The organism is Streptomyces sp. BBFR102 (genome assembly GCF_051397025.1).
In the GTDB taxonomy this organism is placed as follows: domain Bacteria; phylum Actinomycetota; class Actinomycetes; order Streptomycetales; family Streptomycetaceae; genus Streptomyces.
In genome coordinates this window covers 4349694-4407364 of the sequence record NZ_CP195757.1, presented here as the reverse complement: position 1 = coordinate 4407364, position 57671 = coordinate 4349694, and the positions used below count along the sequence as shown (strand labels likewise).

Annotated in this window: 40 protein-coding genes and 2 pseudogenes (2 of these 42 cut by a window edge); 21 read left to right on the top strand and 21 right to left on the bottom strand. The window is 73.1% G+C overall.

What is annotated here, in order from left to right; translation table 11 throughout:
• Both ACSLIC_RS19665 and ACSLIC_RS19660 read right to left on the bottom strand, forming a co-directional pair.
• Positions 1-495: the 5' portion of an enoyl-CoA hydratase/isomerase family protein gene (locus tag ACSLIC_RS19665; RefSeq protein ID WP_436739027.1), read on the bottom strand. The gene continues 273 nt to the left of window position 1, outside the view; 495 of the gene's 768 nt are visible here — the first part of the coding sequence; the start codon lies at positions 493-495; its stop codon lies beyond the left edge, outside the window.
• Between the two features lie 102 nt (positions 496-597).
• Positions 598-1845: a L,D-transpeptidase gene (locus tag ACSLIC_RS19660; RefSeq protein WP_436739026.1), complete on the bottom strand. Its 1248-nt coding sequence runs from the start codon at positions 1843-1845 to the stop codon at positions 598-600.
• 813 nt (positions 1846-2658) lie between these two features.
• On the opposite strand from ACSLIC_RS19660, the pseudogene ACSLIC_RS19655 reads away from it, so the two are divergent.
• Positions 2659-2942: pseudogene (locus tag ACSLIC_RS19655) on the top strand (glycogen debranching protein GlgX); the annotation flags it as partial.
• Between the two features lie 34 nt (positions 2943-2976).
• On the opposite strand, the gene ACSLIC_RS19650 reads toward ACSLIC_RS19655, so the two are convergent.
• Both ACSLIC_RS19650 and ACSLIC_RS19645 read right to left on the bottom strand, forming a co-directional pair.
• Positions 2977-3744, bottom strand: coding sequence for an ABC transporter permease (locus tag ACSLIC_RS19650; RefSeq protein ID WP_436739025.1), 768 nt, complete (start codon positions 3742-3744; stop codon positions 2977-2979).
• Positions 3741-4643, bottom strand: coding sequence for an ABC transporter ATP-binding protein (locus ACSLIC_RS19645; protein WP_436739024.1), 903 nt, complete (start codon positions 4641-4643; stop codon positions 3741-3743). Before ACSLIC_RS19645 ends, ACSLIC_RS19650 begins: the two co-directional genes overlap by 4 nt.
• A gap of 175 nt (positions 4644-4818) precedes the next feature.
• Here ACSLIC_RS19645 and ACSLIC_RS19640 point away from each other — a divergent pair, with 175 nt between their 5' ends.
• Positions 4819-6711: an ABC transporter ATP-binding protein gene (locus ACSLIC_RS19640; RefSeq protein ID WP_436739023.1), complete on the top strand. Its 1893-nt coding sequence runs from the start codon at positions 4819-4821 to the stop codon at positions 6709-6711.
• Positions 6708-8582: an ABC transporter ATP-binding protein gene (locus ACSLIC_RS19635; protein WP_436739022.1), complete on the top strand. Its 1875-nt coding sequence runs from the start codon at positions 6708-6710 to the stop codon at positions 8580-8582. Before ACSLIC_RS19640 ends, ACSLIC_RS19635 begins: the two co-directional genes overlap by 4 nt.
• A gap of 184 nt (positions 8583-8766) precedes the next feature.
• Here the strand turns inward: ACSLIC_RS19635 and ACSLIC_RS19630 are convergent, their stop codons facing one another.
• On the bottom strand, positions 8767-8910 hold the full coding sequence (locus ACSLIC_RS19630) for a hypothetical protein (protein ID WP_436739021.1): 144 nt from the start codon (positions 8908-8910) through the stop codon (positions 8767-8769).
• 636 nt (positions 8911-9546) lie between these two features.
• On the opposite strand from ACSLIC_RS19630, the gene ACSLIC_RS19625 reads away from it, so the two are divergent.
• The 3 genes from ACSLIC_RS19625 (at position 9547) to ACSLIC_RS19615 (ending at position 13920) form a co-directional block, all read left to right on the top strand.
• Positions 9547-10548 carry an NADP-dependent oxidoreductase gene (locus tag ACSLIC_RS19625; RefSeq protein WP_436739020.1) on the top strand — a complete coding sequence of 334 codons (1002 nt, stop codon included), beginning with the start codon at positions 9547-9549 and terminating at the stop codon, positions 10546-10548.
• Positions 10549-10598: 50 nt separating this feature from the next.
• The gene (locus ACSLIC_RS19620; RefSeq protein WP_436739019.1) at positions 10599-11144 is read left to right on the top strand and encodes an alpha/beta fold hydrolase; all 546 of its coding nucleotides are present in this window, start codon (positions 10599-10601) and stop codon (positions 11142-11144) included.
• Between the two features lie 1201 nt (positions 11145-12345).
• Complete coding sequence (locus ACSLIC_RS19615) at positions 12346-13920, top strand: M4 family metallopeptidase (RefSeq protein ID WP_436739018.1); 1575 nt, start codon at positions 12346-12348, stop codon at positions 13918-13920.
• An 80-nt stretch (positions 13921-14000) separates the two neighbouring features.
• On the opposite strand, the gene glgP is transcribed toward ACSLIC_RS19615, so the two are convergent.
• Positions 14001-16661, bottom strand: a complete 2661-nt coding sequence (gene glgP / locus ACSLIC_RS19610; RefSeq protein ID WP_436739017.1) for an alpha-glucan family phosphorylase — start codon at positions 16659-16661, stop codon at positions 14001-14003.
• A gap of 334 nt (positions 16662-16995) precedes the next feature.
• On the opposite strand from glgP, the gene ACSLIC_RS19605 reads away from it, so the two are divergent.
• The 5 genes from ACSLIC_RS19605 (at position 16996) to glgB (ending at position 27479) form a co-directional block, all read left to right on the top strand.
• Complete coding sequence (locus ACSLIC_RS19605) at positions 16996-18210, top strand: S8 family peptidase (protein WP_436739016.1); 1215 nt, start codon at positions 16996-16998, stop codon at positions 18208-18210.
• A 742-nt stretch (positions 18211-18952) separates the two neighbouring features.
• On the top strand, positions 18953-20956 hold the full coding sequence (locus tag ACSLIC_RS19600; RefSeq protein ID WP_436739015.1) for an alpha-1,4-glucan--maltose-1-phosphate maltosyltransferase: 2004 nt from the start codon (positions 18953-18955) through the stop codon (positions 20954-20956).
• Positions 20953-22692, top strand: a complete 1740-nt coding sequence (gene treS / locus ACSLIC_RS19595; RefSeq protein WP_436739014.1) for a maltose alpha-D-glucosyltransferase — start codon at positions 20953-20955, stop codon at positions 22690-22692. Before ACSLIC_RS19600 ends, treS begins: the two co-directional genes overlap by 4 nt.
• 313 nt (positions 22693-23005) lie before the next feature.
• On the top strand, positions 23006-24457 hold the full coding sequence (locus ACSLIC_RS19590; RefSeq protein ID WP_436739013.1) for a maltokinase N-terminal cap-like domain-containing protein: 1452 nt from the start codon (positions 23006-23008) through the stop codon (positions 24455-24457).
• 166 nt (positions 24458-24623) lie between these two features.
• Positions 24624-27479, top strand: a complete 2856-nt coding sequence (glgB, locus tag ACSLIC_RS19585) for a 1,4-alpha-glucan branching enzyme (protein ID WP_436739012.1) — start codon at positions 24624-24626, stop codon at positions 27477-27479.
• Between the two features lie 76 nt (positions 27480-27555).
• Here the strand turns inward: glgB and ACSLIC_RS19580 are convergent, their stop codons facing one another.
• From ACSLIC_RS19580 to ACSLIC_RS19570, 3 genes are all read right to left on the bottom strand, one after another.
• On the bottom strand, positions 27556-28437 hold the full coding sequence (locus ACSLIC_RS19580; RefSeq protein ID WP_436739011.1) for a hypothetical protein: 882 nt from the start codon (positions 28435-28437) through the stop codon (positions 27556-27558).
• 100 nt (positions 28438-28537) lie between these two features.
• On the bottom strand, positions 28538-30826 hold the full coding sequence (locus tag ACSLIC_RS19575) for a HelD family protein (protein ID WP_436739010.1): 2289 nt from the start codon (positions 30824-30826) through the stop codon (positions 28538-28540).
• A gap of 466 nt (positions 30827-31292) precedes the next feature.
• On the bottom strand, positions 31293-32666 hold the full coding sequence (locus ACSLIC_RS19570) for a cation:dicarboxylate symporter family transporter (protein WP_436739009.1): 1374 nt from the start codon (positions 32664-32666) through the stop codon (positions 31293-31295).
• A 280-nt stretch (positions 32667-32946) separates the two neighbouring features.
• On the opposite strand from ACSLIC_RS19570, the gene ACSLIC_RS19565 reads away from it, so the two are divergent.
• Complete coding sequence (locus ACSLIC_RS19565; RefSeq protein ID WP_436740421.1) at positions 32947-34611, top strand: ATP-binding protein; 1665 nt, start codon at positions 32947-32949, stop codon at positions 34609-34611.
• Positions 34608-35348, top strand: coding sequence for a response regulator (locus ACSLIC_RS19560; protein ID WP_436739008.1), 741 nt, complete (start codon positions 34608-34610; stop codon positions 35346-35348). Before ACSLIC_RS19565 ends, ACSLIC_RS19560 begins: the two co-directional genes overlap by 4 nt.
• Before the next feature lie 90 nt (positions 35349-35438).
• Here ACSLIC_RS19560 and ACSLIC_RS19555 read toward each other — a convergent pair whose 3' ends face one another.
• The gene (locus ACSLIC_RS19555; protein WP_436739007.1) at positions 35439-36464 is read right to left on the bottom strand and encodes an ATP-dependent 6-phosphofructokinase; all 1026 of its coding nucleotides are present in this window, start codon (positions 36462-36464) and stop codon (positions 35439-35441) included.
• A 404-nt stretch (positions 36465-36868) separates the two neighbouring features.
• On the opposite strand from ACSLIC_RS19555, the gene pta reads away from it, so the two are divergent.
• The 3 genes from pta to pyk all read left to right on the top strand — a co-directional run bounded on the left by pta (position 36869) and on the right by pyk (position 41767).
• Positions 36869-38944, top strand: a complete 2076-nt coding sequence (pta, locus tag ACSLIC_RS19550; RefSeq protein ID WP_436739006.1) for a phosphate acetyltransferase — start codon at positions 36869-36871, stop codon at positions 38942-38944.
• A gap of 44 nt (positions 38945-38988) precedes the next feature.
• On the top strand, positions 38989-40266 hold the full coding sequence (locus ACSLIC_RS19545) for an acetate kinase (protein WP_436739005.1): 1278 nt from the start codon (positions 38989-38991) through the stop codon (positions 40264-40266).
• 73 nt (positions 40267-40339) lie between these two features.
• Positions 40340-41767: a pyruvate kinase gene (gene pyk / locus ACSLIC_RS19540; RefSeq protein ID WP_436739004.1), complete on the top strand. Its 1428-nt coding sequence runs from the start codon at positions 40340-40342 to the stop codon at positions 41765-41767.
• Between the two features lie 119 nt (positions 41768-41886).
• Here pyk and ACSLIC_RS19535 read toward each other — a convergent pair whose 3' ends face one another.
• The 4 genes from ACSLIC_RS19535 to ACSLIC_RS19520 form a co-directional block, all read right to left on the bottom strand.
• Positions 41887-43209, bottom strand: coding sequence for a hypothetical protein (locus tag ACSLIC_RS19535; RefSeq protein ID WP_436739003.1), 1323 nt, complete (start codon positions 43207-43209; stop codon positions 41887-41889).
• Positions 43199-43765 (bottom strand): DUF6114 domain-containing protein, encoded by a 567-nt coding sequence (locus ACSLIC_RS19530; RefSeq protein WP_436739002.1) that lies wholly within the window; start codon positions 43763-43765, stop codon positions 43199-43201. The genes ACSLIC_RS19535 and ACSLIC_RS19530 overlap by 11 nt, the downstream gene beginning before the upstream one ends.
• Positions 43766-43895: 130 nt before the next feature.
• Positions 43896-44528 carry a DUF6230 family protein gene (locus ACSLIC_RS19525; RefSeq protein WP_436739001.1) on the bottom strand — a complete coding sequence of 211 codons (633 nt, stop codon included), beginning with the start codon at positions 44526-44528 and terminating at the stop codon, positions 43896-43898.
• A 630-nt stretch (positions 44529-45158) separates the two neighbouring features.
• Complete coding sequence (locus ACSLIC_RS19520; RefSeq protein ID WP_436739000.1) at positions 45159-46133, bottom strand: tetratricopeptide repeat protein; 975 nt, start codon at positions 46131-46133, stop codon at positions 45159-45161.
• A 311-nt stretch (positions 46134-46444) separates the two neighbouring features.
• Here ACSLIC_RS19520 and ACSLIC_RS19515 point away from each other — a divergent pair.
• A pseudogene (locus tag ACSLIC_RS19515) lies at positions 46445-47059 on the top strand (TetR/AcrR family transcriptional regulator); the annotation flags it as partial.
• Positions 47060-47145: 86 nt separating this feature from the next.
• On the opposite strand, the gene ACSLIC_RS19510 reads toward ACSLIC_RS19515, so the two are convergent.
• The 3 genes from ACSLIC_RS19510 to ACSLIC_RS19500 form a co-directional block, all read right to left on the bottom strand.
• Positions 47146-48846 carry an acyl-CoA mutase large subunit family protein gene (locus tag ACSLIC_RS19510; RefSeq protein WP_436738999.1) on the bottom strand — a complete coding sequence of 567 codons (1701 nt, stop codon included), beginning with the start codon at positions 48844-48846 and terminating at the stop codon, positions 47146-47148.
• A 144-nt stretch (positions 48847-48990) separates the two neighbouring features.
• Entirely contained in the window at positions 48991-49329 is a 339-nt protein-coding gene (locus tag ACSLIC_RS19505) for a DUF3817 domain-containing protein (protein WP_436738998.1), read from the bottom strand.
• Between the two features lie 74 nt (positions 49330-49403).
• The gene (locus ACSLIC_RS19500; RefSeq protein WP_436738997.1) at positions 49404-49916 is read right to left on the bottom strand and encodes a MarR family winged helix-turn-helix transcriptional regulator; all 513 of its coding nucleotides are present in this window, start codon (positions 49914-49916) and stop codon (positions 49404-49406) included.
• Between the two features lie 287 nt (positions 49917-50203).
• Here ACSLIC_RS19500 and ACSLIC_RS19495 point away from each other — a divergent pair, with 287 nt between their 5' ends.
• Positions 50204-51241, top strand: a complete 1038-nt coding sequence (locus ACSLIC_RS19495) for a glycoside hydrolase family 6 protein (RefSeq protein WP_436738996.1) — start codon at positions 50204-50206, stop codon at positions 51239-51241.
• A gap of 16 nt (positions 51242-51257) precedes the next feature.
• Here ACSLIC_RS19495 and ACSLIC_RS19490 read toward each other — a convergent pair whose 3' ends face one another.
• The 4 genes from ACSLIC_RS19490 to ACSLIC_RS19475 all read right to left on the bottom strand — a co-directional run bounded on the left by ACSLIC_RS19490 (position 51258) and on the right by ACSLIC_RS19475 (position 55913).
• Positions 51258-53216, bottom strand: a complete 1959-nt coding sequence (locus tag ACSLIC_RS19490; RefSeq protein ID WP_436738995.1) for a galactose oxidase-like domain-containing protein — start codon at positions 53214-53216, stop codon at positions 51258-51260.
• A gap of 3 nt (positions 53217-53219) precedes the next feature.
• On the bottom strand, positions 53220-55013 hold the full coding sequence (locus ACSLIC_RS19485; RefSeq protein WP_436740420.1) for a glycosyltransferase family 2 protein: 1794 nt from the start codon (positions 55011-55013) through the stop codon (positions 53220-53222).
• Between the two features lie 238 nt (positions 55014-55251).
• A complete protein-coding gene (locus ACSLIC_RS19480; RefSeq protein ID WP_436738994.1) occupies positions 55252-55545 on the bottom strand; it encodes an MTH1187 family thiamine-binding protein in 294 nt (97 codons plus the stop codon).
• On the bottom strand, positions 55542-55913 hold the full coding sequence (locus ACSLIC_RS19475; protein ID WP_436738993.1) for a DUF3817 domain-containing protein: 372 nt from the start codon (positions 55911-55913) through the stop codon (positions 55542-55544). The genes ACSLIC_RS19480 and ACSLIC_RS19475 overlap by 4 nt, the downstream gene beginning before the upstream one ends.
• A 218-nt stretch (positions 55914-56131) precedes the next feature.
• On the opposite strand from ACSLIC_RS19475, the gene ACSLIC_RS19470 reads away from it, so the two are divergent.
• The 3 genes in view from ACSLIC_RS19470 to ACSLIC_RS19460 are tightly spaced (each overlapping or abutting the next) and all read left to right on the top strand, a layout consistent with a single transcriptional unit that may run on beyond the window.
• Positions 56132-56770 carry an AIM24 family protein gene (locus ACSLIC_RS19470; RefSeq protein ID WP_436738992.1) on the top strand — a complete coding sequence of 213 codons (639 nt, stop codon included), beginning with the start codon at positions 56132-56134 and terminating at the stop codon, positions 56768-56770.
• Positions 56770-57420 (top strand): AIM24 family protein, encoded by a 651-nt coding sequence (locus ACSLIC_RS19465; RefSeq protein WP_436738991.1) that lies wholly within the window; start codon positions 56770-56772, stop codon positions 57418-57420. Before ACSLIC_RS19470 ends, ACSLIC_RS19465 begins: the two co-directional genes overlap by 1 nt.
• Positions 57417-57671 carry the 5' portion of an AIM24 family protein gene (locus ACSLIC_RS19460; protein ID WP_436738990.1) on the top strand. 468 nt of this gene lie beyond the right edge of the window, so the window shows 255 of its 723 coding nt (coding positions 1-255); it begins with the start codon at positions 57417-57419; its stop codon lies off the right edge, out of view. Before ACSLIC_RS19465 ends, ACSLIC_RS19460 begins: the two co-directional genes overlap by 4 nt.

Sequence of the window (57671 nt, the reverse complement as noted above, 5' to 3'; positions counted from 1 at the left end):
GGCGCGGACCTGGCGGCCGGTGAAGATGAGGTCCTTCGCCTTGGCCGGGCCGATCAGCCGGGGCAGCCGCTGGGTGCCGCCGGCGCCCGGGATCAGGCCGAGGAGGATCTCGGGCTGGCCGAACTTGGCGTTGTCGGCGACGATCCGGTGGTCGGCGCAGAGCGCCAGCTCGCAGCCGCCGCCCAGGGCGTACCCGGTGACGGCCGCGACGACCGGCTTGGGGATGCGGGCGATGGCGGTGAACGCCTCCTGGAGGCCGCGGGAGCGCGCGACCATCGCCGCGTGGTCCATCTCCCGCATCTCCTTGATGTCGGCCCCGGCCGCGAAGACCTTCTCGCCGCCGTAGAGGATCACGGCGCGCACGTCGTCGCGGTGGGTCACCTCCTCGGCGAGTGCCTTGAGGCGGTCCTGGACGGCGACGTCCAGGGCGTTCATCGGGGGGCGGTCGAGCCTGATGGTGCCGATGCCGTCGGCGACGTCGAGATGCACAGTCATGGCGGGCAGGCTATCGGCCGCCCCGGCGCCCTTGGCCGCGCCCCCGCGTACGCGGGCGGGCCCCGGCCTGGTCACGGCCGGGGCCCGCCTGCGGGGCGGAGGTCAGCCCTTGGGCTGCGGGTTCCACTTCTTCCAGTCGAGGTTCCAGGCGTTGAGCCCGTTCCACCACTGGATCTCCTTGTCGTCGGAGTTCTTGACCACGACCACGTCGCCGATCATCGAGTTGTCGAAGAACCAGGCGCCGGGAGCCTTCTTGTCCCAACCGCCGCGGGTGTCGCGCAGACCGACGCAGCCGTGGCTGGCGTTGTAGTTGCCGAAGGCGCCGCCGGACCAGTAGTTGCCGTGGATGAAGGTGCCGGAGGTCGACAGGCGCATGGCGTGCGGCACGTCCTTGATGTCGTACTCGCCGCCGAAGCCGACGGTCTCCCCGTTCATGCGGGTGACCTCGTGCTTCTCGGTGATGACCATCTGGCCGTTGTAGGTGGTGGTGCCGGGGGCGCCCGCAGTGATCGGGATGGTCTTCAGGACCTTGCCGTCCCGCTCGACCTTCATCGTCTTCTTCTTGGCGTCGACGGTGGAGACCTGCGAGCGGCCGACGGTGAAGGAGAGCTCCTTGGACTGCTCGCCGTAGACGCCGGGGCGGCCCTCGACGCCGTCCAGGTTGAGCTTGACGGTCACCTTGGTGTCCGGCTCCCAGTACTCCTCGGGCCGGAAGTCGAGCCGGTCGTTGCCGTACCACTGCGAGCGGATCTCGACTTCGGGCTCGGCGGTGACGGTGACGGCGCGCTCGACCGCCTCCGGCGCGGTGATGCCGCGCGTGAAGCGGAGCGAGACCGGCATGCCGACACCGACCTTGGAGCCGTCCTCCGGGGTGAAGTGCCCGACGAAGGTGTTCTCCGGGACCAGCGTGGTGAAGGTCTGGTCCTTGGCGGACTCGCGGCCCTCACTGTCCTTCGCCACCGCGTGCACCCGGTACTCGGTGGCGGCGGCCAGGTGGTGGGCCGGCTTCCAGGAGGCGCCGTCCTTGGCGATGGTGCCCTTGATCTCGTTGCCCTTGGTGTCGGTGACCTTCACCGAGGAGAGCTCGCCCTTCCCGGCGGTGACCTTCAGCGCCCCGCTGGTCGCCACCGACTCGGCGCCGTCCTTCGGCGCGATCGACACGACCGCCTTCGACGGGGCCGTCTTGTCGGCCGCCGCGGGCTTGCCCACGCCCCCCTTGCCGTCCTCGGCCGCGCTGGAGCCGCAGGCGGTCAGCGCCACCAGCATGGCCCCCAGCACCAGGCTCATCGCGCCCCGCGTACGCCTGGCGCGCACGCCAACCGAAGCCCCCGATATCGGTCGCCCGTTCACAGTCTGTCTCCCCTCGCACGGCCTGCCCCCAGGCCCGCACTCCCGGCGCGTGATCCGCGCCCGCCCAGCGCCGCTCCCGGATCGGCCACGGGGCGGTACTGGGTAGATAACCACACTGCTCAGGGGGGTGGCCCCGGAGGGATGTCACCGTTCGGTCCCAACTGGCGGGCGGGGCCGCGAGGGCGCCCTCGGCGGAGATCAGCCGGGCGCCGGACCGGCCGGCCACCGGCGCCGTCATCGGGACCGGAACCGGTCGAGGCTCCGGCCGCCCGGTCCCTTGTCGGGCGGCACGGTCCGGTCGTCTCCACCACGCCCCCGGCCCCGCTCCGGCCGAAGAACCAGCGGGCCGGGGCGGCGGGACGACGGTGATCCGCACCGGCCCGCCCGGGCCGCCGCCCTCCGGGCCGTCGTCCGGGTCCGAACGCCGCCCCGCACCCGGCGAGGGCGGCCACCTGAGCCACCAGGGCCGGCACCGCCGCCACTGCCGCACGCCGCACGCGCGCTCTGCCGCTCTTCACGACGGACGCGCCGTCAGGGCCCGCGCGGGGAAACGTCACCCCGGGGCGCGTCGCCACTTCGGCCCAGCGGCAGTACCAGGGCCCCGGCCTGGGCAGTGACAGAGGAGGAGGACCGTGTGCGGGCGGCGGCCGGGACCCGTCGGCGCGCGCCGGTCCGCCTCGACCTCGGGAGGCCGGCAGGTGTCGAGCCCAGCCGAACAGCGAACCGTCCAGGACGGGCCGGGCGGGGCGGGGCCCCCGATGCCCGCCCGGCCCGAGCGGGCCGCTCCGCTCCCCGGCCGCCGGGGACCGGCCGGTGTGGCCCGGCGCCCCCACCCGCTGGGCGCCCGCCCGCGCATCGGGCCCGGCGGGGTCAGGGGCACCAACGTCGCGCTGTGGGCGGGCGGCGCCGAGGCCGTGGAGGTCTGCCTCTTCGACGAGGCCGGCCGCGAGAACCGTTGCCCGCTGCCGGAGTTCACCCACGGCATCCGGCACGGCTTCCTGCCGGGCGTCGGCGCGGGCCGGCGGTACGGCTACCGGGTGCACGGCCCGTGGGGCCCGTGGACCGGTGCCCGCTTCAACCCGGGCCGCTCGGTGCTGGTGCTGCGGGTGAGCGGGTGAGGGCGCGTACGCCTCACTCCCAGCGGAACCAGCGGACAGCGCCCGCCGAGAGCAGCACGCCCCACAGCGCGGCCACGCCCAGGTGCGACCAGGACGGCCAGTCGCCCGCGGCGGCCTGGTCGAGAGCCTGCACGGCCGCGCCGAACGGCGTGAAGGAGACGATCCGGGCCAGTAGGTCGGGCATGGCCTGGACCGGGAACCACACGCCGGAGGTGAACATCGACGGGAAGAAGACGACCGAGCCGATCGCGGTGGCGATCTTGGTGGTGGGGGCGACCGCGGAGATGAACGCGCCCAGCGCCAGCGCGCAGACGATGGCCAGCAGCAGCGCCAGCAGGTAGCCGCCGGCCTGCCGGGGCAGCGGCACGTCGAAGACGAGGCGGCCGACGACGACGACCAGCAGCGCGGAGATCAGCGCGGCCAGCCCGTGCAGCCCCATCTGGGCGCCGAGCACCGCCTGCGGGCGGACCGGGGTGACCGACATCCGGCGCAGGATGCCGCGCTCCCGGTAGCCGGTGATGACCGGGGGCATCGCCTGCAGTCCGGCCATGATCATCGCGAGCACCACGGAGGTCGGCACGTAGAACTCGATGATCCGCTGGCCGCCGTCGGCCGGGTCGGGTTCACGGAAGCTGGGGATCGCGCCGAGGATCACGAGGAGCAGGGCGGGGAAGCCGATGATCCAGAAGAGGCTGCCCGGTTCACGGAGGAACAGGCGGGTCTCGGTATGCAGCACGGCACGGCCGGGTGATGCCTTGGCGGGGGCGGCGGCGCTGCTCATGCGGCTTCTCCTGTCAGGTCGAGGAAGGCGTCGTCGAGGGTGGCCTCGACGATCCGCAGCCGGTGCGGGGTGGTGCCGGTGCGGGCGAGGAGGGCGAGCAGCGCGGTGACGGTCTCGTCGGTGCCGGTGAGGGTGACGGCCCCGTCGCGCTCCTCGTGGGAGGCGAGCTGCGGCAGCGCGGCCAGGTCGGCGGCGGGCAGCGGGGCGGAGGGGGTGAAGGTGGTGACGACGGCTCCGGCGGCGCGGCTGACCAGCCCGGCCGGGGTGTCGAGTGCGGCGACGCGGCCCCGGTCGATGACGGCGATCCGGTCGCAGAGCCGCTGGGCCTCCTCCATGAAGTGGGTGACCAGCAGCACGGTGACGCCGCTGTCGCGGACCTCCTCGATGAGCGCCCAGGTCTCCCGGCGGGCGCGCGGGTCCAGGCCGGTGGTCAGCTCGTCCAGGACGACGACGCGCGGGTTGCCGATCAGCGCCAGCGCGATGAACAGGCGCTGCTTCTGGCCACCGGAGAGTTTGGCGAAGCGGGTTCCCAATATCTCGGTGAGGCCCAGGCGCCCGGCCAGGGCGCGCCAGTCGGCGGGGTCCGGGTAGCAGGCGGCGTAGAGCCGCAGGGCCTCCTGGACGGTGATCTTCGGCTGGAGCTCACTCTCCTGGAGCTGGGCGCCGAGCACCCGGGTGACGCCGTCCCGGTCCTGTACGGGGTCGAGGCCGGCCACCCGGACCGACCCGGCGTCGGGGCGACGCAGTCCCTCCACACACTCCACGGTGGTGGTCTTGCCCGCGCCGTTGGGGCCGAGGATGCCGAAGATCTCTCCTTCCTCGACGGTGAACGAGATGCCGTCCACGACGGTGCGGTCGCCGTACGCCTTGCGTACGCCGCTGACTTCGATGATGGGCATGGACGGGAGTATGGCCGTCAAGGTGTGACGCGTGCCTCATCCGATCGGATGATGCGGAGCCCTGGACGGACCCCGAGCCGCGGGGCCTGCCGGTCAGGGGCAGGTCCGGGGACCGAGCCCGGCTGGGTCAAAAGTCGCTGGTCGGTGTCAGGGGCGAACCGTACGCTCACTGCTGATGTCTGACTCTCCTTCGCTCCCCGAGGCCGCCCCCGGCGCCGCCCCCGACGCCCCGCCGGAAGGACCCGGGCCGTCGGCGGTGCACTCGCTGCTGCGGTTGTGGCCGTACGTCCGCCCGGTGCGGGCCCGGCTGTTCACGGCCGTCGTCGTCGCCATCGCCGCCTCCTGCGTCAGCCTGGTGATCCCGCTGGTCCTCAAATGGATCGTGGACGGCCCCGTGGCCGACGGCGATCGCGGCGGGGTCTGGCTGGGCGCGCTGCTGCTCCTCGGCATCGGGGTCGCGGAGGCGCTGCTCTTCGGTTTCCGCCGGTGGCTGGTGGCGCGGCCGCTGGCCGGAGTGGAGGCGAGGCTGCGCGGTGACCTCTTCGCCCACGTCCAGCGGCTGCCGGTGGCCTTCCACGACCGCTGGCCCTCGGGCCAGCTGCTCTCGCGCGGCACCACCGACCTGATGACGCTGCGGATGTTCCTCGCCTTCCCGCTGACCTTCCTGGTGGTCAACGGCGCCACCATCGTCGTCGGCATGGTGCTCCTGCTGGCGCAGGAGTGGACGCTGGGCCTGGTGCTGCTCCTCCCCGTCCTGCCGCTGATCGCGGTCTGCTCGCTCTTCCAGTCCCGGTACGCGCGGGTGGCGCGGCGTGCCCAGGACCAGGCGGGCGACCTGACGACGGTGCTTGAGGAGAGCGTGCTCGGCATCCGGATCATCAAGGGGTTCGGCCGCCATCGCAGCCAGGCCCGGGCCTTCCGGGAGCAGACCCGCCGGCTGCGGACGACGGAGCTGGCCAAGGCCCGGCTGCTCGCCTCGATCTGGGCGGTCACCGTGATCCTCCCGGAGCTGGCGCTGGGCGCGGCGCTGGTCCTCGGCGTGGTCCAGGTCACCGACGGGGGCCTGTCGGCGGGCACCCTGGTGGCCTTCCTGACGACGGCGCTGGCACTGCGCTGGCCGGTGGAGTCGATCGGGTTCCTGCTGGCGATGTGCCAGGAGGCGGCGACGGCGACCCGGCGGTACTTCGAGGTGATCGACACGGCCCCCGAGTCGCAGGGGCCGGACACGCTCCCGGACCCGGCGCCGGATGACGGCCCGCCGGACCCGGACGAGCCGGCGGACGGCCTGCGCTTTCGCGGCGTCGTCTTCCGCTTCCCCGACGCGGCGCGCAACTCCCCGCCGGTGCTCGACGGCATCGACCTGCACGTCCGCTCCGGCGAGACGATGGCGCTGGTCGGTGCGACCGGCAGCGGGAAGACGGCGCTGACGGCGCTGGTGCCGAGGCTGCACGAGGTGACGGCCGGGCGGATCACCTTGGACGGGCAGGACATCACCGCGCTGCCCCGCGCCGAGCTGCGGGCGCGGGTGGCGCTCGCCTTCGAGGAGCCGACCCTCTTCTCGGCGTCGGTCGGCGAGAACGTCCTGATGGGCGCGGACGGCACGGCGGGGGAGGCGGAGCTGCGCCGCGCGCTGGAGGTGGCCCAGGCCGACTTCGTCGACCGGCTGCCGGACGGCCCCCTCACCCAGGTCGGCGAGCAGGGGCTCAGCCTCTCCGGCGGCCAGCGCCAGCGCCTGGCACTGGCCCGGGCCGTGGTCGGGGCCCCGCGCTTTCTGGTGATGGACGACCCGCTCTCCGCGCTCGACGTGCACACCGAGGCGCTGGTCGAGGAGGCGCTTCGCCGGGTGCTGAAGGACACCACGGCCCTGGTGGTGGCGCACCGCCCGTCCACGGTGCTGCTGGCGGACCGGGTGGCGCTGCTCTCCGGTGGCCGGATCACCGCCGTCGGCACGCATCAGGAACTGCTGCGGGAGAACGCCGAGTACGCCTGGCTGATGTCCGGGGCCGACGCGCCGCCGGACACCGGCCCGCACGGGACGCCGCAGATGGCGAAGGGAACGAGCAGATGACGACCGAGTCCCGCCCGCAGGACACCCCTCAGGCGCCGGACGCCACCAGCGCGCCGGAGGGCCTCGCCGTCCCGGCCCCCGACCCGTTCGACCAGGACGACCTGCCCACCCCGCCCGGTGCGACGGCCTCGCTGCTGCGCTCCCTGCTGGCGCCGATGCGCGCCGGGGTCGGCCTCGTCGTCCTGCTGCTCCTCCTCCAGCAGGCAGCCATCCAGGCCGGCCCGCTGCTGGTGGCGTACGCGATCGACCAGGGCGTGCCGGCGGTGCGGGAGGGCCGGTGGGGGCCGCTGGTGGCGGTCGGCGCCGGGTATCTGGGGTGCGCGCTGGCCGGCGGGCTGCTCCAGTACGCCTTCCTGACCCGGTCGGCGTTGGTCAGCCAGGACGTCCTGCTGGACCTCAGGGGCCGGATCTTCCGACACGGGCAGGCGCTGAGCCTGGACTTCCACGAGCGGTACACCTCGGGGCGGCTGATCTCCCGGGCCACCACCGACGTGGAGTCGCTGCGCGAACTGCTCGACGAGGGGCTCCAGGAGCTGGTGACGGTCCTGGTGTCGTTCGTCTACATCGGCGGGATGCTGCTCTGGCTGGACCTGGGGATCGGCACGGTCGCGGTACTCTCCTTCGTCCCGCTCTACCTGCTGATCCGGCTCTACCAGCGCCGGGTGGGCCGGGTCTACGCCCGCCGGTCGACGGCGATCGCACGGGTCATCGTCAAGTTCGCCGAGACGGTCAACGGCATCCGCCCGGTCCGCGCCTTCCGCCGCGAGCGGGCCAACGACGCGGAGTTCGCCGAGCTGAACCGCACCCATGAGCGCTCCAACGGCGACGCGATGCTGGAGATGGCCCGGTACGTGGTGGGCTCCCGGCTGGTGGCCAACACGGCGGTCGCCGCAATGGTGCTGTGGGGCGCCGGGCGGGTCGCGGACGGCGCGCTCGCCCTCGGTGTCCTGGCCGCGGCGGTGCTGTACGTCCGGCGGCTGTACGACCCGATCGACCGGATGGGCATGTTCCTCAACGCCTACCAGTCGGCGGCCGCCTCGCTGGAGAAGATCGCGGGCCTGCTGGCGCAGCGCCCCGCCATCCCCGAGCCCGACGCCCCGGCGGCGCTGCCCGCACCGGCCGGTGCGGGGCCGGGCAGGTCGGTGGAGTTCGCCGGGGTCTCCTTCGGCTACCGCAGCGGCGGCGAGGTGCTGCCCCGCTTCGACCTGGCGATCCCCGCCGGGCAGACGGTCGCCGTGGTCGGCTCCACCGGCGCGGGCAAGTCGACGCTGGCCAAGCTGCTGGCGCGGTTCTACGACCCGTCCGCCGGCCAGGTCCTGCTGGACGGTGTGGACCTGCGCCGCCTGGCCGCGCCCGAACTGCGGCGCGGCGTGGTGATGGTGACCCAGGAGGCGTTCCTGTTCTCCGGCACGGTCGCGGAGAACATCGCCATCGGCCGGCCCGACGCGACCCGCGAGGAGGTGGAGGCGGCGGCCCGCGCGATCGGCGCCCATGCGTTCATCGCGGCGCTGCCCGACGGCTACGACTCCGACGTGCGCAAGCGCGGCGGGCGCATCTCGGCGGGCCAGCGCCAGCTGGTCGGTTTCGCCCGCGCCCTGCTCGCCGACCCGGCGGTGCTGATCCTGGACGAGGCGACCAGTTCGCTGGACATCCCCGGCGAGCGGGCGGTGCAGCAGGCCCTGGGCACGGTGCTGCGCGGCCGTACCGCCGTGGTCATCGCCCACCGCCTGTCGACGGTGGCCATCGCCGACCGCGTCCTGGTGATGGCGGACGGCCGGATCGTCGAGGACGGCACACCGGCCGAACTCATCGGGGGTGGCGGGGAGTTCGCCGGTCTGCACCGGGCGTGGCGGGAGAGCATGGCGGGCTGAGGCGGGCCGGAGCTCGGCGGTGACGTCACCGGTCGCGTCCAGACGGGTACATGCGGACCTCGGTTCCGCACATCCGAGGAGCGTGACCTCGACGCCGTGATTGCGCGGGACGTAGGCGCGCTCCATGCCGATCGCCCCGGCGCCGACGATGACGATCGAGGCGGGCGGCTCGTGGACGCTGGTGTCAGACGTGGGCCAGAGCCGGGTAGTCGGTGTATCCGGCCCCGCCGCCGCCGTGCAGAGCGACCGGGTCGACCTCGTTGAGCGGGGCATCGGTGCGCAGGCGCTTCGCCGGTGTCCGCTGTGGGGCAGGAGGGACCGGGCGCATCGTCGTGGGACGATGACGGGAAGCCGCATCTGACTCCCCTCAGTGCCGACCACCCGAGCCGGCCACCGTCCGGCACACAGCGAGGCGGATGCACCAGGCGCCGGGCGGCCTCCCTCCAACGCCTCGGCCAGCCATGGACGCCTCAGCGCTTGCGCGTGCGGTCGACGTACACCCGCAGCGCGCCGTTGATCACCCTGCTTCCGTCAAGGCTGCGCGCACGGCGGCGAGGATCTCGGCGAAGTCGGACACCCTCTCGGCGTACGCAACGACCTCTGACCCCCGCCTCCGGGCGCGAAGTCGGAGGCGGGGGCTGCGACCCGGACAGCCGTCTGCCGGGCCGTCGCGGTGCCCGACGGAGAGAGAGGGTGTCGATCAGCACCTGCTGGGCGGCGTCGCGCCGCCCTCCATACGCTCAAGCCCCTCGGTGGAGTGCCGAGCGCGCACCCTACGAGGGGATCGCCGCCGCCCCGGACCGCCTGCGGGGAGGCGCCGCCGACTGGAGCACTGCCCCGGTCGTGCCGGCGGCCTGACCGGGGAACGCTCAGGACACAGTGCGCCCGCGCCGCAGCGAGCAACATCGCACAAACTATCTCGTACGGCGTGAATTCTGGGACGGGAAATGGAACGGAGACGACGATGAGGGCCTTCGTGGTCGAGAAGTACGGCGAAACCGGTATGCGCGGGGCAGAGGTACCGGACCCGCAGGTGGGCGCCGACGACGTCCTGGTCAAGATCCACGCGGCCGGTGTCAACCCGCTGGATCTCAGGATCCGCAACGGCGACTTCAAGGCGTTCATGCCCTACCGACTCCCGCTTGTCCTGGGCAACGACCTCGCTGGAGAGGTCCTGCAGGTCGGGCCGTCCGTCACCCGCTTCGCTGTGGGCGACGAGGTGTACGCCCGGCCCGACAAGGACCGCATCGGCACCTTCGCCGAACTCATCGCCGTTCACCAGGACGACCTGGCGCCCAAACCGGCCATCCTCACCATGACCGAGGCCGCCTCCCTTCCCCTGGTCGCCCTGACCGCATGGCAGGCACTGGTGGAGCGGGCACGCGTGCGGCCGGGCCAGAAGGTCCTCATCCACGCGGGCGCCGGCGGCCTCGGTTCCATCGCCGTCCAGCTGGCCAAGGCGCTGGGCGCGCACGTGGCCACCACCGCGAGCACCGCCAAGATCGACCTGGTCAAGGAACTCGGCGCGGACGTCGCCGTCGACTACCGCACCCAGGACTTCACCGAACTCCTCGACGACTACGACGTCGTCCTCGACTCCCTCGGCGGCGACAACCTGGCCAGGTCCTTGCGTGTCCTCAAGCCCGGCGGCATCGCCATCAGCGTCGCAGGACCGCCCGACCCGGCCTTCGCCCGCGAACTCGGCGCGAATGCGGTTCTCCGCCTGGCGATGACCGCGCTCAGCGCCAAGACCCGCCGCCGGGCCAAGCGCCTCGGCGTGACGTACTCGTTCCTGTTCATGAAGGCGAGCGGCGACCAACTGCGCGAACTCACCCCCCTCATCGACACGGGGAGGATCCGCCCCGTCGTCGACCGAGTCTTCCCGTTCGACGAAACCCTCCAGGCCATGGAGTACGTCGAAAAGGGCCGGGCGAAAGCCGGCAAGGTCGTCGTCTCCATGCCATAGGGCGGCACACCCACCCGGGCACCAGCCGCCTCCCACCAGGAGAAACCATCATGAGCAGCACGGGCACCCCGGACAAGGGCGTTATCACCTCGTACGCACAGGCCCCGGCCCGCACCGTCACCGCCGGCGGCGTCACCTACGCGTATCGCGAGCCGGGGCCCAGGGGCGGCATCCCCGTCGTGCTCTTCGTCCACCTCGCCGCGACCCTGGACAACTGGGACCCGTGCAGCGTCGACCCCATCGCGAAGGGCCGTCACGTCATCGCTTTCGATCAGCGCGGTGTCGGTGCCTCCACGGGCCAGGTGCCGGACAGCATCGAGGCCATGGCCGACGACGCTCCACCTCCATCACGGCGCTCGGCTTCGACAAGATCGACATCTTCTCCTTCTCCGCCCCGACGACCCGTCGACGATCACCCAGCCCACCCTGATCGCCGACGGCGACCACGACCGCATGGCGCCCTCGGCTCCCTCCGAAGACTGCACCGACGCATCAAGCACAGCGAGCTGACCCTCTGCCCTGACTCCGGTCACGGCGGCATCTTCCAGCACCACCAGCAGTTCGCCCCCCTCGCGATCGAGTTCCCCGCCCGTTGACGACCGGCCGGAGCGGTCACGTGGGACGTCGGCCCGGGGAACCACGGCGTGGGCACCCTCGGTGACAGCCTGCACGTCGAGGACACCCGGTCCGACGGATACGCCGCCCGGGGTGAGGCCGTCGCCCTGTCCACGGGCGCGGGGATCAACGTCAACACCTCCGGCCTGACGCCGGCGGAGGTGCGCAAGACGAAGAGCCCGCCCGAGGGACCGGGGCCCGTCATCCGGCCTCCGGTTCCCGCCGTCGCCCCGGTGGCCCTGCTCTCGCTCTCCAGGGCAACCGCCTCCGGGAGTTGGGGCCCACCCTCAGCTCCCGTGGCCCCTCTTCGCCCCCGGCCCCGCTCGGCCAGCCCCAGGCCACGCAGCTCGTCCGCGAGCATCGGGTGCGGCCGGGCGGCCTCCAGCGTGTTGAGGGCCGCCGCTTCCGCGCGCTCCAGGCCGCACTCGGCCCACTCCACCGCGGCCTCGAAGTCGTCGGTGGCCAGGCCCAGTTCCGCGAGTCCGGAGAGGGCGGAGATCCGGTAGGAGGCGGGCGAGGCGCGGCCGGGACCGTCTCGCTCCCCGGGTCCGGTAGGAGGTGGACCGCCGAGGTCAGCGCGCGTTCGACGGCCTTGTGCTCGCCGGTGTGCGGGTGAGGTGGGTCGGTTCGTCGAGCGGGAAGCAGAGCGGTCCGCCGGGCCCGCGCCCGCGGCGGGCCGCGTCGACCGCCTCGGAGGCGCGGGCGAGCTGCACCAGGGACGCCGCGCCGGCGCCCACCGCCCCGGATGGACACAGGCGACGTCCCATGTTCGACGCGATGCGCCACCAGGGCATGGCCGTAACCGAGTTGTCGGGCAGGTCGCCCTCGGCGCCATGCCACCGCCTCGGACGCGGCCCGCCGGACCAGGCGTCGCCCAGCGGACTTCGGCCACCTCTGAGCGGACGATTTCCGGCCAACCTCCGGGCGATGCATGGCATGTACACGCCACAAGTGGCACGCTTCCCCCGCACGGACCGCACGGTTCACACGGACCGCTCACCTCGCACGGCACCACCGCACCATCACCGCAGCCGCACCCCCCGGAGCGCCCCACGTCTCCGGTCGGGTTCGGCAGAACCACCCGCACCGCTACTTCCCCACCCGGACCGCAGCCATGCGGCCCGGTCCCCCACATCCGGCCCGGCGTCCACCGCCCCGGCCGGTCCTCACCAGGGAGCGCGCGTGACCCCCCACATATCCCGCCGTCGTACCGGCCTCGCCCTGTCCACCGCCGTCGCCGCCGGCGCGCTGCTGGCCGCCGGGCTCTCCTCCGGCGGAGCCGTCGCCCAGCCCGCCGCCGCCGAGAAGGTGCCCGCGGCCGCCCCCGCCGCCCTCTCCGCCAACGCCAAGGCGAGCCTGCTGCGGGAGGCCGACTCCGCGAAGACGGCCACCGCCCGCGCGATCGGCCTCGGCACCCAGGAGAAGCTGGTCGTCCGCGACGTGGTCAAGGACCGCGACGGCAGCCTGCACACCCGGTACGAGCGCACCTACCAGGGCCTGCCGGTCCTCGGCGGCGACCTCGTGGTGCACACCGACAAGGCCGGTGCCACCGAGGGCGTCACCAAGGCCGCCGAGGCCGAGCTGAAGGTGGACACCGTCACCACGGCCGCCACCCCGAAGGGCGCCCGCAAGGTCGTCTGGGCCGCCGAGGGCACCCCGAAGCTGGCCTTCGAGAAGGTCACCGAGTCGGTCAAGAAGGACGGCACCCCGCAGGAGCTGCACACCGTCACCGACGCCGCCACCGGCAAGCAGCTCTTCCAGTGGGACGCGGTCCACGCCGGCACCGGCGAGAGCCAGTACAGCGGCAGCGTCGAGATCGGCACCACCGCCTCCGGCAGCGGCTACGAGCTGACCGACGGCGAGCGCGGCGGCCACAAGACGTACGACCTGAAGAACGGTTCCTCGGGGACCGGCACCCTCTTCACGGACGACGACGACAAGTGGGGCGACGGCACGCCGAACGACTCGGCCACCGCCGCCGTCGACGCCGCCTACGGCGCGGGCGCCACCTGGGACTACTACGAGCAGGTGCACGGCCGCTCCGGCATCAAGGGGGACGGCGTCGGCGCGTACTCGCGCGTCCACTACGGCGACAACTACGTCAACGCCTTCTGGACCGACAGCTGCTTCTGCATGACCTACGGCGACGGCTCGGGGAACGCGGCCCCGCTCACCTCGCTGGACGTCGCCGCCCACGAGATGACCCACGGCGTCACCTCGGTGACCGCCGGGCTGAACTACTCCGGCGAGTCCGGCGGTCTCAACGAGGCGACCAGCGACATCTTCGCCACCGCCGTCGAGTTCCACGCGAACAGCGAGGGCGACGTGCCGGACTACCTCGTCGGCGAGAAGATCGACATCAACGGCGACGGCACCCCGCTGCGCTACATGGACGAACCGTCGAAGGACGGCACCTCCGAGGACTACTGGTACGACGGCATCGGCAACGTCGACGTCCACTACTCCTCGGGCGTCGCCAACCACTTCTTCTACCTGCTCTCCGAGGGCAGCGGCGCCAAGGAGATCAACGGCGTCTCCTACGACTCGCCGACCTCCGACGGCGAGCCGGTGACCGGCATCGGCATCGAGAAGGCCGAGCAGATCTGGTTCAAGGCGCTCACCCAGTACATGACCTCCACCACCGACTACGCGGCGGCCCGCGAGGCCACCCTGGAGGCCGCGAGCGAGCTGTACGGCGCCGACTCGGCCGAGTACCAGGGCGTCGACCGCGCCTGGGCGGCGGTCAACGTCAGCTGACGCCTCCCCACAGACCGCGGCACCCGGGGCTGAGCGCCCGCCCCGGGTGCCGCTTCGTCGTACCGCGCGGTGGCCGCCGCTCAGCGCAGCAGTACCCCGGCCTCCTGCCCGGCCGCCTCCGCCGGGACGGCGATCAGCCCCATCTCGGCGCCGGAGGCGAGCAGCCGGTGGCTGGGCAGCACCCGGACCGTGTAGCCGAAGCTGCCGGTACGGTCCAGGGCGAGCGGGCCCTCGAAGGTCCAGCGGCCGTCCAGATCGGGGCCGCCCGGCGCCGGCTTCAGCGGGACCCGGGCGGCGCCGCTGATCCGGTCGTCGCCGTCGACGTGCCCGGAGACGGCCTGCACCTCCACGTCCTCGGGCGCCAGCTCCCCCAGGCGCACCCGCACCCGCAGGGCGAGGGTGGTGCCGAGCTGGGCGGGGGCCCCGTCGCCGTCGGCGCCGTCGGCGCCCGCGTCCACGTGCTCCACCGCGACCTGCGCCCAGCCGGAGCGCACCCGCTCCTTGTAGGCGGCCAGTTCGCGGGCCTGCTCGGGGCCGAGCGCGCGGTGGGCGCGGGCGGCCGGGGCGTAGAGGGTCTCCACGTACTCGCGGACCATGCGCCCGGCGATGACCTTCGGGCCGAGCCGGGTCAGGGTCTCGCGGACCATGCCGATCCAGCGGTCGGGCAGCCCGTCACGGCCGCGCTCGTAGAAGCGCGGGGCCACCCGCTCCTCCAGCAGCTCGTAGAGGGCGGTGGCCTCCAGGGCGTCGCGGCGCTCGGTCTCCTTGGCGGTGAGGTCGCCCCCGCCGTCGGCGGTGGGGATGGCCCAGCCGAAGTCCGGGTCGTACCACTCGTCCCACCAGCCGTCGAGGACGGAGAGGTTGAGGCAGCCGTTGAGGGCGGCCTTCATGCCGGAGGTGCCGCACGCCTCCAGGGGGCGCAGCGGGTTGTTGAGCCAGACGTCGCAGCCCGGGTAGAGCTTCTGGGCCATCGCCATGCCGTAGTCGGGCAGGAAGGCGATGCGGTGGCGGACCCGGGCGTCGTCGGCGAACCGGACCAGCTCCTGCACCAGCCGCTTGCCGCCGTCGTCGGCCGGGTGCGCCTTGCCGGCCACCACGATCTGCACCGGCCGCTCCGGGTGGAGCAGCAGCGCCCGCAGCCGGTCGCGGTCCTGGAGCATCAGCGTGAGCCGCTTGTAGGAGGGGACGCGCCGGGCGAAACCGATGGTCAGCACGGACGGGTCGAAGGCGGTGTCGATCCAGCCGAGTTCGGCGGGGCCGGCGCCGCGCTGGCGCCAGCCGGCGGCGAGGCGGGTGCGGATCTCCTCGACCAACTGCTCGCGCAGGGTGCGGCGCAGCTCCCAGATCTCCGGGTCGGAGATCTGCCCGATGGCGTCCCACCGCTCCGGGCCGCCGACGCTCAGCGCCTCCTCGGCACGGCCGGTCCCGACCCGGCGGGCGCCGAGCCGCAGTACCTCGGGGGCGACCCAGGTGGGGGCGTGCACGCCGTTGGTGACCGAGGTGATCGGCACCTCCTCGGCGTCGAAGCCCGGCCAGAGCCCGGCGAACATCTCGCGGCTGACCTGGCCGTGCAGGGTGGAGACGCCGTTGGCGCGCTGGGCGAGCCGAAGGCCCATCACGGCCATGTTGAACAGGCCCGGGTCGCCGCCCGGGTAGGTCTCGGTGCCGAGCGCGAGGACGCGTCCGGTGTCGATGCCGGGGAGTTCGGCGCCCTCGCCGAAGTGCCGGGCGACCAGGGAGCGCTCGAAGCGGTCGATCCCGGCGGGCACCGGGGTGTGGGTGGTGAAGAGGGTTCCGGCGCGCACCACCTGGAGGGCCTGGTCGAAGTCGAGGCCGGGGCCCTCGGGTGCGGGCGCGCCCAGTTCGTGGACGCGCTCCAGGCCGAGGAAGCCGGCGTGCCCCTCGTTGGTGTGGAAGACCTCGGGCGCCGGGTGGCCGGTGAGGCGGCAGTAGGCCCGCACCGCGCGGACGCCGCCGATACCGAGCAGCATCTCCTGGTGGAGCCGGTGCTCGCTGCCGCCGCCGTAGAGCCGGTCGGTCACCTCGCGGGCGGCGGCGTCGTTGTCCTCGACGTCGGAGTCGAGCATGAGCAGCGGGACGCGGCCGACCCGGGCCTGCCAGACGCGGGCGCGCAGCACCCGCCCGCCGGGCAGGGCGAGGCGGATCAGAGTGGGGCTGCCGTCGGTCTCGCGGAGCAGGGTGAGCGGCAGCTCGTCCGGGTCGAGGACCGGGTAGTGCTCCTGCTGCCAGCCGTCCCGGGAGAGGGACTGGCGGAAGTAGCCGTGGCGGTAGAGGAGCCCGACGCCGATCAGGGGGACGCCGAGGTCGCTGGCGGACTTGAGGTGGTCGCCGGCGAGGATGCCGAGGCCGCCGGAGTACTGCGGCAGGGCGGCGGTGACGCCGAACTCGGGCGAGAAGTAGGCGACGGCGGCGGGCAGGGAGCCCTCCTGGCGCTGGTACCAGCGGTCACCTTCGAGGTAGTCGGCGAGGTCGTCGACGGCGGCGGCCAGGCGGAGCCGGAAGCGCCGGTCGGCGGCGAGGGTGTCGAGGCGTTCGGGCGGGACGGCGGCGAGCAGCCGGACGGGGTCGCCGGTGGCGGCCCACCGGGCCGGGTCGACCGACTGGAACAGCTCGCGGGTATCCGCGTGCCAGGACCAGCGCAGGTTGCGGGCCAGGTCGCTGAGGGGGCGGAGGGGTTCGGGGAGGACGGGACGCACGGTGAATCGACGCATTGCCTTCACGGTTCCACCTTCGCAGGATTCATCCGCTTTTGCGGGGCGGCTCGCATCACGGGGCGTCAGGACCGGTGCCTGACGGGGCGCGTACGGGGGCGCGCGCCCCAGGTGACGGGGCGTCGGCGGCGGGCACGGTGCGGGGTCCGCGACCGCACCCCGCCAAACGGTTCCGTTGCAACAATCACACAACCTTTGCTGCGGCTTCACGACGCATTCGCCCCGTTCTCCCCCCTCTTGACCCGTTGCCCGGGCGGCCCCGGCCCGACACGCTGACGGACGGACACCGCGGGGCCCGCGAAGGGCGGGCCCGCGGGGTCGACATGAGGAGGGGAACTCGCACATGAGCGAGGTCATACGCATTCCGCGCCGGACGGTGGCCGTGGCCGCCGCCACGGTCGCGGCGCTCGCGGTGGGCACCCTGCCCGCCCAGGCGGCATCCGCAGGGCCGGGGGGCCCGAAGCTGGGGACGGTCCGTCAGGCCGACAACCCCCGCGACGTGGTGCGCGACAGCTACATCGTGACGCTGAAGCCCGGCGTCAAGGCACCGTCGGCCGCGGGCGCCAAGCTCGCCAGCCGCTACGGCGGCAAGATCAGCCACACCTACCAGCGGGTCCTCAACGGGTACGCGGTGAAGCTCAACGCCGTCCAGGCACGGCGGCTCGCGGCGGACCCCGCCGTGGCCTCCGTCGCCCAGAACTTCAAGGTGCGGGCCACGGCCACGCAGACCAACCCGGTCTGGGGCCTGGACCGCGTCGACCAGCCGACCCTGCCGCTGGACGGCCGGTACACCTCGCCGAAGGGCGGCGGCGCGGGCACCACCGTGTACGTCCTCGACACCGGCGTCCGGATCAGCCACAAGGAGTTCGGCGGCCGGGCCCGTCACGGCTACGACTTCGTCGACCGGGACAAGGTCGCCCAGGACTCCAACGGCCACGGCACGCACGTCGCGGCCACCGCCGCCGGCACCACCTACGGCGTGGCGAAGAAGGCCAAGGTCGTGAGCGTACGAGTGCTCAACCCCGACTCCTGGGGCACCATCGAGGACATCGTCGCCGGCATCGACTGGGTGACCAAGAACGCCGTCAAGCCGGCCGTGGCCAACCTCAGCCTGGGCGGCGGCGTCAGCGCCGAGTTGGACCAGGCGGTCCGCGCCTCCGTCGCCTCCGGGGTCACCTACACGGTGTCCGCGGGCAACGAGGGGGTGCCGGCGGAGACCCTCTCGCCCAGCCGGGTGAAGCAGGCGATCGTGGTCGGGGCGACCAACCGCTGGGACGAGCGGTCGTACTTCTCGAACTGGGGTCCGGCCGTGGACCTGTTCGGGCCGGGCGAGGACATCAAGTCCGCCTCCCACAAGAGCGACACCGGGACGGCGGTGTACGACGGGACGTCGATGGCGGCGCCGCACGTCGCCGGGGCGGCCGCGCTGTATCTGGCGGCCAACCCGAAGGCGACGCCGGCGGCGGTCGAGAAGCACATCGTCGGCACGGCCTCCACGGGGCAGATCCAGGATCGGCGGATCGGGTCGCCGAACCGTCTGCTCCAGGTGTCGCCCTAGCGGGGCGGGCATGTGGGCCCGCGGGTCGGGGGGCGTCCAGCTCCCGGCCCGCGGGCCGTTCCTTTCGGCCTCCGGCACCGGTCGGCCCGGGTTCGGCCGCCCCCGGCCTCGGCCTCGCGGCCACCGACGGCCCCACACGCCGGCCGGGCTGGAAGGCGGCCGTGCCCGGGTCGCGTCCCACGGCTCTCCGGACCTGCGGTCACCGATGGCCTCAATCGCCGACCGGGCTGGAAGGTGGCCAGCGCCCGGCCTCCGCCCTGCGACTCCCGGGCCTGCGGTCCCAGGGCCTCATGTGTCGGCCGGGCCGGGGGTGGGTGCCCTCGGGTCACGCGGGGTCAGGGGTCACCGTGGTGGCGACCTGGGGTCTTGTTCGCCGGCGCATGCCGGGGGCAGTGGGGGGGAATCTCGGGCCCGGTTCAGCAGGTGGGTGATCGTCCGCCCTTCGGGTGGGGGAAGGCCGTCCCGGTACTTCCGCGCACCGCGTTCCCGCACGGCCCCGCCGGCGCCGTCCGGCCCGGTGCGGCAGATCTGCCGCAGGCACCTGACGCGCATCCCCGGCGCGGTCCAAGCGCACGGCAAGGAGCGTCCGTGCCGCCTCGCGTCCCCCGTCGAGCACCCCGGCCTCACCAGGACACGCCCTGGGCGTCAAAGGGACGGCGGAAGCTGCCGATACAGAGGACGACGGCCGGGACGCCCGACTCCCCGGCCACCCCCGTACCCGCACGATCCCTCAGGTGATGCCGTGAACACCCCCATTGGACGCATCCCCGTCCTCGACGTCCGACCGCTCGTCCAGGGCGGCAGACGCCCCGCCAAGTCGGTGAGCGGCGAGTCCTTCGAGATCACCGCCACCGTCTTCCGTGAAGGCCACGACGCGGTCGCCGCCGACGTCGTACTGCGCGGCCCGGACGGCCGCTCCGGCCCCTGGACGCCGATGCGCGAGCTGGCGCCCGGAACCGACCGCTGGGGCGCGGTGGTCGCCCCGGACGAGGAGGGGCACTGGACGTACTGGGTGGAGGCGTGGGGCGACCCGCTGACCACCTGGCGCCGTACCGCCGCCGTGAAGATCCCGGCCGGGATCGACACCGAGCTGGTGCTGGAGGAGGGCGCGCGGCTGCACGAGCGCGCCGCCGAGGGCGTGCCGAAGGCGAAGGGCCGCCGCGAGGCGGTGCTCGCCGTCGCCGACGCGCTGCGGGACACCTCCCTCACCGCCGGGCAGCGGCTCGCGGCGGCCGGCGAGGCGCAGGCGGTGGCGGCGCTGGAGCGGTACCCGCTGCGCGAGCCGCTGTCCGCCTCCGAGCCGCTGCCGCTGCTGGTGGAGCGCAAGCGGGCGCTCTTCGGCTCCTGGTACGAGTTCTTCCCGCGCTCCGAGGGCGCGGTCCTCCCCGAGGACGGCGGCCCGCCGGTCTCCGGCACGCTGCGGACGGCGGCGGCCCGGCTGCCGGCCGTCGCGGCGATGGGCTTCGACGTGGTGTACCTGCCGCCGATCCACCCGATCGGCACCACCCACCGCAAGGGCCGCAACAACTCCCTCACCCCCGACGCGCACGACGTGGGCGTGCCGTGGGCGATCGGCTCCGCCGACGGCGGCCACGACGCGATCCACCCGGAACTGGGCACCTTCGAGGACTTCGACGCCTTCGTACGCACCGCCACCGAACTGCGGCTGGAGGTCGCGCTGGACTTCGCGCTCCAGTGCTCCCCGGACCACCCGTGGGTGACGGAGCATCCGGAGTGGTTCCACCACCGGCCCGACGGCTCCGTCGCGTACGCGGAGAACCCGCCCAAGAAGTACCAGGACATCTTCCCCATCGCCTTCGACAAGGACATGGACGGCCTGGTCGCGGAGGCGCTGCGGGTGCTGCGGCTCTGGATGGGCCACGGGGTGCGGATCTTCCGCGTCGACAACCCGCACACCAAGCCGGTGGTCTTCTGGGAGCGGGTGATCACCGAGATCAACCGGACCGACCCGGACGTCGTCTTCCTCGCCGAGGCGTTCACCCGGCCGGCGCTGATGCACGCCCTGGCCGCGGTCGGCTTCCAGCAGTCGTACACGTACTTCACCTGGCGCAACGGCAAGCAGGAGCTGACCGACTACCTGACCGAGCTGACCGGGGACGCGGCCGCGTACATGCGGCCGAACTTCTTCGTCAACACGCCGGACATCCTGCACGAGTACCTTCAGCACGGGGGCCGCCCCGCTTTCGAGGCGCGGGCGGTGCTGGCGGCGACCCTCTCGCCCAGCTGGGGGGTCTACGCGGGCTTCGAGCTGTGCGAGGCGCAGCCCCTGCGCGCTGGCAGCGAGGAGTACCTGGACTCGGAGAAGTACCAGCTGCGTCCGCGCGACTGGGCGGCGGCCGAGCGGGAGGGCCGCACCCTGGCCCCCCTGCTGACCGTGCTGAACCGGGTCCGGCGCCGCAACCCGGCCCTCCAGCAACTGCGCGATCTGCACTTCCACCACACCGGCAACGACGCGCTGCTCGCCTACAGCAAGCATTCGGGTGGCAATACGGTCCTGACGGTCGTCAACCTCGACCCGCACCACACCCAGGAAGCCACGGTCTCGTTGGACATGGAGCGCCTCGGCCTCGGCTGGGACGACACCACACCGGTGCGCGACGAGCTCACCGGCGAGACCTATCACTGGGGCAGGGCCAACTACGTGCGGCTAGAGCCGGGTGTCACGCCCGCGCACCTGTTCGTCCTGCGACCGTCCTCACCGATCGGAGGGTCACCCACACCATGATCGTCAACGAACCCGTCCAGGACACCTTCGAGGACACCCCTGCCAGGGACCGTGACCCCGAGTGGTTCAAGCGTGCCGTCTTCTACGAGGTGCTCGTCCGGTCCTTCCAGGACAGCAACGGCGACGGCATCGGCGACCTCAAGGGCCTCACCTCCAGGCTCGACTACCTCCAGTGGCTGGGAGTGGACTGCCTCTGGCTGCCGCCGTTCTTCAAGTCGCCGCTGCGCGACGGCGGCTACGACGTCTCGGACTACACGGCGGTGCTTCCGGAGTTCGGCGACCTCGCCGACTTCGTGGAGTTCGTCGACGCGGCCCACCAGCGGGGCATGCGGGTCATCATCGACTTCGTCATGAACCACACCAGCGACCAGCATCCGTGGTTCCAGGAGTCCCGCCGCGACCCGGACGGGCCGTACGGGGACTACTACGTCTGGGCCGACGACGACAAGCAGTACCAGGACGCCCGGATCATCTTCGTCGACACCGAGGCGTCGAACTGGACCTTCGACCCGGTGCGCCAGCAGTACTACTGGCACCGGTTCTTCTCCCACCAGCCGGACCTCAACTACGAGAACCCGGCCGTCCAGGAGGAGATCCTCTCCGCGCTGAAGTTCTGGCTGGACCTCGGCATCGACGGCTTCCGCCTCGACGCCGTGCCCTACCTCTACGCCGAGGAGGGCACCAACTGCGAGAACCTGCCCCGGTCGCACGCCATGCTGAAACGGGTCCGCGAGGAGATCGACGCCCACTACCCGGACACGGTCCTCCTCGCCGAGGCCAACCAGTGGCCGGAGGACGTCGTCGACTACTTCGGCGACTACGCCAAGGGCGGCGACGAGTGCCACATGGCGTTCCACTTCCCGGTGATGCCGCGCATCTTCATGGCGGTCCGCCGGGAGTCCCGCTACCCGGTCTCGGAGATCCTCGCCAAGACCCCGGCCATCCCCTCGGGCTGCCAGTGGGGCATCTTCCTGCGCAACCACGACGAGCTGACCCTCGAAATGGTCTCCGACGAAGAGCGCGACTACATGTACGCCGAGTACGCCAAGGACCCGCGGATGCGGGCCAACATCGGCATCCGGCGCCGCCTCGCCCCGCTGCTCGACAACGACCGCAACCAGATCGAGCTCTTCACCGCCCTGCTGCTCTCCCTGCCGGGCTCGCCGATCCTGTACTACGGCGACGAGATCGGCATGGGCGACAACATCTGGCTCGGCGACCGCGACGCGGTGCGCACGCCGATGCAGTGGACACCGGACCGGAACGCCGGATTCTCCTCCAGCGACCCGGGCCGGCTCTTCCTGCCCACGATCATGGACCCGGTCCACGGCTACCAGGTGACCAACGTCGAGGCCGCCATGTCCTCGCCCTCGTCCCTGCTGCACTGGACCCGGCGCATGATCGAGATCCGCAAGCAGAACCGTGCCTTCGGACTGGGCTCGTACACCGAGCTGCCCTCCACCAACCCGGCCGTCCTCGCCTTCCTGCGCGAGGCCCCGCCCGGGCCGGACGGGGAGGAGGACGACCTCGTGCTGTGCGTGCACAACTTCTCGCGGTTCGCCCAGCCCACCGAGCTGGACCTGCAGTCCTTCGCCGGGCGCCATCCGGTGGAGCTGACCGGCGGGGTGCGCTTCCCCGCCATCGGTGACCTGCCGTACCTGCTGACCCTGGCGGGCCACGGCTTCTACTGGTTCCGGCTGCGCAAGGAGGCCGCGGTCACCGCCGTCACCCCCTGACGGCGGCACCGGGCACCGAGCACGCCACGACGCCCGGTGCGGGACGGTTACGGCCCTCCCGCACCGGGCACGCGTAATCCCGCACCGCGCGCCGGATCCGGGCACGTGGGTGAACGACCCGCCCCGGAGCACCATGCCCCGCTCCTCGTACGCTCCCCCGCCCCGCACTGTCCGGGGCACCGTCACCGTCCCGTGCGCCCGCGGCTGCGGCCGATGAGGGGACCGGGCGCACCGCCGGACCGTCAAATGCCGCAATCCTGGTCACTGCCGGGCGATATTGAGGTGTACCCGGGGAAAGGACGCGACGCCGCCAATGTCGGATGCCTCCAGCACGCTCGTTCCTTCCCCAGCGTCCGGGGGGCTGCTCGCCTCCCTGGACCCGCTGTTGCGCCCCTGGCTGCCGAGGCAGCGGTGGTTCGCCGGCAAGGGCCGCCCGGTGACGGGCTTCACCCTGGTCGCCGCCACCGAGCTGCTGCCGGCGGGCCCGCCTGGGCAGGACGGCCCGGGCCTGCTCCACCTCCTGGTCCGCGCCCGGCAGCCGGCCTGCCCGGGCGCCGCCGCCGACCCGGGCGACACCTACCAGCTGCTCATCGGGATCCGCCAGGCCCTGCCGCCGCGTCTGGCGCCCGCGCTGATCGGCCGGCCGGGCGACGGGCCGCTCGCCGGGCAGACCGTCTACGACGCGCTGCACGACGCCCGCCTGACCGAGGTGCTGCTGGAGCGGCTGCGGCTGCCCGGGCGGCTCGGGGCGCTCCGCTTCGCCCGCGCCGGGCAGGGCGACATCCCGGCCGGGCTGCCGGCCCGGGTGCTCGGCGCCGAGCAGTCCAACTCCTCCCTCGTCTACGGCGAACGGCTGATCCTCAAGCTGTTCCGCCGGGTCGTCCCCGGCGTCAACCCGGACCTGGAGCTGCCCCTGGCGCTGGCCGCCGGCCACTCCACCCGGGTGCCGGCGCCCCTCGCCTGGGTGGAGGCCGACGGCGGCGCGGAGCCGCTGGTCCTCGGCGTCCTCCAGCCGTTCCTGCGCGGCTGCGACGACGGCTGGGAACTGGCGCTCGGCGCGCTCGCCCGGGGTGAGGACTTCTCCGGCGAGGCCCGGGCGCTGGGCCGGGCCACCGCCGAGGTGCACGCGGCGCTCGCCGGCGTCCTGCCCACCGTGACGCTGGGACCGGCCCGGCTGGCGGCGCTGGCCGCGCAGATGACGGAGCGGCTGAACGCCGCGGCGCAGGCGGTGCCCGCGCTCCACCGGCACGTGCCGGGGCTGCGCACCGCCTTCGAAGCGATGGCCGACCCGTCGCTGGCCGGCACCTCACTGACCGCCCAGCGGGTCCACGGCGACCTGCACCTCGGACAGTGCCTGCGCGGGCCCGACGGACGCTGGTCGCTGATCGACTTCGAGGGCGAGCCGGTGAAGCCGCTGGCCGAGCGGCGGCTGCCGCAGCCCCCGGTCCGCGACGTCGCCGGCATGCTCCGCTCCTTCGACTACGCGGCCCGCTCGCACCAGCCCTGGGCACCCGAGTGGGCCGACCGCTGCCGGGACGCGTACTGCGCCGGGTACGCGGAGGCACACGGCCGCGACCCGCGCGACGAACCGGTTCTCCTGCGTGCCTACGAGACCGACAAGGCGGTCTACGAGGCGCTCTACGAGGCCCGGCACCGGCCTGACTGGCTGCCGGTCCCGCTGGCGGCGGTGGAGCGGCTGGCCGCCACCGTCCCGGCCGGGGCCCGCGCCGACGCGGGCGGCCCGCTCGGCCACGGCCTCGGCTGACCGCCCGTCTCCCCCACCGCCACCCGCTCGGCGCCCCCGGGCAGGACGCGCCGGTCCCCGCCGGAGCGCCCCGCCCCGGCGCCGCCCACCACCCCCTCCCCACCCGATCCGCCCTGGTCCGGCCCCGAGCCGGCCACCGCCCCACCGTGCCGAGGAGGCCATCCCCGTGACCCCCCGTCCGCCCGCCCCCGAACCCTCCGACGCGGCCGAGCCGCACACCCCCCTGGTCCCCGCCCCGGCCCGCGGGGAGGGCCGGGACGCCGAGGCCCCGGCCGCTGCCTCCCCCGGTCCCGAGCGCGCCGCGAGCGGCGGTACCGACCCGAGGACCGCCACGGCCACCCGCACCCGCCCGGTGCCGGCCGCCGCGCCCGGTGCCGCCAACGAGGACGTGGCCCGCGCCCGCGCCGGCCGGCCCCGCTCCACCAAGTCCGGCAGTGCGGGCACCCCCGCCCGGGGCGCGAAGGCTCCGGGCGGGGGTGCCCCGGAGCCGGACGAGCAGACGGCCTCCGGGACCGGCGGCGCCGCCCCGAAGACCAGGACGAAGCCGAAGGCCACGACGCGCACCAGGACGAGCGCGAAGGCCGGCACCACGGCGACGGCCGCGAAGGCGCCGACGGCCACCAAGACGAAGGGCGCCGCGCAGACCAAGGCCAAGGCGGGGGCCAAGGCGGGCGCCAAGCCCGGCCAGGTGTCCCCGAAGTCCGGCACCGCCCAGCCGAAGAACCCGGCCAGGTCCGGCGCCAGGACCCCGGCCAAGCCCGGCCGCACCCCGGCCGCCCGCACCCGGCGGCCCGCCGCGGCCACCCCGCCGCCCGCCTCCCCGTACGCGCCGCACCCCGACGACCGGGGACGCCTGCTCCACGGCCACCACCACGACCCGCACGGCGTGCTCGGCGCCCACCCGGTCGAGGACGGTGTCGTGGTGCGGGCGCTGCGGCCGTACGCCACCGGCGTCGCGGTGGTCGCCGAGGGGCTCCGGGTGGTGCTGGCCGACGACGGCGGCGGGTTCTTCTCGGGGCTGCTGCCGATGGCCTCGGCACCCGACTACCGGCTGGAGATCACCTACCCGGGGCAGGAGGGCGGCGCCGGCCTCACCCTCACCACCCCGGACCCGTACCGCATGCTGCCCTCGCTCGGCTCCTTCGACCTGCACCTGATCGGTGAGGGGCGGCACGAGGAGCTGTGGCGGGCGCTGGGGGCGCGGCCGATGACGCACGAGGGGGTGACCGGCACCCGGTTCACCGTCTGGGCGCCGAACGCGCGCGGGGTGCGGATCATCGGTGACTTCAACTTCTGGGACGGCACGGCGTACCCGATGCGCTCGCTCGGCTCCAGCGGGATCTGGGAGCTGTTCGTGCCGGGGGTGGGCGAGGGGGCGCTGTACCGGTTCGAGATCGCCCGGCCGGACGGCTCGCTGACCCGCCGCTCCGACCCGATGGCCCGCCGCAGCGAGGTGCCGCCGGCCAACGCCTCGGTGGTCACCGACTCGCACCACACCTGGGGCGACCAGGCGTGGCTGGCGCGGCGCGGGCAGGTCCCGGTGCACGAGGCGCCGTTCTCCGTCTACGAGGTGCACCTCGCCTCCTGGCGGCCGGGGCTGAGCTACCGCGAACTGGCCGAGCAGCTGCCCGCGTACGTCAAGGAGCTCGGCTTCACCCATGTGGAGCTGATGCCGGTCGCCGAGCACCCCTTCGGCGGCTCCTGGGGCTACCAGGTGACGGGCTTCTACGCGCCGACCGCCCGGCTCGGCACCCCGGACGACTTCAAGTACCTGATCGACGCCCTGCACCAGGCGGGCATCGGGGTGCTGATGGACTGGGTGCCCGCGCACTTCCCGCGCGACGACTGGGCCCTGGCGGAGTTCGACGGGCGGCCGCTGTACGAGCACCCGGACCCGCAGCGGGCCGCGCACCCGGACTGGGGGACGCTGGAGTTCGACTACGGCCGTGCCGAGGTCCGCAACTTCCTGGTGGCCAACGCGGTGTACTGGTGCGAGGAGTTCCACATCGACGGGCTGCGGGTCGACGCGGTCGCCTCGATGCTCTACCTCGACTACTCCCGCGAGGAGGGCCAGTGGTCGCCCAACGAGTACGGCGGGCGGGAGAACCACGACGCGGTCGCCTTCCTCCAGGAGATGAACGCGACGGTCTACCGGCGGGTCCCGGGCGTGGTCACCATCGCCGAGGAGTCGACGGCCTGGGACGGCGTCACCCGGCCCACCCACCTGACCGGCGCCGGCGGCTTCGGCGGACTCGGCTTCGGGCTGAAGTGGAACATGGGGTGGATGCACGACTCGCTGGAGTACATGGCCAAGGAGCCGGTGCACCGCAGGTACCACCACAACGAGATGACCTTCTCGATGGTGTACGCCTACAGCGAGAACTACGTGCTGCCCATCTCGCACGACGAGGTGGTCCACGGCAAGCAGGCCCTGGTCTCCAAGATGCCCGGCGACTGGTGGCAGCGGCGCGCCGGCCACCGCGCCTACCTCGGCTTCATGTGGGCCCACCCGGGCAAGCAACTCCTGTTCATGGGGCAGGAGTTCGCTCAGGGCTCCGAGTGGTCCGAGGAGCACGGCCCCCACTGGTGGCTGCTGGACGCGGCGTACGGCGCCGAGGCCGACCACCGGGGCGTGCGCGACCTGGTCCGCGAGCTGAACACGGTCTACGGCGCGACCCCGGCCCTGTGGCAGCGCGACACCGACCCCGGCGGCTTCGGCTGGATCGTCTCGGACGCGGCCGAGGACAACGTGCTCGCCTTCCTCCGCCACGACCACCAGGGCGCACCGCTGCTCGCGGTCAGCAACTTCTCCCCGGTGGTCCGCCACGGATACGCCCTCGGTGTGCCGGACGCCCACGCGGTGTGGCGGGAGGTCCTCAACACCGACGAGGAGCGGTTCGGCGGCGGGGGCGTCGGCAATCCGGAGCCCCTCAAGGCCGGGGAGCCGGGCGCCCACGGCCGCCCGGCGGCCCTGCGGCTGACCCTGCCGCCGCTGGCCACGGTCTGGCTGCGGCCGGCCTGATCCCGCCCGGTACCCGGCGGCCCGGTCCTCCCCCGCCACGGGGAGGGGAGGACCGGGCCGCCCGCGCGTCCGGGGGTCAGCGGCCGAGCGCGCGCCGGAGGGTGAGCCCGTGGTGGCGGCGCAGGCGGCGCAGTTCCCACAGGGCGAGGCAGGTGACGGTGACGGGGCCGCCGTAGAGCAGGAGCCGGGCGATGTCCTCGGGGGCGTCGCCGTACTTGTCCCCGACGAGGTCGACGACGAGGTTCACCCAGACGAGGGCGATGGAGACCATCGGGGGCACCACTTCGTGGACGTCGGCGGTGCGGAAGACGTTGGCGACCGAGTTCAGCAGGGCGCTGATGCCGAAGAAGACCAGCCAGACGGCGGCCAGCCGGACCGCGAGGGCGTTGTCGGCGAGGTTGCCCCCGGTGGTCAGGGTCGTCACGGTCAGGAAGACCACGACGGTGAGCAGCGACAGCAGGACGCAGAGCGGACCACGGGAGCGCCGCAGGTAGGGGCGGCGCAGGTGGGGCCGGGCCGAGCGGATGAAGACCGCCAGGACCACGGGGACGACCAGGACGAGCACCAGGCAGTTCTGGATGATCTGGAGCCAGGGTGCGGTGACCACCTCCATCGCGTCGGCCACCCGGTAGGCGAAGGCGACACCGAGCACGACGACGAACCCGGCGAAGGCGCGGACGCGCTGGAGGACACGGGTGGCCGGGTCGTCGATCCGGTCGTGCCGCGAGGGCCGGCAGAGCCGCCGCGCGGCGACCGGCGGCAGGAGCCACCCCAGCCAGGCCCGCACCGTCCCGCCCCGGGAGGGCACCACCAGCGGCGCGTCGGCGAGCCCGGCGCCGGGCCGCTGCGGCGGGACACCGTAACCGTGGGGGTGGCCTTGCCCGTACGGGCCGTAAGGGTCGTACGGGCCGGGCGGGTACGCCCCTGGTCCCGGTCGTCCCGTGGTGGGTCCCGCCATCGCTCCCCCGAGTCCGTGCCGTCGTTCCGTGCCGCGCCCGGGCCGCCTGACGGGGCGACGCGGACGCGGCCAGAGGATAGCGCGGGGGGCCGACAGGGCGTCAGCGCGCCTCGACGGTCTCCGGGTCGGCGAGGGCGGGGGGCAGCTCGCCGGTGTGCAGGAGGCCCAGGGTGCGGGTGGCGCGGGTCAGAGCCACGTACAGGTCGCTGGTGGGGAACACGCCGGGTTCCACCACGAGGACCGCGTCGAACTCCAGCCCCTTGGCCTGGCGCGGGGTGAGCAGCACCACCGGCCGGCTCAGGTCGGGCTCGCCCCCGGCGGTGGTGTCCGGCAGTACGGCCGCCAGCGCCTCGTGCAGGGCGGCCGGGGCGATCACCGCGAGGCGGCCCTCCTCGGGGGCGTCGGCGCGGGCCGCCTCGGCGACGGCCGCCGGCAGGGCCTTCGGGGTGGTCCGCCGCGACCAGGGGCGCCGGCCGGTGGAGCGGACCGAGGCGGGCGCGGTGAACCGGGGGTTCTCGGCGCGCAGCAGGGCTCCGGCGACGGCCATGATCTCCTCGGGCGTGCGGTAGTTGACGCCGAGCCGGGTGTACTCCCAGCGCCCGGGGACGTACGGGTCGAGGATGGTGTGCCAGTCGCCGAGGCCGCCGCCTTCCGCGGTCTGGGCGGGGTCGCCGACCAGGGTCATGGAGCGGGTCGGCGAGCGGCGCATCAGCAGCCGCCAGGCCATCGCGGACAGCTCCTGCGCCTCGTCCACGATGATGTGGCCGAAGGCCCAGGTGCGGTCGGCGGCGGCCCGCTCGGCGGCGGTGCGGTGGTCGGCCTCCTCGTGGCGTTCGGCCATCCGCTCGGCGTCGATGACGTCGTGGGCGCCGAGCACCTCGGAGTCCTCGTCGTCCTTGTCCTCGAACTCGTAGGTGCGCGAGGCGTAGGCGAGTTCCAGGACGCCCTGCGCGTAGGCGACGCGTTCCTGGCGGGCGGCCTCGGCGGCGGCGCGGGCGGCCGAGTCGTCCTCGCCCAGGAGTTCGGCGGCCTCGTCCAGGAGCGGCACGTCGGCCGGGGTCCATTCGCCCCCCTCGCGGCGGACCGCCCCGGCGTCGGCCTCGGTGAGGTGGGTGGGATCGGCGAGGAAGTCCGTGACGAACTCCTCGGGGGTCAGCCGGGGCCAGAGCGAGCCGATGGCGGCGTGCACCTCGGCGCTGGCGGCGATCTCCTTGGCGAGCTGGGCGATGTCGGAGGCGTCCAGGAGGTTGGGGCCGCCGTAGGGGTCGGCGCCGAGGCGGTCGGTGAGCTGGGCGGTCAGCGCGTCGATGATCCGGAAGGCGAAGTGCGGGCGGGCCAGGTTGTGCGGCAGTCCGGTGGCGCGGGCCCGCTCGCGGGCCTCGGTGGCCATGGCGCGGTCGAGGTGGAGGGTGCCGTAGTCGTCGTGGTCGATCTCCAGCACCTCGTCCGGCACGGCCTGCCGGTCGGCCACGGCCCGGGCCAGCGCCCCGGCCATCTCCAGGCGGCCCTTGGCCTCGGCGGCTCGGGGGGTGTCGGTGCCCCTCGCCTCGACGCCGGGGAAGAGTTCGCCGAGGGTGGCGAGCCAGACGCCGGTCTCGCCGAGGGAGGGCAGCACCTCGCCGATGTAGCCGAGGAAGGCCGGGTTCGGGCCGACGATCAGCACGGCGCGGCGGGCCAGCTGCTCGCGGTGGGCGTAGAGGAGGTAGGCGGCGCGGTGCAGGGCGACGGCGGTCTTGCCCGTGCCGGGGCCGCCTTCGACGACGAGGACGCCCTGGTGCGGGGCGCGGATGACGCGGTCCTGCTCGGCCTGGATCGTCTGCACGATGTCGGCCATCCGGCCGGTGCGGGCGGCGCCGAGCGCGGCGAGCAGGACGGCGTCGCCGTTGGGGTCCTCGTGTCCGGTGCGCCGCGCGTCGCCGAGGTCGAGGATCTCGTCGTGCAGAGCGGTGACGGTACGCCCCTCGGTGGTGAGGTGGCGACGCCTGCGCAGCCCCATCGGGGTGTGGCCGGTGGCCAGATAGAAGGGGCGGGCGACCGGCGCCCGCCAGTCGATGAGGACGGGGGTGCGGTCGGCGTTCTCCTCGCGGATTCCGATACGGCCGACGTGTCGGCTGGTCCCGTCCCGGAAATCCAGCCGCCCGAAACAGAGCCCGGAATCCACGGCGTCCAGCGCGGCGGCGGTCATGCCGTGCTCGGTGACCGCGACGTCCCGCTCCAGACGGGCCTGCTGACCCGTGGTGGCCTGCGACAACGACCTTCTGACGGCGCTCTCCCCGGCGGCGCGGCGAGCGTCGAGGAGGGTGTACAGGTGGGTGACGAAGGACTGCTCGGCCCGCAATTCCGCGTCGTCCCGGCGCTCTTCGCGATTCCCCTGCCACTCGGTTGACAATGCGACTCCTCGCCGGTTATGATGGATTCATCAGGTGTTTCTCTGCGCCCAATTGAGGGAAAACAGAAACACCGAATATACGCAGCCAAAGCCCCCGGACGTCAAATCGTCGGAGGGCTTTTTTTCTTTGCCCTTCGAGTCCGGCCGCGTTCGGCATTGCGCGCCGTCCGGGCCGACGGGTGCGGCGAGCGACTGTCCGGACACCACCGAGCCACCCCAGGGTCACCGCCGGCGGCGGGCATCGCTCCGGGCAGCGCCGGACCGGCCCGCAGGCGCCCTGGCTCCTCGGCCTGCGCCTGGCGGCGCTCAGCCGCCGGGCACCTCGGTCGCCGCCCGTACCTCCTGAGGCAACGCGAACGCCCCCGGCGGGGGGCCGGGGGCGTTGGCGGGGCCGGGCGGTGGGGGGGTCGCCCGGTCCGGGAACGCGCCGCGCCTCGGGGGAGTGAGGCGCGGCGCGAGATGTGGGTCAGCTGCCGGACTTCTGGAGGGGGACGCCGCCGTCGGCCTGCCCGGCGGCCGGCTCGGCGTCCTCCGGGGCCGGGCCGTGCCCGTCGTCGACCAGGGTCTTCTCGTCGAAGGGGATCTCCCCGGCGAGGACCTTGTTGACGCGGTCGCGGTCGACCTCCTTGGTCCAGGTGCCGATGAGCAGGGTGGCCACGGCGTTGCCCGCGAAGTTGGTCATGGCGCGGGCCTCGGACATGAAGCGGTCGATGCCGACGATCAGACCGACGCCGTCGACCAGCTCCGGCCGGTGCGACTGGAGACCGCCCGCGAGGGTGGCGAGCCCGGCGCCGGTGACGCCGGCGGCACCCTTCGAGGCGATGATCATGAAGAGGAGCAGGGAGACCTGCTCGCCCAGGGAGAGCGGGTTGCCCATCGCCTCGGCGACGAAGAGGGAGGCCATCGTCAGGTAGATGGCGGTGCCGTCGAGGTTGAAGGAGTAGCCGGTCGGGACGGTGATGCCGACGACGGGCTTGGAGATGCCCAGGTGCTCCATCTTGGCGATCAGGCGGGGCAGCGCCGACTCCGAGGAGGAGGTGGAGAGGATCAGCAGGAACTCGCGGCCCAGGTACTTGAGCAGCTTGAGGATGTTGACCCCGGTGCAGATGCGCAGCAGCGCGCCGAGGACGACGACCACGAAGATCAGGCAGGTGACGTAGAAGCCGATCATGATGACGGCGAGCGACTTCAGCGCGTCGATGCCGGTCTCTCCGACCACCGCCGCGATGGCACCGAAGGCGCCGACGGGGGCCGCCCACATGATCATGGCGAGGACGCGGAAGACGAGGCGCTGGATGTGGCCGATGCCGGCCAGGATCGGCTCGCCGGACTTGCCGAGGGCCTGCACGGCGAAGCCGACCAGGAGGGCGACCAGCAGGGTCTGGAGGACCTCGCCGCCGGTGAAGGCGGAGACCATGGTGGTCGGGATGATGCCGATCAGGAAGTCGACGGTGGACTCGCTGCCGTCGCTGGCCTGGGCCTCTCCGGCGCCACGCAGCTCGTCGGTGAGCTGCATGCCGTGGCCCGGCTCCAGGAAGTTGCCGACGACCAGGCCGATGGCGAGGGCGACGGTCGACATCACGATGAAGTAGCCGAGGGCGAGGCCGCCGACCGCGCCGACCTTGGCGGCCTTGCGGACCGATCCGACGCCCAGCACGATCGTGCAGAAGATGATCGGCGAGATCATCATCTTGATCAGGTTGACGAAGCCGGTGCCGAGCGGCTTCAGCTCGACGGCCAGTGACGGAGCGACGAAGCCGAGCAGGATGCCGAGCACGACCGCGGCGATCACGGCGATGTACAGATAATGCGTTCTGTCCCGCTTGGCTGCTGTAGCCACGGGGGCCTCCTTGGACTTCGTCGTCTGCGATGCGGACCGGTGCGGGCGGTCGCCCGGCGCCGGACGTGCAAGCGACGCTCGCGGCCTGGGAGGGGCGGAGCGGACAGGTGCCTGCACAACGCTCAGTGCGTGCGGCTCACGTGCTGGCGGTGCGGCGACTCTTTCGCAGGCTGTGACAGCGGTCACCCTTGCGTTCATTTAGTTCGCACACATCCAGCCAGGCAGACTGTCCGACATGCCCCTCTGTCGTCCCCGAAGTCTCGCTGGTCAGCTCTTCGCGATGCAGGTCTTCCTGGTGGGCCTGCTGATCCTCGGCTGTGTCCTGTTCGCGTTCCTCTCCGACCGCCGTCAGGCCGAGGAGGCGGCGGTCCGCCAGGTGGACGCGACGGCCCGGGCGGTCGCCGACTCCCCCTCGGTGCGCGAGGCGATCCAGTCGGGCGACGACCCCTCGCGCGTCCTCCAGCCGTACGCCGAGGAGGTCCGCCGCGACGCGGATGTCGGCTTCGTCACCATCATGGACACCGACGGCATCCGCTGGACCCATCCGGACGAGCGGCAGATAGGCGCGCGCTTCATGGGCCACACCGAGGAGGCGCTGAGCGGCCGCACGCTCCAGGAGACGTACACCGGCACGCTCGGCCCCTCGGTACGGGTGGTCACCCCGGTCCGGGCCGACGGCGAGGTGATCGGGCTGGTCAGCGTGGGGATCACGGTCGACCAGATCGCGGCCCGGCTGCGCGCGCAGGCCCTCACCCTGCTCTCGGTGGGCGGGCTGACGCTGGCGGTCGGCGGGGTCGGCACGTACGTGATCAACGCGCGGCTGCGCCGTCACACGCACGGCATGGACGCCGCCCAGCTCAGCCACATGTACGCCTACCACCAGGCGGCCCTGCACGCGGTCCGCGAGGGACTGGTGATGCTGGACGGGCAGCGCAGGGTGGCGCTGATCAACGACGGGGCCCGGGAGCTGCTCGGCCTCACCCCGGAGCGCGGGGTCGGCGACCGGGCCGACGAGCTGGGGCTGCCGGCCCCGCTGACGGGAGCACTGCTCGCGGCCGAACCCCGGGTCGACGAGGTGCACCTGAGCGACGACCGGGTCCTGGTGGTCAACACCTCGCCGGTCGCCGCCGGCGAGCGGCGCGGCACCGTCGTCACCCTGCGCGACCACACCGAGCTCCAGGCGCTCACCGGCGAGCTGGACTCCGAGCGCGGCTTCTGCGAGGCGCTGCGCTCGCAGGCGCACGAGGCCGCCAACCGGCTGCACACCGTGGTCTCGCTGATCGAGCTGGGCCGGGCGGACGAGGCGGTGGAGTTCGCCACCGCCGAACTGGAACTGGCCCAGACCCTCACCGACCAGGTGGTGCAGGCGGTCGGTGAGCCGGTGCTGGCGGCGCTGCTGCTGGGCAAGACCGCGCAGGCCAACGAGCGCGGCATCGAGCTGAGCGTGCACGAGGACAGCCGCCTGGACGACGGGGTGCTCCCGCCGGAGCTGCCCGCCCGCGACCTGGTCACCGTCCTGGGCAACCTGGTCGACAACGCGATGGAGGCCGTCTCCGGCACCCCGGGCGCCCGCGTCACGGTGACCGCCCGTGCCGAGTCGGACGGGCTCCTGCTGCGGGTCGCCGACAACGGCCCGGGCGTCGGCGGCGGCGAGGAGGTGTTCCGCCGGGGGTGGTCCACCAAGGAGGGCGGCGGCCGGGGGCTGGGCCTCGCGCTGGTGCGGCAGACGGCCGAGCGGCACGGCGGTACGGTCACCGTGGGAGAGGCGCCCGGCGGCGGGGCCGCCTTCCGGGTCCGCATCCCCTTCGGCCGGCACACGCCGGACGGGTTCTCCGGCCTGCCCGCGCCCCGCTCCCGCCCGCACGCGGGCGCGGGCCCGCCCGGCACAGCCCCGCTGCCCACGCCCGACCCGACCGACGACGCCACTCCGGAGAGCCTGAGATGACCCCGTACCCCACCCAGCCCGCCGGGTCCGACGGCGCCCCGGCTCCCGGTGGCGGGCAGGGGGGCGCCCCGGGTCCGGTCCGGGTGCTGGTGGTGGAGGACGACCCGGTGGCGGCCGACGCGCACCGGACGTACGTGGAGCGGGTTCCGGGGTTCACCGTGGTGGCGGTGGCGCACTCGGGCACCGAGGCGCAGCGGGCCCTGGAACGGTTCCCGGTGGACCTGCTCCTGCTCGACCTGTACCTGCCGGACGGGCACGGCCTCCAGCTGGCCCGCTCGCTGCGGGCGGCCGGGCACCGGGCCGACGTGATCGCGGTGACCTCGGCACGGGACCTGGCGGTGGTCCGCGAGGGGGTGTCGCTGGGGGTGGTCCAGTACGTCCTCAAACCGTTCACGTTCGCGACGCTGCGGGACCGTCTCGTGCGGTACGCCCAGTTCCGCACGGCCGCCGGTGAGGCCAGCGGCCAGGCCGAGGTGGACCGGGCGCTCGGCGCCCTGCGCGCGCCGCAGCCCGCGGTGCTCCCGAAGGGTCTGAGTTCACCGACCCTGGAGCGTGTGACCCATGCGCTGCGCGCGGCCCCCGAGGGCCTGACGGCGGCGGCCACCGGCGAGGAGGTCGGGATCTCCCGCATCACCGCCCGCCGCTACCTGGAACACCTCGTCGCCTCGGGCCGGGCGGTGCGCAGCCCCCAGTACGGCACGGTGGGGCGCCCGGAACTGCGGTACCGGTGGCAGTGAGGGCGTGACCGCCGGGCGTTCGCGGCCGGACGGGGCGGCGGGCGCCCGGGAAACCCCGGGCGCGCGCCGCCCCTCGGGCCGTGGGCCGGTTCAGAAGACCGACTCGGCCTCGTCCATGCGGTCCTGGGGGACGGTCTTCAGCTCGGTGACCGCCTCGGCGAGCGGGACCATCTCTACGCGGGTGCCGCGCAGCGCGGTCATCCGGCCGAACGCGCCGTTGTGCGCGGCCTCGACGGCGTGCCAGCCGAAGCGGGTGGCGAGGACGCGGTCGTAGGCGGTGGGGCTGCCGCCGCGCTGGACGTGGCCGAGGATGACCGGGCGGGCCTCCTTGCCGAGGCGGTGCTCCAGCTCCCCGGCGAGCGCGGTGCCGATGCCTTGGAACCGCTCGTGGCCGTACTGGTCGATGGCGCCCTTGCCGTAGTCCATGGTCCCCTCGGCGGGGTGGGCGCCCTCGGCGACGCAGATGACGGCGAACTTCTTGCCGCGCGCGAACCGCTCCTCGACCATCTTGACCAGGTCGGCCGGGTCGAAGGGCCGCTCGGGCAGGCAGATGCCGTGGGCGCCGCCGGCCATGCCGGACTCCAGCGCGATCCATCCGGCGTGCCGGCCCATCACCTCGACGACCATGACGCGCTGGTGCGACTCGGCGGTGGTCTTGAGCCGGTCGATGGCCTCGGTGGCGACGCCGACGGCGGTGTCGAAGCCGAAGGTGCGGTCGGTGGCGGAGATGTCGTTGTCGATGGTCTTCGGCACGCCGACCACCGGCATCCCGGAGTCGGAGAGGAGCCGGGCGGCGGTGAGGGTGCCCTCGCCGCCGATCGGGATCAGTACGTCGATCCCGAGTTCGCGGGCCAGCTCCGGGGCGTTCTCGCACGCCTCGGCGAGGCGGCCGCGCTCCAGGCGGGCCGAGCCGAGGATGGTGCCGCCGCGGGCGAGGATGCCGCTGACGGCGTTGAGGTCGAGAGGGCGGTAGCGGCGGTCCAGGAGGCCCTTGTACCCGTCCTCGAAGCCGATGACCTCGTCGCCGTGGTGTGTGACGGCACGGTGCACGACCGAGCGGATCACGGCGTTCAGGCCGGGACAGTCGCCGCCTGCGGTGAGAATTCCGATACGCATCGTGCTGTCTCTCCTGCTCGATACTGGCCGTTCGTCCGTGTCGCGGTCCGCCGGGGAGACGGAACGCGCATTCTGACACGGCGGCCTTCCCGTCCGTTTCCCCGGTCACTTCCGCCGCTCCCCACCGGCCGCCTGCCCCCGGTGGCGCGGGCTCACCCCTGACCGGCGGAACGCCGACCCCGCCGAACAAGAGCCGCCGCCCGCACACCGGTATCGTCGGAGTGCATACCGTAGCAAAAGCGGCACCGCTCCACTCCGGGTTCCGGAAGAAGGCCCCTCGCGAGGATCTGGCCGCGGCAGGGGTCGTTCGCGCCAGGATGGGCAGGCGCCCGGACGAGAGGCACAGATGTGCGCATCGGGCTCCCGGTCGGCCGCGGCACGGGACCAGCGGAAGGAGCGGACGCGTGACACGCAGCGTCTACGTCACCGGAACCGACCGGGGCGACGGCCGGCAGGTCTTCGAGCTGGGCCTCATGGAGCTGCTGACCCGCCGGGTCGACCGGGTGGGGGTGTTCCGGCCGCTGGTGCACGACGGGCCCGACCGCCTCTTCGAGGTGCTGCGCGGCCGCTACCGGCTCAGCCAGGACCCGGCCACCGTGCACGGCATCGACTACCGCGAGGCCGCGGGCATCCAGGCCGAACAGGGCACCGACGCCCTCGTCTCCCAGCTCGTCGACCGCTACCTGGCCGTCGCCCGCGACTACGAGGTGGTGCTGGTCCTCGGCACCGACTACGCCGACACCCAGCTCCCCGACGAGCTGGCGCTCAACGCCCGCCTCGCCAACGAGTTCGGCGCCTCCGTGCTGCCGGTGGTCGGCGGCCGGGCCCAGAGCGCCGAGTCGGTCCGCGCGGAGGCCCACAACGCCTACCGCGCCTACCACGCGCTCGGCTGCGACGTGCTGGCCCTGGGCGTCAACCGGGTCGCCGCCGAGGACCGCGAGAAGGTCGCGGCACGGCTGGGGGCCCGTCTGCCCGTGCCCTGCTACGTCCTCCCCGACGACCCGGCGCTCTCCGCGCCGACCGTCCGGCAGATCTCCCGGGCACTGGACGGCACGGTCCTGCTGGGCGACGGCACCGGGCTCGCCCGGGACGTCCTCGACTTCGTCTTCGGCGGTGCCACCCTGCCGACCTTCCTGCACGCGCTCACCCCGGGCTGCCTGGTGGTGGCCCCCGGCGACCGGGCCGACCTGGTGGTGGGGGCGCTGGCCGCGCACAGCGCCGGGACCCCGCCGATCGCCGGGGTGCTGCTGACCCTCGGTGAGCGGCCGGGGCCCGAGGTGCTGCGGCTGGCCGCGAAGGTGGCGCCGGGGACTCCGGTGGTCTCCGTGCCGGGCAACAGCTTCCCGACCGCCACCCGGCTGTTCACCCTGGAGGGACGGCTGGACGCGGCGACGCCGCGCAAGGCGGAGACGGCACTCGGCCTCTTCGAGGACTGGGTGGACACCGGGGAGCTGCTGGACCGGATCTCGGTCGGTCCCACCGACCGGGTCACGCCGATGATGTTCGAGCACAAGCTGCTGGAGCGGGCCCGCGCCGACCGCCGCCGGGTGGTGCTGCCGGAGGGCCTGGAGGAGCGGGTGCTGCGCGCCGCCGACGTGCTGCTGCGCCGCTCGGTCTGCGACCTGACCCTCCTCGGGCCCCCCGACGCGATCCGCAAGAAGGCCGCCGACCTGGGGGTGGACCTCGGCGGGGCGGAGCTGATCGACCCGCAGGAGTCGCCGCTTCGCAAGCGGTTCGCCGAGCGGTACGCCGAGCTGCGCGCCCACAAGGGTGTCTCGGTGGAGCTGGCGTACGACGTGGTCGCCGACGTCAACTACTTCGGCACGCTGATGGTCGAGGAGGGGCTGGCCGACGGCATGGTCTCCGGCTCGGCGCACTCCACCGCGGCCACCATCCGCCCCGCCTTCGAGATCATCCGGACCCGCCCGGACGCCACCCTGGTCTCCTCGGTCTTCTTCATGTGCCTCGCCGACCGGGTGCTGGTCTACGGCGACTGCGCGGTCAACCCCGACCCGAACGCGGTGGAACTGGCCGACATCGCCGTGCAGTCGGCGCTGACCGGCGCCCGGTTCGGTGTCGAACCGAAGATCGCGATGCTGTCGTACTCGACCGGCAGCTCCGGTTCGGGCGCCGACGTGGAGAAGGTGCGCGAGGCCACCGCGCTCGCCCGTGAGCGGCGGCCGGACCTGATGATCGAGGGCCCCATCCAGTACGACGCGGCCGTCGAGCCGACGGTGGCGGCGGCCAAGCTGCCCGGCTCCGAGGTGGCCGGGCAGGCGACCGTGCTGGTCTTCCCGGACCTCAACACCGGCAACAACACGTACAAGGCGGTGCAGCGGTCGGCCGGCGCGGTGGCCGTCGGCCCGGTCCTCCAGGGTCTGCGCAAGCCGGTCAACGACCTCTCCCGGGGCGCGCTCGTCCAGGACATCGTCACCACCGTCGCGATCACCGCCGTCCAGGCCCAGGAGAGCGGCGCGTGAGCGCGCCGCGCGACCCCGGCCCCGTACCGAGCAGGAGGCAGCACGTGAGCACCGAGCAGGGCCCGCGTCCTCACCGCGTCCTCGTCCTCAACTCCGGCTCCTCGTCGGTCAAGTACCAGCTGCTGGACATGACCGACCACAGCCGGCTCGCCGTCGGCCTGGTGGAGCGGATCGGCGAGGAGACCTCACGGCTGGTCCACACTGCGCTGGATGACGGGCCCGGCGAGCAGCGGGAGCGCGTCGTGCCGGTCCGGGACCACCGGGCGGCGCTGGAGGCCCTCGCCGCCGAGCTGGCCGAGGACGGGCTCGGCCTCGACTCCCCCGAACTGGCGGCGATCGGGCACCGGGTGGTGCACGGCGGGCGGCGGTTCACCCGGCCGACCGTGATCGACGACGCGGTGCTCGCCGAGATCGAGCGGCTGGTGCCGGTGGCGCCGCTGCACAACCCGGCCAACCTGATGGGCATCCGCACCGCCCGTCGGCTGCGCCCGGACCTGCCCCAGGTGGCGGTCTTCGACACCACCTTCCACACCACGATGCCGGAGTACGCCGCCCGCTACGCGATCGACCGCGAGACCGCCGACGCCCACCGGGTGCGCCGCTACGGCTTCCACGGCACCTCGCACGCCTACGTCGCCCGGAAGGCGGCCGAGCTGCTGGACCGGCCCCTTCGGGAGCTGAACCTCATCACCCTCCACCTGGGCAACGGCGCCTCGGCGGCGGCGGTGCGCGGCGGGGTCTGCGTCGACACCTCCATGGGGCTCACCCCGCTGGAGGGGCTGATGATGGGGACCCGCTCGGGCGACGTGGACCCGGCCGTCGTCTTCCACCTGAAGCGGGTCGCCGGGATGGAGACCGACGAGACCGACGCCCTGCTCAACCAGCGCAGCGGCCTGCTCGGGATATGCGGCGACAACGACATGCGCGAGATCACCCGGCGCATGGACGAGGGGGACGAGGACGCCCGGCTCGCCTTCGACATGTACGTCCACCGGCTGAAGAAGTACATCGGCGCCTACGCGGCGGTCCTCGGCCGGGTGGACGCGGTGGTCTTCACGGCGGGCGTCGGGGAGAACGCGGCCGCGGTGCGCCAGGCGGCGGTGGGCGGTCTGGAAGGGTTCGGGATGGTGGTGGACCGCGAGCTGAACGCGGCCCGCTCCGGCGTCTGCCGGCTGATCTCGCCCGGCTCCTCGCGGGTGGCCGTCGCGGTGGTGCCGACCGACGAGGAACTGGAGATCGCCGAGCAGACCTACGCCCTGGTCGGGCCGGACGTACGGCCGGCGCCAGAGGGCGCGGACTCCCCCGTTCCGCCGCCCGGCTGAGCACCCGTCCGCCCATATGTATCTTCCGCCAGATGAAATATTCCGCACGGAAACAAACCGATAGGATCGTCCCATGCGCCGTTCCAAGATCGTCTGCACGCTGGGCCCCGCCGTCGACTCGTACGAGCAGCTGAAAGCGCTCATCGAGGCAGGCATGAACGTGGCCCGTTTCAACATGAGCCACGGCTCGCACGCCGAGCACGAGGACCGGTACCGCCGGGTCCGGCAGGCGGCCGCGGACACCGGCCGGGCGGTGGGTGTCCTCGCCGACCTCCAGGGCCCCAAGATCCGGCTGGCGACCTTCGCCGAGGGCCCGGTCGAGCTGGTGCGCGGTGACGAGTTCACCATCACCGCGGAGGACGTGGCCGGCTCCAAGTCGATCTGCGGCACCACCTACAAGGGGCTGCCCGGCGACGTCGCCAAGGGGGACCCGATCCTCATCAACGACGGCAACGTCGAGCTGAAGGTCACCTCGGTCGAGGGCCCGCGCGTACAGACCATCGTCATCGAGGGCGGGGTGATCTCCGACCACAAGGGCATCAACCTGCCCGGCGCCGCCGTCAACGTCCCGGCCCTCTCCGAGAAGGACGTGGAGGACCTGCGCTTCGCCCTGCGGATGGGTTGCGACTTGGTCGCGCTCTCCTTCGTCCGGGACGCCGAGGACGTCAAGGACGTCCACAAGGTGATGGACGAGGAGGGCCGCCGGGTCCCGGTGATCGCCAAGGTGGAGAAGCCGCAGGCGGTCGCCAACATGGAGGCGGTCGTCCTCGCCTTCGACGGCGTCATGGTGGCCCGCGGCGACCTCGCGGTGGAGTACCCGCTGGAGAAGGTCCCGATGGTCCAGAAGCGCCTGGTGAGCCTCTGCCGCCGGAACGCCAAGCCGGTGATCGTGGCGACCCAGATGATGGAGTCGATGATCACCAACTCCCGGCCGACCCGCGCCGAGGCGTCCGACGTCGCCAACGCCATCCTGGACGGCGCCGACGCGGTGATGCTCTCCGCCGAGTCCAGCGTCGGCGCGTACCCGGTCGAGACGGTCAAGACGATGTCGAAGATCGTCGTCGCCGCCGAGCAGGAGCTGCTCTCACGCGGCCTCCAGCCGCTGGTCCCGGGCAAGAAGCCGCGCACCCAGGGCGGCGCCGTGGCCCGCGCCGCCGCCGAGATCGCCGACTTCCTCGGCGCCCGGGCCCTGGTGGCGTACACCAAGTCCGGCGACACCGCCCGGCGGCTCTCCCGCTACCGCGCGGCCCAGCCGATCCTCGCCTTCACCACCGACGAGGCCACCCGCAACCAGCTCACCCTGAGCTGGGGCGTGGAGAGCCACGTGGTGGACTACGTCGACAACACCGACGCCATGGTGGACCAGGTCGACGAGGAACTCGTCGGGCTGAAGCGGTTCAACGACGGCGACACGGTCGTCATGACCGCCGGTTCGCCCCCCGGTGTCCCCGGCACCACCAACATGGTCCGGGTCCACCACCTCGGCGGCGCCCACGGCTGACCCCTGACTCCACCGGACCCGCACCTGCCCCGCCGGGTCCGGCGGGTACGACCGTGGCCCGCGTCCCCTGCTGAGGACGCGGGCCACGGTCTTGTGCGGCTCCCGGGCGGGCGTGGGGCTCAGTCGCCCTCGGTGAAGTAGTTCTGGAGGCCCGGCACGGTGAGCGTGCCGCCGAACTGCCCGGCCTGGACGACCTTCACCTTGGTGAAGAAGGCCCAGGGCACGTTGAGCGGAGGCGGGTGCTCGGGGTTGAAGGTGATCGGGATGAGCCCGAAGAGGTTCCCCTTCAGCTCCTCGGTGTACATGGTGACCTCGCCGCCCCTGATCGTCGAGGTCGAGCCCGCCGCGGCCTTCACATGGCCCGTCTGCCCCTTGGGGCCGACGGTGAGCTGGTGCAGGTCCTTGATGTCCGTGGTCTTCGCCGTGAACTTCAGGACCGGCTTCACCGTGCCGCTGTACGTCTTGACCTTGACCACGCCGTGGTAGTCGAGGCCGCCCAGCGTCAGCCTGCTGGTCTCCAGCCGCCACGGGTCGTCCGGCAGGAGCGGAATGCCCGGCTCCAGGTCGAGGTCGGCCAGGGCCTTCGGGTCCGGCGCGCACGGGTCGTCGTCCGCGGCACCGACGGCACCCTGCGCCCCGGCGGTCAGCTCGCTCACCGAGACCCCGTTCTTGCGGGCGGCGTCCTCGATGTCCTTCTTGAGCTGCTCGGCGGGGCTGAGTCCGGCCTCCTTCCCGGCGGCCTCCTCCTCCGCCTCGTCGGCGGCCTTCTTGTCCGCCGCCTTCTTGTCCGCCGCCTTCTCGTCGGCCGCGTCCCGGTCCGCCGCCTTCTTGTCGGCCGCTTGGGAGTCCGCCTGGCCGGCGTCGTCCTTCTCCTCGGTGCCGCCGGACGTCCCGCCGGCCTCCTCGGAGGCGGTCGGCTCCGGCTCGGGCTCCTCGGACTTCTTGTCCCCGGGGGTGAAGAGGTCCTTGAGCGCGTCGCCGAGGCCCAGCGGGTCGAGCGGGTTCCGGGTCTCCTCCGGCTCCGGCTCCGCGGTGGGCTGCTCGTCCGCCGGGTCGGGCTTCTCGCTCCCGGTGCCGTCGTCCGCCGGAGCCGACGGGGAGGCGGACGGGGTGGGCGTGGCGCCCGGTGCGGCCGGCTTCGAGGCGCCGGGCCCGGGGGTGGGCGCGGTGTCCGGTTCGGCCGACTCGGACGGCTCGTCGGAGCGGGTGACGCACGGGCCGCCCCGCGGGATGTCCGCCTTGTCGTCGGCCAGGGCCAGCTTGGGTGTCAGACCCATGCCCACGAAGACCGCCGTGGGCATCGCGGCCAGGGCGAACGCCTTGCCCGCGGGTATCTGGAGCTTCGTCAGCAGCGACTTCCGGGGGGCCGCGTGCCGCGGCCCGGTTCTGCCGAGGGCCTTACCGCCCTCTTCGGCAGCCAGTTGCGCCTCGTCACCCCGCACGGTGCCTCCCGCCGTTGGTCTCAAGTGTCGTGCCGTCCGCGTGGGCGCCTACGCCCTCGGCGGCCGGCTCCGGCTCGGGCGCGGCTGCCTGGACGACCGGCCCGGCCTGCTCCGGCTCCGCCTCGGCCGACTGCGCGCCCTGCCCGCTCCCCTCGGAAGCGGTCTTGCCCGGGGCCCAGGAGATCGAGAGGGCCCCGCCGAACATGGCCAGCAGGAAGCCGATGAGGAACCCGCCGAGGTTGGACACCGGCAGCGAGACCAGCGCGAGGAGGATCGCCGCGACGCCCGCGAACACCCGGACGACGGACTGGAACCACATCGTCAGTCCGAGCGTGATCAGCAGCAGGCCGATGATCAGCGAACCCGCGCCGGTCGGGGTGCCCATCCGCAGGCTCAACTGCCCGAGCGTGAGCTGTGCGTACGGCAGATAGGCGATGGGGACGCCGCCCAGCATCGTCAGCAGGCCCGCCCAGAACGGGCGGGTGCCGCGCCACATCCGGAAGCGACGCCGCCAGTAGTGAAATCGGTCGCTCAGCCCTGGGGACTCGGCGCTCATGGAAAACAGCTCCCTGGAACCGGCAATGGGTGGAGAGAAGATGGAGTGGCGGGCGGGGAACCCGCCGCGACGCTCCGGGACTCACGCCCCGACCGCGCCACGGCCCGCTCCGCGCCCGCCCGGGGAGCGCTTAGTAGCACTCCTTGACGCCCTTGTGCAGCTTCATGCTGAGACCGCTCAGCTTGAAGGTTCCGGCGGTGGTGGCCCACGCCGTCTGCTTGACGTTCTTCAGGGTGGCCGTGTCGGCCTCCTGCGAGAAGCCGTAGGGGTTGGCCTGGTCACCCTTCTTGATGCCAGGGCCCTTGGTGCTCTCGCCGGCGGCCACACCGATGTTGATGTTCTTGAACTCGGCGTCGGCGTCGAGCTGGGCGACGTCGATGTACAGGTTCTCGGCCTCGACCGGCGTACCACCCGTACCGGCCTTCAGCTGAAGGCTGATGGTGCCGATGAGCGGGACGTCCGGCGTGACGACGGACTGGCACATGTTGTTGATCGTCGCGGTCTTGAACGCGGAGATCGCGACCGGATGGGCGGCCTTGTCGCCCTTCAGGTCGTACCCGGTGTCCATACCGCCGTACTGGACGAACCCGTTACCGACCAGCTTGTCGGCCGACACCTTGAACGACTGGCCGGACACGGCGAACGACGCCGCGAGCGCACCCTGCGACAGGGCCACGCCGATCGCCGCGGTAGCGGCGACGGTGGGCACCATGACAACGGCGAACCGCTTCCATCTGGTCCCACCACGAGCCACGGACTCCATGACATTCCTCCTTCTCGGACGTACATCTCCGGCCTCTGACTGGCCCCGAACGGGCTGTTCAGCCGGGCAGGGATGGGAGAAGTGCTACGTCCTCGGCAAGGAGAGCGCCTACGACCGCGCACGCCGCGCCTCGCGGCGGGGTGTGACGGTTCGGCGGCGATCACCCCCGAGCGACAACCACTGGCCACGCCTCGCACGGGGACGCGCGGCCGGTTCGGACAGGCCCTGCCGAGGGCAGAGACCCCCCTGTCCAGGCCGAGACCCGCGGCCTCGACCTGCCCGGTGGGGACCCAGAGAGCCCGTGGCCCCGGATGGCTGCCGGGGTGCGGGGAAAGGGACCGAGCGTCGCCGATCGTGGTGCATTCGGAGCCCGGGCACAAGGGGTTCGTTACCGGCTAGTAACGGCTGGATAACCAAAGCCGGGCACAGCGATGCCGGGCGGGTACGGACGGTGCCGCGAGGAGGGGTGACAAATCATCACTCGGGACGACAGAGGGGGATCGGGGACCGACTCGGGCTTACTGCGAGTAACAGCGGCCGCGATTGCCAAGTTTTGGCAAAGCGCGGCCGCTTGGGTCTCTCGGTCGTCGAATCGCTTCCCGCGCCCCAGGAGTGGCGCGGGTCAGGTGCTCAGAACAGCACCCGGGCCAGGGCGGTGCGGGCCGCGGTCACCCGCGGGTCCTCGGCGCCGACCACCTCGAAGAGGTCGAGCAGGTGGAGGCGGGCCTCGTTCCGGTCGTCCCCCGCGGTGACCCGCACGGTGTCGACCAGCCGGCCGAAGGCGTCGTCGACGTGGCCGCCGACCAGGTCCAGATCGGCGGCGGCGGTCTGCGCGTCGATGTCGGCCGGGCGCTCGGCGGCGTCCTGGCGGACCTTCTGCGGGTCCAGGCCGCTGACGCGGCGCAGGAGTTCGGCCTGACCGAGGCCGAGCTTGGCCTCCGTGTTGGCCGGGTCGTCGGAGAGGACGTTCTGGTAGGCGCGGACCGCGCCGTCGAGGTCACCGGCGTCCAGCGCCTGGACGGCGGCCTCCAGCAGGGCGTCGTACGGCCCGGCCGGCTCCTCGGGGACGGCTGCGGGGTCGCCCGCCTCGGAGCCGGGGTCGACGGCGATACCGGTGAGGCCGAACCGCTCCTCGCCGACCTGGATGAGCTGGTCCAGGGTCTGCCGGATCTGCGCCTCGGGGGCGGCCCCCTGGAAGAGCGGGAGGGCCTGGCCCGCGACGACGGCGAAGACGGCGGGGATGCCCTGGATGCCGAACTGCTGCATCAGCATCTGATTGGCGTCGACGTCGACCTTGGCCAGCAGGAAGCGGCCGTTGTACTCGTGCGCGAGGCGCTCCAGCAGCGGGCCGAGCTGCTTGCACGGCTCGCACCATTCGGCCCAGAAGTCGATGACGACCGGGACCTCGTTGGAGCGCTGGAGGACCTCGCGTTCGAAGTCGGCCTCGGTGACGTCGATGACCAGGCTCGACGCGGGGACCGCACCGGTTCCGCCCTGTCGGGCGGCTTCGGCGCGGGCCTGTTCGGCCTTGGCCTTGGCTTCCTGGGCCTGCTTCACCGCGGCGAGGTCGACGACTCCGCTCATGGACATGTTCCGTGGCTGCATGCGTACATCCTCCCCCCTCCGCGCGCGTGGTGGGAAACCCGCCGAACGGCGGACGACGGCGATTCCCCTGCGCCGGTGAACAGGCGCCGTGCTGCTGCTGCGTGACGTGCTGTCGTGCTGTTCCGGCCTCGGCCGGTGCGGCGCCGGGTCCCCACCCGCGCCTGTGATTGTCGCCCGGAGGCGGACACGCGCTTTCGCTACGGGTCGTAGCGTAACTCTCCGAGCCGCTCCGCGTCAGACGGGCCCGGGTGATCCGGGTCACGGCGCGGGAGCATACTGACCGTTCGGTAGCTCTGGATACAGTCGCTGCCATGCAGAGCCGCACCCCTCCCGCCCGCACCGGACGCCCACGCAGCGCGACCGCGGACGCCGCGATCCTGGACGCGACCCGGGACGCCCTCGGCGAGATCGGCTGGTCCCGGCTGTCGCTGGGCGACGTCGCCCAGCGGGCCGGGGTCGCCAAGACCACGCTGTACCGGCGGTGGGCGGGGAAGAACGAACTCGTGGTGGACGCGGTGGCGGAGCTCTTCGACGAGCTGGTGCTCCCGGACGGCGACAGCCTCGCCGCCGACGTGGCCGGCGTGGTCCTCCAGTTCGGCGAGCTGCTCCAGCGGCCCGAGACCCGGACGGCGCTGATGGCGGTGGTCGCCGAGTCGACCTCCGACCCGGCCCTGAGGCTGCGCATCCGCACCGCCATCGTGGACCGCCAGAAGCGCCTGGTCCTCCAGGGCCGCGAACGCGCCCAGCGCCGCGGCGAACTCCCTTACGAGACCGAGCCCGCCGTCGCCGAGCGGCACGCCGACCTGGTCTTCGACGTGATCGCCGGCGCCGTGGTCCACCGCGCCCTGGTCAGCGCCGAGCCGGTGGACGAGGCGTGGGCCCGGGCGCTGGCCTCCCTGCTCATCGCGGGGCTGCCGGCCGCGATGGCTGACCCCGCCCCCGCGTACGCCGGGCCGCCGCCCCCGGTGCGGGGTGCCGGGGCCCGGGCGTACGCCGGTGGCCTGCGGGCGGGTCAGAAGCCGGGCGGCTCCGTGTAGACGCCCCATTCACCGCGCAGGGCGTCGCAGATCTCGCCGAGGGTGCCCTCCGCGCGGACCACGTCGAGCATGGGGGCGATCATGTTGGCGCCGGAGCGGGCCGCCCCGACCATCTCGGCGAGCTTGGCGCGGACCCGCGCATCGTCCCGGCGGGCCCGGCGCTCGCCCAGCTCGCGGACCTGCTCGCGCTCGACCTCGTGGCTGACCCGCAGGATCTCCAGGTCGCCGGTGACGGAGCCGGTGTGGGCGTTGACGCCGACGACGCGCTTCTCGCCCTTCTCCAGCGCCCGCTGGTACTGGAAGGCCGACTCGGCGATCTCGCCGGTGAACCAGCCGTCGTCGATGCCGCGCAGGATGCCGGAGGTCATCGGGCCGATGGGGTGCCGGCCGTCGGGGTGGGCGAGGACACCCCGGTCGCGGATGCGGTCGAAGATCTTCTCGGCCTCGGCCTCGATGCGGTCGGTGAGCTGCTCGACGTACCAGGAGCCGCCGAGCGGGTCGGCGACGTTGGCGACGCCGGTCTCCTCCATCAGGACCTGCTGGGTGCGCAGGGCGATCTCGGCCGCCTGCTCGCTGGGGAGGGCGAGGGTCTCGTCCAGGGCGTTGGTGTGCAGCGAGTTGGTACCGCCGAGGACGGCGGAGAGCGCCTCGACGGCGGTGCGCACGACGTTGTTGTACGGCTGCTGGGCGGTGAGCGAGACCCCGGCGGTCTGGGTGTGGAACCGCAGCCACTGCGCCTTGTCGGTGCGCGCGCCGTAGACCTCCTTCATCCAGCGGGCCCAGATGCGGCGGGCGGCGCGGAACTTGGCGATCTCCTCGAAGAAGTCGAGGTGGGCGTCGAAGAAGAAGGAGAGGCCGGAGGCGAAGTCGTCCGTGTCCAGGCCCCGGCTGAGCCCCAGCTCCACGTAGCCGAAGCCGTCGGCGAGGGTGTACGCCAGCTCCTGCGCGGCCGTCGCCCCGGCCTCGCGGATGTGGTAGCCGGAGACGGAGAGCGGCTTGTAGGCCGGGATGGTCCGCGCGCAGTGCTCCATCAGGTCGCCGATCAGGCGCAGGTGGGGCTCGGGCGGGAAGATCCACTCCTTCTGGGCGATGTACTCCTTGAAGATGTCGGTCTGGAGGGTGCCGTTGAGCACCGCCGGGTCGACGCCCTGCCGTTCGGCGGCGACCAGGTACATGCAGAAGACCGGCACCGCGGGGCCGGAGATCGTCATCGAGGTGGTGACCTCGCCGAGCGGGATGTCGCGGAAGAGGATCTCCATGTCGGCGGCGGAGTCGATGGCGACGCCGCAGTGGCCGACCTCGCCGAGTGAGCGGGGGTCGTCGGAGTCGCGGCCCATCAGCGTCGGCATGTCGAAGGCGACCGAGAGCCCGCCGCCGCCGTTGGCGAGGATCATCTTGTACCGCTCGTTGGTCTGCTCGGCGTTGCCGAAGCCGGCGAACTGGCGGATGGTCCAGGTGCGGCCCCGGTAGCCGGTGGGGTGCAGGCCGCGGGTGTACGGATACTCCCCCGGCCAGCCGATCCGCTCGAAACCCTCGTAGGTGTCGCCGGGCCGGGGCCCGTAGACGGGCTCGACCGGGTCCCCGGAGAGCGTGGTGAAGTCGGCGTCCCGCTTGCGGGCCCGGTCGTAACGGGCCTGCCAGCGTCGGCGGCCCTCCTCGATGGCGTCAGCGTCCATGCCACCCAAACTACTAGGACGTCCTAGTACATGTCGATGGGGAGCGGCCATCCGTGACGGCCGGGCACTCCGGGAACGCCGGAACCCCCGGAAGCGGCGGGCTTCCGGGGGTCCGGGGGGTGCGTGCGGCGCGCGGGGCGGGCGTCAGGCGCGGGCCTTCGCCCCGGCCGGGACGCGGTCCTGGATCAGCGGCTCGGTCTCGCGGACGACCTTGCGCTCCACGAAGAAGGCGGCCGTCGGGATCGTGCCCGAGAGCAGGATCCACAGCAGCTTGCCGACCGGCCACTTCGCCTTGGCGCCGAGGTCGAAGGCGAAGATCAGGTAGATGATGTACAGCAGACCGTGGACCTGGGAGATCACGAAGGTGATGTCGGCCCCCTTGTCGAAGCCGTACTTGAACACCATGCTCACGCAGAGCACGAGCAACATGACTGCGGTGACATAGGCCATGACCCGGTACCGGGTCAGCACGCTGCGTTTCATGGACCCGAGCCTAACCGCACCCCGGGGGCGATCTTGCGGCACCCCGGGGCTTGTTCACCCCGTGGTGGCCGGGTCTACGGAGCGTCCTCGAAATCGTGTGCGGCGACCCGCAGCGGGCGCAGCATGGCGAAGATCTCGGCGCACTCCTGCGCGTCGTAGGCGCCGAGGCCGAACTCCATCGCCATCAGGTCGCGGGTGGCCGCCTCGACCACCTCGCGGCCCTGGTCGGTGATGGAGGCGAGGGTGCCCCGGCCGTCCTGCGGGTTGGGGCGCTTGGCGACCAGGCCGGAGCGGGCCAGCCGGTCGACGGTGTTGGTGACGGAGGTCGGGTGGACCATCAGCCGCTCGCCGATCTTCGACATCGGCAGCTCGCCGGCGCGCGAGAAGGTCAGCAGCACCAGCGCCTCGTACCGCGCGAAGGTCAGGCCGTACGGCTTGACGACGGCGTCGACCTCGGCCAGGAGGATCTGGTGGGCGCGCATGATCGAGGTGATCGCGGCCATCGAGGGCACGGGGCCCCACCGTTCCCGCCAGCTCTCGTCGGCGCGGGCGATGGGGTCGAAGGAGAGGCTGAGCGGCTTCGGCACGGTCATGACCCTACCGGCCGGTCATATCGCGGTCAGCCCCGTCTCGCCCTTCGGGCGGCACGGACCGCTCCCGGCGCGGTGCCCGCCCCCGGGCCCGTCAGGGCGGGGCCGATCGGGGGGACTCGCCGCACGGGGCCGCGGCCACGGCTCTGACCTGGGCGGTCCCGGTGCGAGGATCGCCCGGGTGCGCCCGCCGACGCCTCCCGGGCCTCGGCGTCCCGAGGCCGGGAGGCGTCGGCGGTCCGCCCCCTTCGCACGTCCGTCCGTCCCCCCAAGGAGGCTGGGGCATGTCCCGGCTGCTGCCCGTCCCCGCCCGGCTCACCCGCCCACTCCTCCCCCTCGGCCTGCTCACCCTGCTCGCGGCCACCCCCGCCTGCACCGGCGACGACTCCGCCCCCGCCGGCCGTGAGGCGCAGCCCTCCCGGTCGGCGGGGGCCGCGGTGGCCGCCCCCGAGTTCTGGGTCGATCCCGAGTCGCCCGCCGCCGTGGAGGCGGGTCGGCTGCGGGTCGAGGGCAAGGAGGCGCAGGCGGCCCTGCTGGAGCGGATCGCCCAGCAGCCGGCCGCGGTCTGGCCGGCCGGGGACGATCCGGTACCGGCGGTGCGCCGGGCCACCGCCGGGGCGTCCGAGGCCGGGTCCACCGCCGTACTGGTCGCCTACAACGTGCCGCACCGCGACTGCGGCCAGCACTCGGCGGGCGGGGCCGTGGACCGGGCGGCGTACGGGGAGTGGATCGACGCGTTCGCCTCGGCGATCGGGGACAGCAAGGCGGTGGTGGTGCTGGAGCCGGACGCGGTGCCGCACATGGTGGACGGCTGCACCCCGGCGGAGTACCACGGCGAGCGGTCCACGCTGATCTCCGGCGCCATCGAGCGGCTGAAGCGGCAGCCGGGCACCAAGGTCTACCTGGACGCGGGCAACCCGGCGTGGATCGAGGACCCGGAGAAGATCGCCGAGCCGCTGCGCCGGGCCGGGATCGCCCGGGCGGACGGCTTCTCGCTCAACGTCTCCAACTTCCAGACCGACACCGCGACCCGCGCCTACGGCACGGCGCTCTCCGAGCGGCTCGACGGCGCCCACTACGTGGTGGACACCAGCCGCAACGGCAACGGCCCCCTCGGCGCGGCCGGGCAGGACGCCTGGTGCAACCCGCCGGGCCGCGCGCTCGGCACCCCGCCGACCACCCGCACCGGTGACCCGCTGCTCGACGCGTACCTCTGGATCAAGCGGCCCGGGGAGTCCGACGGCGCCTGTCGGGGCGGGCCGTCGGCCGGGACCTGGTGGCCGGAGTACGCGCTGGGGCTGGCCCGCAACACCGAGGGGTGAGCGGGCCGGGCCACCGTCAGCCGACCTTGATCCAGCTCGCCTCCGAGGGGGTGCCGTCGGCGGTGTTGACGAAGACCATGTACCAGCCGGGCGGCACCAGGGTCGGGTCCTCGGGGACCGTGAGGGTGACCGTGTCCTCGGTCTTCGTCAGCTCCACGTCGATGGAGCGCTGCTCGACGTCGGTGGTGTGGGTGACGGCGCTGGGCCGCATCAGCCGGGCCTTGGCGATGGCCCCCGCGTCCTCGGTCTCGAAGGTGGCGGTGGCGCCGTACTCCACCTCCCCGGGGCCCTTGCCGAGGACGGGCCGCTCGCCGTCGGCCACCTTGTGCAGGTAGGGCGGGGTGAAGACCTCCATGCGCTGCTCGAAGGTGCCGAGCTTGGTGTTCTCCTTGTTGCCGAAGAGTGAGTCGGAACCGAAGGTGGCCACCCGCCCGTCGGGCAGCAGCAGCGCCTCGGAGTGGTAGTTGCGGCCGACGGTGGGTTCGGCGGCCGGGGTGAAGGTGTTGGTGCGGGGGTCGTAGAACTGCGACTTGAGGATGTTGGAGGCGCCGCGGCCCCGGTAGTCGTAGGAGCCGCCGGTGGTGAAGACCGAGTCGTCGGGCATGATCACGCTGTTGAGGTAGCGGGTGCCCTGCGGGAGGTCCGGGCCCGGCTTGAAGGCCGGGTTCTCCTCCTTGAGGTCGATCACGGCGGTGCGGCGCGTCGACTTCTCCGACTCGCCGACTCCCCCGCCGCCGAGCACCATCACCTTCTGGTCCTGGGCGGGCGGCAGCAGCAGGGAGGCGGAGGTCTCCGTCTGGTCCAGGTCGGTGAGGCCCGGAACCTTCTCGAAGGTGTTCTTCTCGATGTCCCAGATCCCCGGCTCGCGGCCCTTCTCGGCGGGGCCGTACCCGGCGTTGGAGGCCGGGTAGAAGAGCTTGCCGCCCTTGGTGAGGAAGAGCGCCGGGTAGGTCGGGAAGTAGCGGAAGGGGCCCCTGGACCACTTCTTGGTCTTCGGGTCGTAGATCTCGTTGTCGCCGGGGTCGATCACGCCGACGTCGTCGAGGCCGGAGACGGCGAGGACCCGGCCGTCCTGGAGGGTGACGAGGGTGGGGTACCAGCGGGCCTTGTCCATCGGGTCGACCGGGATGTACTTCTCGGCGACCGGGTCGAACTCGTAGGCGGAGCGGATGCCCTGGTAGTCCTGCTTGTCGAGGCTGATCTTCTCGGCGATGCCGTAGGTGTTGTCGGCGTCCTCGCCCTTCAGCCCGACGATCTCGTACTGGGCGGCGTCCTCGCTCGCGTACTCGGCGCCCTTGCCGGTGGCCTCCACCCAGACCCGCGCCTCGCTCGCCTCGACGGTGACCTTCTCGGGCCCGCCGCCGCCCTTGCGGCCGCCGCCGCCCTCGATCGTCTTGACCGCCTTGGGGACGGTCACGTCGAAGCTGCTGACGTACTCCACGCCGGTGGGTGAGCGGAACCGGGTGCCCTTCCTCAGGGTCACCTCCTTCTCCGGGTTCTCGTTCTTCACCCGCATCCCGCCGCCCGCCCGCTCCACCGCGCCGTCCAGTACCTCGTAGCGGGCGGTACCGCCGGCCACCAGGAGGCGGCCGTCGCCGAGCTGGGAGTGACCGGAGCAGAAGAGGTCCTCCGGGGTCTCGACCTTCTTGAAGGAGTCGTCGCGCGGGTCCCACAGCACGGTGTCGAAGGTGCCCTTGTCGAAGTTGGCCTGGTCATTGCCGGAACCGGCCACGATGAGGACCTTGCCGGTGTGCAGCAGCGCCGCGTGGATGGCGTTGGTCCGGTACTCCTCGGGGATCGACACCTGCTTCCAGGAGCCGTACTTCTTCTGGTAGGCGGGCTGGGAGATCTTGTACTGGTGGTACTGGTCCTGGGCGAAGGAGATCGCGGCGGGGGCGTTCAGGCCGGCCAGGACGGCGACACCGCCGACGCCGAGCGCGGTCTTCTTGAACTTCCCGGTCGGCCGGTAGGCCATGGCTCAGTTCCCTCCGGTCGGGGTGCTGGTGACGAGGGCGGCGGTGGCGGGCTCCACCTCGCCCGGGGCGGGCGGGGTCGCGGTGACCGGGGCGCTCTGCACCGCCGGGAGGGCGGCGAGCGCGCGGCGCCGCTCCAGCAGGCCGGAGCCGTACCAGACGGCGACCGGGGCCAGCGCGATGGCCAGGCCCAGGACGGCCCAGGTCCGCATCGCCACGTGGGTGTGGCCGAGGACCAAGGAGGCGGCCAGCGAGGCGGCCAGCACCCCGGCCCAGAAGAGGTGGACGCGGAAGGTGGCCAGCCGGTCGGCGCTGGCGTCGTCGCCCTTGGGCGTGATGACGAAGCGGCAGGGGCGGCGCAGGACCGCGGCGCCCAGCGACTTGAGGTAGATCGGCGCGGAGAGCGCGGACATCCCCATCCCCGCGAGCCCTCCGGAGCCCATCGGCTCGTGCGGCGAGACGTTGTGCCGCCGGTTCCACAGGTACAGCCCCACCTGGAGGGCGGCGGCGTCGCTGTAGAGCATCAGCCAGACCGAGGCCGCGACCTCGGTGCCGGACGCCCCGAACCAGAGGAAGAGCACGCAACTCGTCACGCCGAGCAGCCAGTTGACGGCCGTCATCGGGTAGTAGACGAGCATCAGGGTGTACGAGAGGAGACGTCCGACGGGCATCGTGAACGGCGCCTTCAGGTACTGCTTGATGAGCGTCTCGTACGTCCCGCGCGACCAGCGCAGCTGCTGGGTGAAGAAGTCCGTCCAGGAGGCGGGGCCCTCGCCGACGGCGAGCACGTCGGGCGTGTAGACGGAGCGCCAGTGGTGGCCGGTGAGCGGGTTGCGGGTGCGGTGCAGTTCGAAGCCGGTGGCCATGTCCTCGGTGATCGAGTCGTAGAGGCCGCCGATCTGCTTGACCGCGCTGATCCGCACCACGTTGTTGGTCCCGACGAACATCGGCGCCCGGTAGCCGTTGCCGGCCCGCTGGATCAGCGCGTGGAAGAGGAACTGCTGCGACTCCGCGGCCTTGGTGACCGGCGCCGTGTAGTTCCCGTAGACCTGCGGGCCGACGACGAAGGCGACGTCCGGGTCGCGGAAGTAGCCGAGCATCCGCTCCAGGAACTCCGGCAGCGGCACGTGGTCGGTGTCGACCGAGGCGAAGAAGTCGTAGTCGTCGCCGTGCATGGCGATCCAGGCGTTGTAGTTCCCGTGCTTGGTCCGGGCCTTGTGGGCGCCCTTGGGCCGGTTCCAGTCCGGAACGCCCCACCGGGTGAAGTGCCGCACCCCCAGTTCGGCGCAGAGCGCCCGGGCGTCGGGGTCGTTGCCCTCGTCCAGCAGCCAGACGTCCAGCGGGCCGTCGTGCCGCAGGCGGACGGCGCCCTGGAGGGTGGCCCGCACCATGGAGAGCGGTTCCTTGCCGGGCACGTAGGTGGTGAGGAAGGCGACGCGGGTGCCGGGCTCGGGGGTGACCGGGACCGGGTCGCGGGCCATCAGCGTGGCGTGGGCGATGGAGACGACGTTGACCAGCATGAAGAAGCCGATGAGGCCGATGGCGGTCAGCATCGTCCGGTCGAGCACCACCAGCCAGGTCTCCCCGCCGTCCCGGTCGGTCCAGTGGCTGGGCCAGACCAGGTAGACCATGAGCAGCCCGGTGAGCAGCGGGGCCAGCGTCATCAGCAGGACCGCCCGTATCCGGTGCGGTTCGGCCGCCAGCAGCCTGCGGTACTCGACGCGGTAGTCGGGGGCGGGCTCGGTCAGGGGACCGGCTATTCGGCTGTGGGTGTCGTAGTCGTAACCGTCCGGCCGCACAACGCCCTCCAGGTGTTCGACGACGGGCCAGCAAGCCCTACGAGACGTCACCCCCCTTGCCGTGTCGATCCGGGCGCCGCCGTGCGGGCGGCGGGAGCTGGCGTTCGGGTGACGCGTCACCCGGGTGCCGGGGGCGGGGGGTGGGAGGGGGTACGGGGCGGGCGCCCCGGAAACGGCGGCGGCGCGCGGAGTCGGGCTCCGCGCGCCGTGCCGGGGTGAGGGGGCGGGCCCCCGGGGGTCACTCCCCCAGGTACCGCTCCACCGTCTCCACCTTGGAGACCAGTCCGCCGGTGACGCCCGGGCGGATGTCGGCCTTCATGACGACCGAGACGCGCGGGGCGCGGGCCTCGACGGCGGCGACGGCGCGCTTGACGACGTCCATGACCTGGTCCCACTCGCCCTCGACCGAGGTGAACATGGCGTCGGTGCGGTTCGGCAGGCCCGACTCGCGGACCACGCGGACGGCGTCGGCGACGTACTCGCCGACGTCCTCACCGACGCCGAGCGGGGTGACGGAGAAGGCGACGATCACGCGGGGGCACCCGCGCTCTCGTCGTCCTGCTGCTTCTTGTGGGCGCGGGCGGCGATGGCGACGTCGACGGCGCCCTGGGCCTCCTCCTTGAGCTTGCGCTCGGCGAAGAAGCCCCCGAACGGCACCACGGAGAGGGCGAAGTACATCGCGGCGCGGCCGAAGGACCACTTGGCGCGGTTCCAGGCGTCCAGCCAGAACAGGGCGTAGAGGACGAAGAGGAATCCGTGCAGCGCGCCCATGACCGGGACCGCGTTGAAGTCGGTGGTGCGCTTGAGCACCGAGCAGACGATCAGCAGCAGGAACGAGACGGCCTCCGGGGCCGAGACGAGGCGCAGGCGGCGGAGTGCGGAAGCGGTCTTGATGTCCACGGGGGGGCAACCTTCGAGGTCGGGGCCGGGCGGAGCACGGACGGAACGGGCCGGACGGGCGGAGCCGGCGCCGGGCGATCTTGTGAACGCGCGCACAAGCTCCGGTGCCATTGTGGCAGCTTCCTTTGCCCGCCCTTGAACCAGGGGTCGCCCGGCGGGCCGCGCGGGCCCGCCGGGCGGCCTGTGCGTGCGGGCGCCGGACGGCTACCGTCGGGGGCGTGGCTGAGTTCCGACTGCAAGGCAACGCGATGCTGGTGGCCCGCCTCACGGGCGACACGGTCCGGGCGAAGAACGGGTCGATGGTCGCCTACGACGGGCGGATGGCGTTCAAGAGGCTGACGGGAGGCGGCAACGGCCTGCGCGGCATGGTGACCCGCCGCCTGACCGGGGAGCAGATGGAGGTCATGGAGGTCAGGGGCGAGGGGACGGTGTGGTTCGCGGACAGCGCCCGGGACGTCAGCCTGGTCCGCCTCTCGGGCGAGACCCTGCACGTGGAGGCGGACAACCTGCTCTGCGCCGACGGCGGGCTGCGCACCGGCACCTCGTTCGCGGGGCTGGGCGGCGCGGCCCAGGGCAACGGCCTGTTCACCACGACGGTGGAGGGCACCGGACAGGCGGCGGTGATGTCGGTGGGGCCGGTGGTGGCGCTGCGGGTGAGCCCCGCGTACCCGCTGACCGTCGATCCCGGGGCGTACGTCGCGCACCAGGGCGGCGTGCGGCGGAGCCTGAGGAGCGGGGCGGGGGCGCGGACGCTGTTCGGGGAGGGCGGCGGCGAGGCGTTCCAGCTGCGGTTCGAGGGCGAGGGCGTGGTGTACGTGCAGCCGAGCGAGCGGGCGACGATCGGGGGCGACCTCTGATGGGGTTCCGCGAGGTCAACCACAAGATGATCGAGGCGACGGTGGTGCCGGGCACCCGGCTGTACAGCCAGCGCGGCGCGATGCTCGCCTACCGGGGCGAGGTCTCGTTCACCCCGGACATCGGCGGCGGACAGGGCGGCGTCATGTCGATGATCGGCCGCCGGGTGGCCGGCGAGGCGGCCCCGCTGATGACGGTGGAGGGCAACGGCACGGTCCTCTTCGGGCACGGCGGCCACCACGTGCAGGTGGTGGAACTGTCCGGGGACACGCTGTACGTCGAGTCGGACCGGCTGCTCTGCTTCGAGGGGAGCCTGCGCCAGCGGACCGTCTTCCTCGGCTCGCAGGGCGGGGTGAGGGGCATGGTGCGCGGCCAGGTCTCCGGCCAGGGCCTGTTCACCACGGCGCTGACCGGGCACGGCGCGGTGGCGGTGATGGCGCACGGCGGCGTGGTCGAGGTGCCGGTCACCCCGCAGCGGCCGGTGCACGTCGACCCGCAGGCGTACGTCGCCCACCACGGGGACGTGCGGAACAGGCTGACGACCGCGATCGGCTGGCGGGAGATGGTCGGCCGGGGCTCGGGCGAGGCGTTCCAGCTGGAGCTGTCGGGGAGCGGGGCGGTGCTGGTGCAGGCGTCGGAGGAGAAGCTGTGAGCGCGTTCGCGACGGCCGGCGGGACCGGGCCGGGGATCTTCGATCCGGCCACCCTGCCGAGTGACGACAACGTCAACCCGTACACCTTCTGCGTGGAACTGGCGGGCGGCCGGTGGTTCCTCCAGAAGGGCAGGATGATCGCCTACTACGGGCAGCTGTCCTTCAACGGCGTCGGGTACGGACCGCTGGACGCGCTGGTGCGTTCGGCGTTCCACTCGCCGATGCACGCGGCGGACTGGGTGGTGGCCGAG

Coding starts and splice junctions, on each gene's coding strand:
- ACSLIC_RS19635 (WP_436739022.1), top strand. CDS start 6,708: ATGACGACCGAGTCCCGCCCGCAGGACACCCCTCAGGCGCCGGACGCC.
- ACSLIC_RS19560 (WP_436739008.1), top strand. CDS start 34,608: ATGACCCCGTACCCCACCCAGCCCGCCGGGTCCGACGGCGCCCCGGCT.
- pyk (WP_436739004.1), top strand. CDS start 40,340: ATGCGCCGTTCCAAGATCGTCTGCACGCTGGGCCCCGCCGTCGACTCG.
- treS (WP_436739014.1), top strand. CDS start 20,953: ATGATCGTCAACGAACCCGTCCAGGACACCTTCGAGGACACCCCTGCC.
- ACSLIC_RS19580 (WP_436739011.1), bottom strand. CDS start 28,437: ATGGCGGGACCCACCACGGGACGACCGGGACCAGGGGCGTACCCGCCC.
- ACSLIC_RS19465 (WP_436738991.1), top strand. CDS start 56,770: ATGGGGTTCCGCGAGGTCAACCACAAGATGATCGAGGCGACGGTGGTG.
- ACSLIC_RS19495 (WP_436738996.1), top strand. CDS start 50,204: ATGTCCCGGCTGCTGCCCGTCCCCGCCCGGCTCACCCGCCCACTCCTC.
- ACSLIC_RS19565 (WP_436740421.1), top strand. CDS start 32,947: ATGCAGGTCTTCCTGGTGGGCCTGCTGATCCTCGGCTGTGTCCTGTTC.
- ACSLIC_RS19645 (WP_436739024.1), bottom strand. CDS start 4,643: ATGCCCATCATCGAAGTCAGCGGCGTACGCAAGGCGTACGGCGACCGC.
- ACSLIC_RS19555 (WP_436739007.1), bottom strand. CDS start 36,464: ATGCGTATCGGAATTCTCACCGCAGGCGGCGACTGTCCCGGCCTGAAC.
- ACSLIC_RS19530 (WP_436739002.1), bottom strand. CDS start 43,765: ATGAGCGCCGAGTCCCCAGGGCTGAGCGACCGATTTCACTACTGGCGG.
- ACSLIC_RS19520 (WP_436739000.1), bottom strand. CDS start 46,133: ATGCAGCCACGGAACATGTCCATGAGCGGAGTCGTCGACCTCGCCGCG.
- ACSLIC_RS19510 (WP_436738999.1), bottom strand. CDS start 48,846: ATGGACGCTGACGCCATCGAGGAGGGCCGCCGACGCTGGCAGGCCCGT.
- ACSLIC_RS19625 (WP_436739020.1), top strand. CDS start 9,547: ATGAGGGCCTTCGTGGTCGAGAAGTACGGCGAAACCGGTATGCGCGGG.
- ACSLIC_RS19525 (WP_436739001.1), bottom strand. CDS start 44,528: ATGGAGTCCGTGGCTCGTGGTGGGACCAGATGGAAGCGGTTCGCCGTT.
- ACSLIC_RS19590 (WP_436739013.1), top strand. CDS start 23,006: ATGTCGGATGCCTCCAGCACGCTCGTTCCTTCCCCAGCGTCCGGGGGG.
- ACSLIC_RS19490 (WP_436738995.1), bottom strand. CDS start 53,216: ATGGCCTACCGGCCGACCGGGAAGTTCAAGAAGACCGCGCTCGGCGTC.
- ACSLIC_RS19650 (WP_436739025.1), bottom strand. CDS start 3,744: ATGAGCAGCGCCGCCGCCCCCGCCAAGGCATCACCCGGCCGTGCCGTG.
- ACSLIC_RS19620 (WP_436739019.1), top strand. CDS start 10,599: ATGAGCAGCACGGGCACCCCGGACAAGGGCGTTATCACCTCGTACGCA.
- ACSLIC_RS19630 (WP_436739021.1), bottom strand. CDS start 8,910: ATGCGCCCGGTCCCTCCTGCCCCACAGCGGACACCGGCGAAGCGCCTG.
- ACSLIC_RS19605 (WP_436739016.1), top strand. CDS start 16,996: ATGAGCGAGGTCATACGCATTCCGCGCCGGACGGTGGCCGTGGCCGCC.
- ACSLIC_RS19640 (WP_436739023.1), top strand. CDS start 4,819: ATGTCTGACTCTCCTTCGCTCCCCGAGGCCGCCCCCGGCGCCGCCCCC.
- ACSLIC_RS19505 (WP_436738998.1), bottom strand. CDS start 49,329: ATGAAACGCAGCGTGCTGACCCGGTACCGGGTCATGGCCTATGTCACC.